This window comes from Dongia soli (genome assembly GCF_034044715.1).
GTDB lineage: Bacteria > Pseudomonadota > Alphaproteobacteria > Dongiales > Dongiaceae > Dongia_B > Dongia_B soli.
Window position 1 is genome coordinate 1 of sequence record NZ_JAXCLW010000015.1, and the last position, 45,149, is coordinate 45,149.

At 59.9% G+C, this 45,149-nt stretch carries 57 protein-coding genes and 1 tRNA gene; 45 read left to right on the top strand and 13 right to left on the bottom strand.

Annotated features, from left to right (window positions below):
• The 38 genes from SMD27_RS23495 to SMD27_RS23680 all read left to right on the top strand — a co-directional run.
• On the top strand, nucleotides 1-77 hold a 77-nt coding region (locus tag SMD27_RS23495; RefSeq protein ID WP_320510947.1), incomplete at its 5' end, for an EF-Tu C-terminal domain-related protein.
• Between the two features lie 72 nt (nucleotides 78-149).
• A complete protein-coding gene (gene rpsJ, locus SMD27_RS23500; RefSeq protein ID WP_320510948.1) occupies nucleotides 150-464 on the top strand; it encodes a 30S ribosomal protein S10 in 315 nt (104 codons plus the stop codon).
• A gap of 11 nt (nucleotides 465-475) precedes the next feature.
• Nucleotides 476-1,168 carry a 50S ribosomal protein L3 gene (gene rplC / locus SMD27_RS23505; protein ID WP_320510895.1) on the top strand — a complete coding sequence of 231 codons (693 nt, stop codon included), beginning with the start codon at nucleotides 476-478 and terminating at the stop codon, nucleotides 1,166-1,168.
• 15 nt (nucleotides 1,169-1,183) lie between these two features.
• Complete coding sequence (gene rplD, locus SMD27_RS23510; RefSeq protein WP_320510896.1) at nucleotides 1,184-1,813, top strand: 50S ribosomal protein L4; 630 nt, start codon at nucleotides 1,184-1,186, stop codon at nucleotides 1,811-1,813.
• 14 nt (nucleotides 1,814-1,827) lie between these two features.
• Complete coding sequence (locus SMD27_RS23515; RefSeq protein WP_320510949.1) at nucleotides 1,828-2,142, top strand: 50S ribosomal protein L23; 315 nt, start codon at nucleotides 1,828-1,830, stop codon at nucleotides 2,140-2,142.
• Between the two features lie 3 nt (nucleotides 2,143-2,145).
• The gene (gene rplB / locus SMD27_RS23520) at nucleotides 2,146-2,967 is read left to right on the top strand and encodes a 50S ribosomal protein L2 (protein WP_320510897.1); all 822 of its coding nucleotides are present in this window, start codon (nucleotides 2,146-2,148) and stop codon (nucleotides 2,965-2,967) included.
• Nucleotides 2,968-2,981: 14 nt separating this feature from the next.
• Nucleotides 2,982-3,260, top strand: a complete 279-nt coding sequence (rpsS, locus tag SMD27_RS23525) for a 30S ribosomal protein S19 (protein ID WP_320510898.1) — start codon at nucleotides 2,982-2,984, stop codon at nucleotides 3,258-3,260.
• 4 nt (nucleotides 3,261-3,264) lie between these two features.
• On the top strand, nucleotides 3,265-3,645 hold the full coding sequence (rplV, locus tag SMD27_RS23530) for a 50S ribosomal protein L22 (RefSeq protein WP_320510899.1): 381 nt from the start codon (nucleotides 3,265-3,267) through the stop codon (nucleotides 3,643-3,645).
• Nucleotides 3,645-4,322 (top strand): 30S ribosomal protein S3, encoded by a 678-nt coding sequence (gene rpsC / locus SMD27_RS23535; RefSeq protein ID WP_320510900.1) that lies wholly within the window; start codon nucleotides 3,645-3,647, stop codon nucleotides 4,320-4,322. Before rplV ends, rpsC begins: the two co-directional genes overlap by 1 nt.
• A gap of 32 nt (nucleotides 4,323-4,354) precedes the next feature.
• Nucleotides 4,355-4,771, top strand: coding sequence for a 50S ribosomal protein L16 (gene rplP / locus SMD27_RS23540; protein ID WP_320510901.1), 417 nt, complete (start codon nucleotides 4,355-4,357; stop codon nucleotides 4,769-4,771).
• A 17-nt stretch (nucleotides 4,772-4,788) separates the two neighbouring features.
• On the top strand, nucleotides 4,789-4,989 hold the full coding sequence (gene rpmC / locus SMD27_RS23545) for a 50S ribosomal protein L29 (RefSeq protein ID WP_320510950.1): 201 nt from the start codon (nucleotides 4,789-4,791) through the stop codon (nucleotides 4,987-4,989).
• Nucleotides 4,990-5,021: 32 nt separating this feature from the next.
• Nucleotides 5,022-5,273: a 30S ribosomal protein S17 gene (gene rpsQ, locus SMD27_RS23550; protein ID WP_320510902.1), complete on the top strand. Its 252-nt coding sequence runs from the start codon at nucleotides 5,022-5,024 to the stop codon at nucleotides 5,271-5,273.
• Between the two features lie 18 nt (nucleotides 5,274-5,291).
• Complete coding sequence (rplN, locus tag SMD27_RS23555; protein WP_320510903.1) at nucleotides 5,292-5,660, top strand: 50S ribosomal protein L14; 369 nt, start codon at nucleotides 5,292-5,294, stop codon at nucleotides 5,658-5,660.
• A gap of 36 nt (nucleotides 5,661-5,696) precedes the next feature.
• The gene (rplX, locus tag SMD27_RS23560; protein WP_320510904.1) at nucleotides 5,697-6,014 is read left to right on the top strand and encodes a 50S ribosomal protein L24; all 318 of its coding nucleotides are present in this window, start codon (nucleotides 5,697-5,699) and stop codon (nucleotides 6,012-6,014) included.
• 11 nt (nucleotides 6,015-6,025) lie between these two features.
• Nucleotides 6,026-6,568 (top strand): 50S ribosomal protein L5, encoded by a 543-nt coding sequence (rplE, locus tag SMD27_RS23565; protein ID WP_320510905.1) that lies wholly within the window; start codon nucleotides 6,026-6,028, stop codon nucleotides 6,566-6,568.
• 22 nt (nucleotides 6,569-6,590) lie between these two features.
• Nucleotides 6,591-6,896, top strand: coding sequence for a 30S ribosomal protein S14 (gene rpsN, locus SMD27_RS23570; RefSeq protein ID WP_320510906.1), 306 nt, complete (start codon nucleotides 6,591-6,593; stop codon nucleotides 6,894-6,896).
• Nucleotides 6,897-6,911: 15 nt separating this feature from the next.
• Nucleotides 6,912-7,307 (top strand): 30S ribosomal protein S8, encoded by a 396-nt coding sequence (gene rpsH, locus SMD27_RS23575; RefSeq protein WP_320510907.1) that lies wholly within the window; start codon nucleotides 6,912-6,914, stop codon nucleotides 7,305-7,307.
• Nucleotides 7,308-7,319: 12 nt separating this feature from the next.
• The gene (gene rplF, locus SMD27_RS23580) at nucleotides 7,320-7,853 is read left to right on the top strand and encodes a 50S ribosomal protein L6 (protein WP_320510908.1); all 534 of its coding nucleotides are present in this window, start codon (nucleotides 7,320-7,322) and stop codon (nucleotides 7,851-7,853) included.
• A 9-nt stretch (nucleotides 7,854-7,862) separates the two neighbouring features.
• Nucleotides 7,863-8,225, top strand: coding sequence for a 50S ribosomal protein L18 (gene rplR / locus SMD27_RS23585; RefSeq protein ID WP_320510909.1), 363 nt, complete (start codon nucleotides 7,863-7,865; stop codon nucleotides 8,223-8,225).
• Between the two features lie 14 nt (nucleotides 8,226-8,239).
• Nucleotides 8,240-8,812, top strand: a complete 573-nt coding sequence (gene rpsE / locus SMD27_RS23590; protein ID WP_320510910.1) for a 30S ribosomal protein S5 — start codon at nucleotides 8,240-8,242, stop codon at nucleotides 8,810-8,812.
• Between the two features lie 9 nt (nucleotides 8,813-8,821).
• Nucleotides 8,822-9,007, top strand: a complete 186-nt coding sequence (gene rpmD, locus SMD27_RS23595; protein ID WP_379990179.1) for a 50S ribosomal protein L30 — start codon at nucleotides 8,822-8,824, stop codon at nucleotides 9,005-9,007.
• A gap of 56 nt (nucleotides 9,008-9,063) precedes the next feature.
• Nucleotides 9,064-9,555 (top strand): 50S ribosomal protein L15, encoded by a 492-nt coding sequence (gene rplO / locus SMD27_RS23600; protein WP_320510911.1) that lies wholly within the window; start codon nucleotides 9,064-9,066, stop codon nucleotides 9,553-9,555.
• A gap of 30 nt (nucleotides 9,556-9,585) precedes the next feature.
• On the top strand, nucleotides 9,586-10,953 hold the full coding sequence (gene secY / locus SMD27_RS23605; protein ID WP_320510912.1) for a preprotein translocase subunit SecY: 1,368 nt from the start codon (nucleotides 9,586-9,588) through the stop codon (nucleotides 10,951-10,953).
• Nucleotides 10,950-11,606: an adenylate kinase gene (locus tag SMD27_RS23610; RefSeq protein ID WP_320510913.1), complete on the top strand. Its 657-nt coding sequence runs from the start codon at nucleotides 10,950-10,952 to the stop codon at nucleotides 11,604-11,606. Before secY ends, SMD27_RS23610 begins: the two co-directional genes overlap by 4 nt.
• Nucleotides 11,607-11,757: 151 nt before the next feature.
• Nucleotides 11,758-12,126 carry a 30S ribosomal protein S13 gene (gene rpsM / locus SMD27_RS23615; RefSeq protein ID WP_320510914.1) on the top strand — a complete coding sequence of 123 codons (369 nt, stop codon included), beginning with the start codon at nucleotides 11,758-11,760 and terminating at the stop codon, nucleotides 12,124-12,126.
• A 39-nt stretch (nucleotides 12,127-12,165) separates the two neighbouring features.
• Nucleotides 12,166-12,564: a 30S ribosomal protein S11 gene (gene rpsK, locus SMD27_RS23620; protein WP_320510915.1), complete on the top strand. Its 399-nt coding sequence runs from the start codon at nucleotides 12,166-12,168 to the stop codon at nucleotides 12,562-12,564.
• Nucleotides 12,565-12,716: 152 nt separating this feature from the next.
• Nucleotides 12,717-13,730: a DNA-directed RNA polymerase subunit alpha gene (locus SMD27_RS23625; RefSeq protein ID WP_320510916.1), complete on the top strand. Its 1,014-nt coding sequence runs from the start codon at nucleotides 12,717-12,719 to the stop codon at nucleotides 13,728-13,730.
• 156 nt (nucleotides 13,731-13,886) lie between these two features.
• On the top strand, nucleotides 13,887-14,318 hold the full coding sequence (rplQ, locus tag SMD27_RS23630; protein WP_320510917.1) for a 50S ribosomal protein L17: 432 nt from the start codon (nucleotides 13,887-13,889) through the stop codon (nucleotides 14,316-14,318).
• Between the two features lie 113 nt (nucleotides 14,319-14,431).
• Nucleotides 14,432-15,841, top strand: coding sequence for a DegQ family serine endoprotease (locus tag SMD27_RS23635; protein WP_320510918.1), 1,410 nt, complete (start codon nucleotides 14,432-14,434; stop codon nucleotides 15,839-15,841).
• Nucleotides 15,842-15,851: 10 nt separating this feature from the next.
• Nucleotides 15,852-17,150 carry a replication-associated recombination protein A gene (locus SMD27_RS23640; RefSeq protein ID WP_320510919.1) on the top strand — a complete coding sequence of 433 codons (1,299 nt, stop codon included), beginning with the start codon at nucleotides 15,852-15,854 and terminating at the stop codon, nucleotides 17,148-17,150.
• A gap of 146 nt (nucleotides 17,151-17,296) precedes the next feature.
• Nucleotides 17,297-17,953, top strand: a complete 657-nt coding sequence (locus SMD27_RS23645) for a cysteine hydrolase family protein (protein WP_320510920.1) — start codon at nucleotides 17,297-17,299, stop codon at nucleotides 17,951-17,953.
• Between the two features lie 9 nt (nucleotides 17,954-17,962).
• Complete coding sequence (locus SMD27_RS23650) at nucleotides 17,963-18,973, top strand: RluA family pseudouridine synthase (RefSeq protein WP_320510921.1); 1,011 nt, start codon at nucleotides 17,963-17,965, stop codon at nucleotides 18,971-18,973.
• Entirely contained in the window at nucleotides 18,966-19,667 is a 702-nt protein-coding gene (locus SMD27_RS23655; RefSeq protein WP_320510922.1) for an HAD-IA family hydrolase, read from the top strand. The genes SMD27_RS23650 and SMD27_RS23655 overlap by 8 nt, the downstream gene beginning before the upstream one ends.
• 112 nt (nucleotides 19,668-19,779) lie before the next feature.
• Nucleotides 19,780-21,831: an AsmA family protein gene (locus tag SMD27_RS23660; RefSeq protein ID WP_320510923.1), complete on the top strand. Its 2,052-nt coding sequence runs from the start codon at nucleotides 19,780-19,782 to the stop codon at nucleotides 21,829-21,831.
• Nucleotides 21,832-21,842: 11 nt separating this feature from the next.
• A complete protein-coding gene (locus tag SMD27_RS23665; RefSeq protein ID WP_320510924.1) occupies nucleotides 21,843-22,568 on the top strand; it encodes an ATP12 family chaperone protein in 726 nt (241 codons plus the stop codon).
• A gap of 145 nt (nucleotides 22,569-22,713) precedes the next feature.
• Complete coding sequence (locus SMD27_RS23670) at nucleotides 22,714-24,246, top strand: acyl-CoA carboxylase subunit beta (RefSeq protein ID WP_320510925.1); 1,533 nt, start codon at nucleotides 22,714-22,716, stop codon at nucleotides 24,244-24,246.
• Between the two features lie 50 nt (nucleotides 24,247-24,296).
• Nucleotides 24,297-26,282, top strand: a complete 1,986-nt coding sequence (accC, locus tag SMD27_RS23675; protein ID WP_320510926.1) for an acetyl-CoA carboxylase biotin carboxylase subunit — start codon at nucleotides 24,297-24,299, stop codon at nucleotides 26,280-26,282.
• Nucleotides 26,282-26,593, top strand: a complete 312-nt coding sequence (locus SMD27_RS23680; protein WP_320510927.1) for an acylphosphatase — start codon at nucleotides 26,282-26,284, stop codon at nucleotides 26,591-26,593. Before accC ends, SMD27_RS23680 begins: the two co-directional genes overlap by 1 nt.
• 123 nt (nucleotides 26,594-26,716) lie before the next feature.
• Here the strand turns inward: SMD27_RS23680 and lipB are convergent, their stop codons facing one another.
• Entirely contained in the window at nucleotides 26,717-27,379 is a 663-nt protein-coding gene (lipB, locus tag SMD27_RS23685) for a lipoyl(octanoyl) transferase LipB (RefSeq protein WP_320510928.1), read from the bottom strand.
• A 126-nt stretch (nucleotides 27,380-27,505) separates the two neighbouring features.
• Here lipB and SMD27_RS23690 point away from each other — a divergent pair.
• The 4 genes from SMD27_RS23690 (at nucleotide 27,506) to SMD27_RS23705 (ending at nucleotide 32,092) form a co-directional block, all read left to right on the top strand.
• A tRNA-Leu gene (locus tag SMD27_RS23690) sits at nucleotides 27,506-27,590 on the top strand.
• A 170-nt stretch (nucleotides 27,591-27,760) separates the two neighbouring features.
• Nucleotides 27,761-30,052 carry an NADP-dependent malic enzyme gene (locus SMD27_RS23695; protein ID WP_320510929.1) on the top strand — a complete coding sequence of 764 codons (2,292 nt, stop codon included), beginning with the start codon at nucleotides 27,761-27,763 and terminating at the stop codon, nucleotides 30,050-30,052.
• A 16-nt stretch (nucleotides 30,053-30,068) separates the two neighbouring features.
• Entirely contained in the window at nucleotides 30,069-30,746 is a 678-nt protein-coding gene (locus SMD27_RS23700) for an SDR family oxidoreductase (protein WP_320510930.1), read from the top strand.
• A 47-nt stretch (nucleotides 30,747-30,793) separates the two neighbouring features.
• Nucleotides 30,794-32,092: an ArgE/DapE family deacylase gene (locus SMD27_RS23705; RefSeq protein WP_320510931.1), complete on the top strand. Its 1,299-nt coding sequence runs from the start codon at nucleotides 30,794-30,796 to the stop codon at nucleotides 32,090-32,092.
• A gap of 43 nt (nucleotides 32,093-32,135) precedes the next feature.
• Here SMD27_RS23705 and SMD27_RS23710 read toward each other — a convergent pair whose 3' ends face one another.
• From SMD27_RS23710 to SMD27_RS23730, 5 genes are all read right to left on the bottom strand, one after another.
• Nucleotides 32,136-32,489 (bottom strand): cupin domain-containing protein, encoded by a 354-nt coding sequence (locus tag SMD27_RS23710; protein ID WP_320510932.1) that lies wholly within the window; start codon nucleotides 32,487-32,489, stop codon nucleotides 32,136-32,138.
• 94 nt (nucleotides 32,490-32,583) lie between these two features.
• On the bottom strand, nucleotides 32,584-33,126 hold the full coding sequence (locus SMD27_RS23715; protein ID WP_320510933.1) for a tetratricopeptide repeat protein: 543 nt from the start codon (nucleotides 33,124-33,126) through the stop codon (nucleotides 32,584-32,586).
• 153 nt (nucleotides 33,127-33,279) lie between these two features.
• A complete protein-coding gene (locus SMD27_RS23720; RefSeq protein WP_320510934.1) occupies nucleotides 33,280-33,549 on the bottom strand; it encodes a hypothetical protein in 270 nt (89 codons plus the stop codon).
• Nucleotides 33,550-33,741: 192 nt separating this feature from the next.
• Entirely contained in the window at nucleotides 33,742-35,334 is a 1,593-nt protein-coding gene (locus SMD27_RS23725; protein WP_320510935.1) for a 5-guanidino-2-oxopentanoate decarboxylase, read from the bottom strand.
• A gap of 216 nt (nucleotides 35,335-35,550) precedes the next feature.
• Nucleotides 35,551-36,246, bottom strand: a complete 696-nt coding sequence (locus SMD27_RS23730; protein WP_320510936.1) for a hypothetical protein — start codon at nucleotides 36,244-36,246, stop codon at nucleotides 35,551-35,553.
• 189 nt (nucleotides 36,247-36,435) lie between these two features.
• Between SMD27_RS23730 and SMD27_RS23735 the strand changes: the two genes are divergently transcribed.
• Complete coding sequence (locus tag SMD27_RS23735) at nucleotides 36,436-37,236, top strand: maleate cis-trans isomerase family protein (RefSeq protein WP_320510937.1); 801 nt, start codon at nucleotides 36,436-36,438, stop codon at nucleotides 37,234-37,236.
• Nucleotides 37,237-37,258: 22 nt separating this feature from the next.
• Here the strand turns inward: SMD27_RS23735 and SMD27_RS23740 are convergent, their stop codons facing one another.
• Nucleotides 37,259-38,509 carry a D-amino acid dehydrogenase gene (locus tag SMD27_RS23740; RefSeq protein WP_320510938.1) on the bottom strand — a complete coding sequence of 417 codons (1,251 nt, stop codon included), beginning with the start codon at nucleotides 38,507-38,509 and terminating at the stop codon, nucleotides 37,259-37,261.
• A gap of 59 nt (nucleotides 38,510-38,568) precedes the next feature.
• Here SMD27_RS23740 and SMD27_RS23745 point away from each other — a divergent pair, with 59 nt between their 5' ends.
• Complete coding sequence (locus tag SMD27_RS23745; protein ID WP_320510939.1) at nucleotides 38,569-39,348, top strand: hypothetical protein; 780 nt, start codon at nucleotides 38,569-38,571, stop codon at nucleotides 39,346-39,348.
• Between the two features lie 24 nt (nucleotides 39,349-39,372).
• Here the strand turns inward: SMD27_RS23745 and SMD27_RS23750 are convergent, their stop codons facing one another.
• Entirely contained in the window at nucleotides 39,373-39,900 is a 528-nt protein-coding gene (locus SMD27_RS23750) for a glycine cleavage system protein R (RefSeq protein WP_320510940.1), read from the bottom strand.
• A gap of 48 nt (nucleotides 39,901-39,948) precedes the next feature.
• Nucleotides 39,949-41,124 carry an NAD(P)/FAD-dependent oxidoreductase gene (locus SMD27_RS23755; RefSeq protein ID WP_320510941.1) on the bottom strand — a complete coding sequence of 392 codons (1,176 nt, stop codon included), beginning with the start codon at nucleotides 41,122-41,124 and terminating at the stop codon, nucleotides 39,949-39,951.
• A 231-nt stretch (nucleotides 41,125-41,355) separates the two neighbouring features.
• Between SMD27_RS23755 and SMD27_RS23760 the strand changes: the two genes are divergently transcribed.
• Nucleotides 41,356-41,871, top strand: a complete 516-nt coding sequence (locus tag SMD27_RS23760; RefSeq protein WP_320510942.1) for a GreA/GreB family elongation factor — start codon at nucleotides 41,356-41,358, stop codon at nucleotides 41,869-41,871.
• Nucleotides 41,872-41,895: 24 nt separating this feature from the next.
• Here the strand turns inward: SMD27_RS23760 and SMD27_RS23765 are convergent, their stop codons facing one another.
• From SMD27_RS23765 to SMD27_RS23780, 4 genes are all read right to left on the bottom strand, one after another.
• A complete protein-coding gene (locus tag SMD27_RS23765) occupies nucleotides 41,896-42,582 on the bottom strand; it encodes a methyl-accepting chemotaxis protein (protein WP_320510943.1) in 687 nt (228 codons plus the stop codon).
• A gap of 206 nt (nucleotides 42,583-42,788) precedes the next feature.
• Nucleotides 42,789-43,265: a flavin reductase family protein gene (locus SMD27_RS23770; protein ID WP_320510944.1), complete on the bottom strand. Its 477-nt coding sequence runs from the start codon at nucleotides 43,263-43,265 to the stop codon at nucleotides 42,789-42,791.
• 186 nt (nucleotides 43,266-43,451) lie between these two features.
• Nucleotides 43,452-43,769 carry a cold-shock protein gene (locus tag SMD27_RS23775; protein WP_320510945.1) on the bottom strand — a complete coding sequence of 106 codons (318 nt, stop codon included), beginning with the start codon at nucleotides 43,767-43,769 and terminating at the stop codon, nucleotides 43,452-43,454.
• A gap of 177 nt (nucleotides 43,770-43,946) precedes the next feature.
• On the bottom strand, nucleotides 43,947-44,921 hold the full coding sequence (locus SMD27_RS23780) for a fatty acid desaturase (protein WP_320510946.1): 975 nt from the start codon (nucleotides 44,919-44,921) through the stop codon (nucleotides 43,947-43,949).
• Nucleotides 44,922-45,149: the final 228 nt, after the last annotated feature.

Below are 45,149 nucleotides of genomic sequence, written 5' to 3' on the forward strand. Positions count from 1 at the left end.
ATGAAGGCCTGCGCTTCGCGATCCGCGAAGGCGGCCGCACGGTCGGCGCCGGCGTCGTCGCCGCCATCATCGAGTAAAGAACAAAGGTATATGGCTTGCTGGCGCCGGGGCATTCGGCGCCCGGTGCCGGCAAACTGAAGGACAATAAGATGGATAGTCAAAATATCCGTATCCGCCTGAAGGCGTTTGATCATCGCGTGCTTGATCAGTCGACGGGCGAGATCGTGAGCACGGCGAAGCGGACTGGTGCGCAGGTGCGCGGCCCGATCCCCCTGCCGACGCGTTTGGAAAAGTTCACGGTGAACCGTTCGCCGCACATCGACAAGAAGAGCCGCGAGCAGTTCGAAATTCGTACCCATAAGCGTCTGCTGGACATCGTCGATCCGACGCCGCAGACCGTGGACGCGCTGATGAAGCTTGATCTCGCCGCCGGTGTCGACGTCGAGATCAAGTTGAAGAATTGAGGAGCGGGACGATGCGTACGGGTCTGATCGCCCAGAAGCTGGGTATGAGCCGCATCTTCGCCGACGACGGCGCCCATGTGCCGGTGACGGTGCTGAAGGTCGATAACTGCCAGGTCGTCGAAGTGCGCACCGAAGAGAAGCATGGCTACAATGCCGTGCAGCTCGGTGTCGGTAAGGCGAAGGTGAAGAACGTCTCGAAAGCTGAGCGCGGCCGTTTCGCCCAGGCGAAGGTCGAGCCGAAGAAGAAATTGGTCGAGTTCCGCGTCGCCAAGGACGCCCTGCTGGATGTCGGCGCCGAATTGTCGGTGACGCATTTCCTGCCGGGGCAGTTCGTCGATGTGACCGCCAACACCGTCGGCAAGGGCTTTGCCGGTGCGATGAAGCGTTGGAATTTCGGTGGTCTGCGTGCGTCGCACGGTGTCTCCGTGTCGCATCGTAGCCATGGTTCGACCGGTAACCGCCAGGATCCGGGTCGTACGTTCCCGGGCAAGAAGATGGCGGGTCATCTGGGTGACGAACGCGTCACGACCCAGAACCTGAAGATCGTCGCCACCGACGAAGCCCAGGGTCTGATCATGGTGCAGGGTTCGGTGCCCGGTCACGAAGGTTCCTTCGTGCTGGTGCGCGATGCTGTGAAGCGCGCGCGGCCGAAGGATGCGCCTTATCCGGCAGCCCTCAAGGGCAAGTCGGAAGCGGCGGCGTAAGAAGGACGATCGGTCATGAAACTCAAGATTACCGATATCGATAACAAGGCTGCCGGCGAGGTCGAAATCGACGATGCCGTTTATGCCGATATCTTCGGTCGCGAAGTCCGCAAGGACATCTTGGCGCGTGCCGTGAACTGGCAGCTGGCGAAGCGCCGTGCCGGTACGCACAAGACCAAGGAAATTGGCGACGTGCAAGGCACGACGAAGAAGCCGTACAACCAAAAGGGCACGGGTAATGCTCGCCAGGGTTCGCTGCGTTCGCCGCAGTTCCGTGGCGGTGCGACCATTTTCGGTCCGGTTCCGCGCAGCCATGCGCATGACTTGCCGAAGAAGGTCCGCAAGCTGGCCCTGAAGACGGCGCTGTCGGCCAAGCAGGCTGAAGGCAAGCTGGTGATCTGGTCGGGGGCGGACGCCACCGGCAGGACCAAGGATCTGTCGGCCAAGCTCGACAAGCTCGGCTGGAAGTCGGTCCTTGTCATCGACGGCGCTGAGGTGAACGAAAAGTTCGCACTGGCCGCCCGCAATATTCCGGGCGTCGATGTGCTGCCGCAGCAGGGCGCCAATGTGTACGACATCCTCCGTCGCGATACCTTGGTTCTGACCAAGGGCGCGGTGGAGTCTCTGGTGGAGCGTTTGAAATGAGCCGCGCACGTCCGATGGGAAAGCCGGTGGTGAAGCTGAGCGAGAGCGCCATGTTCGAGCTTATTCGCCGTCCGGTCGTGACCGAAAAGAGCACGCTGGGCTCGCAGCATAACCAAGTGACCTTCCGGGTGCCGCTGGATGCCAGCAAGCCGGAGATCAAGGCTGCGGTCGAAGGTGTCTTCAAGGTCAAGGTGACGGCCGTCAACACCCTGCGCGTCGAAGGCAAGACCAAGGTCTTCCGCGGCAACAAGGGCAAGCGCGCCGATTATAAGAAGGCGGTGGTGACGTTGGCCGAAGGCAACACCATCGACGTCACGACGGGAGTCTAAGCGATGGCGTTGAAAACCTATAAGCCGACATCTGCAGGCGTTCGCCATCTGGTGACCGTGGATCGTTCGGAACTGCACAAGGGCAAGCCCGTCAAGGCGCTGACCGAAGGCAAGAGCAAGAGCGGTGGCCGCAACAATTACGGCCGTCTGGTTTCGTTCCGGAAGGGCGGCGGTCACAAGCAGCGCTACCGTCTGGTCGATTTCAAGCGCGGCAAGTTCGACATGCCGGCGACCGTCGAGCGGTTGGAATACGATCCGAACCGTACGGCGTTCATCGCCCTGATCAAATATCAGGACGGCGAGCTGGCTTATATCCTGGCGCCGCAGCGCCTGAAGGCCGGCGACGTGGTCGTCTCGGGCGAGCGCGTCGACGTGAAGCCGGGCAATGCCATGCCGCTGAAGAACATTCCGGTCGGCACCATCGTCCACAATGTCGAGCTGAAGGCCGGCAAGGGCGGCCAGATGGCCCGTGCCGCCGGCGCCTTCGTTCAGCTGGTCGGCCGCGACCAGGGCAATGCCCTGCTGCGCCTGTCTTCCGGCGAAGTTCGCATGGTGAAGACGGAATGCATGGCCACCATCGGTGCGGTCAGCAATCCGGACAACCAGAACACCGTGATCGGCAAGGCCGGCCGCGCGCGCTGGCTGGGCCGCCGCCCGACCGTCCGTGGTATCGCCATGAACCCGGTCGACCACCCGCATGGCGGTCGTACCAACGGTGGTCGCGCCTGGGTTACCCCCTGGGGCAAGCCCACCAAGGGTAAGAAGACTCGTCATAACAAGAAGACGGACGGCCAGATTATTCGCCGCCGTCAGGCTAGCAAGTAAGGAGGGCGACGAAAGTGGCTCGCTCTGTTTGGAAAGGTCCGTTTGTCGACGGCTATCTGCTGAAGAAGTCGGAAGCTACTCGCGCTTCGGGCCGTAACGAAGTGATCAAGACCTGGTCGCGGCGCTCGACAATTCTGCCGCAATTCGTGGGTCTGACGTTCGGCGTCTATAACGGCCAGAAGTTCCTGCCGGTTCTCGTCACCGAGAACATGATCGGCCACAAGTTCGGCGAATTCTCGCCGACCCGGAACTTCCCCGGCCATGCCGCCGACAAGAAGGCGAAGAGGGCCTAAGACGATGAGCAAGGCAAAGACGCCGCGCGCGCAGAAGGACAATGAAGCGAAGGCAGCTGCCTCCGTTATTCAGGCCAGCCCGCGCAAAGTTAACCTGGTGGCGCAGATGATCCGCGGCCTTGGAGCTCAGCCGGCAGTTGCCGCGCTGACCTTCTCGAAGCGCCGTGTCGCCAACGACGTGAAGAAGGTTCTGCAGGCGGCGATCGCCAATGCCGAGAACAATCATTCGCTCGATGTCGATCGTCTGTATGTCGCCGAGGCTCATGTCGGCCGCAGCTTCAAGCTGAAGCGCTTCCATGCACGTGCGCGTGGCCGCGGCGTGCGGGTGGTGAAGACCTGGAGCAATCTGACTGTGATCGTGCGTGAGCGCGAGGAGAAGGCGTAATGGGACAGAAAGTCAACCCGATCGGCCTGCGCGTCGGCATCAATCGGACCTGGGACTCGCGGTGGTTCGCGGGCAAGGATTACGCCGATCTGCTGCACGAAGATCTGCGCCTGAAGAAGTATCTGACGGAGCGTCTGGCTCAGGCCGGTGTCGCGCGCGTCATCATCGAGCGCCCGGCGAAAAAGGCCCGCATCACCATTCACACCGCCCGTCCCGGCGTCGTGATCGGTAAGAAGGGTGCCGACATCGAGAAGCTGCGCAGCGATCTCAGCAAGATGACCGGTTCCGAAGTCAGCCTGAACATCATCGAAATCCGCAAGCCGGAAATCGATGCCAAGCTGATCGCCGACAATATCGCTCAGCAGCTGGAACGCCGCGTTGCCTTCCGCCGCGCCATGAAGCGCGCGGTGCAGTCGGCGATGCGCTTGGGTGCCCTTGGCATCCGGATCAACTGCTCCGGCCGTCTTGGCGGCGCTGAAATCGCCCGTATGGAATGGTACCGCGAAGGTCGTGTGCCGCTGCATACCCTGCGTGCCGAGATCGATTACGGCGAAGGCACGGCGAAGACCACCTATGGCACCTGCGGTGTCAAGGTTTGGGTCTTCAAGGGTGAGATCATGGCGCATGACCCGATGGCCATGGATAAGCGGGCGACGGAGCATCAGACGGCGCGCTAAGCCCGTCTGACCAGGAATAAGGAAGACATAAGATGCTCTCTCCGAAGCGAACGAAATATCGCAAGGCTCACAAGGGCCGCATTCACGGCAACGCCAAGGGCGGCACCACGCTCGCCTTCGGCGCCTTCGGCCTGAAGGCCGTCGAGCCGGAACGGATCACGGCACGCCAGATCGAAGCGGCGCGTCGTGCGATCACCCGCCACATGAAGCGTGTCGGCAAGGTGTGGATCCGCGTTTTCCCGGACGTTCCGGTCAGCCGCAAGCCGGCCGAAGTCCGCATGGGCTCCGGCAAGGGCTCGCCGGAATACTGGGTTTGCCGCGTTCATCCCGGCCGCATCCTGTTTGAGCTGGATGGCGTGTCCAAGGAGCTCGCGCAGGAAGCCTTTACACTGGCGGCCGCAAAGCTGCCGGTGAAGACCCGCATCATCTCCCGCCTCGGCGACGAGTAAGCGGTAGAAGGAACCGGATTATGAAAGCAGAAGATTTGCGCACCAAGACGCCGGATCAGCTCAAGGCTGATCTCGTCAGCCTGAAGAAGGAAGCGTTCAACCTGCGATTCCAGCAGGCGAACGGTCAGTTGGAGAACACGGCGCGGGTGCGGACAGTCCGCCGCGATATCGCCCGGGTTCAGACCTTCCTGAACCAGAAGGCTTCCGCTCAGGGCTGATGGCCCCGGGGCGAGGGATTAGGAGAGAAGGTATGCCAAGGCGAGTTTTGCAAGGCACCGTGGTGAGCGACAAGAACGACAAGACCGTCATTGTGTCGGTCGAGCGTCGCGTCATGCACCCGGTCTATAAGAAGTTCATCCGCCGCTCGAAGCGTTATGCGGCGCATGACGAGGGTAATGCGCACAAGATCGGTGACGTGGTGTTCATCCGCGAATGCCGGCCTATTTCGAAGTCCAAGCGTTGGGAAGTGGTGGATGAGTCCGCTGCTGCCGGCGCGAATTAAGAAAGAAGGAATCCAACCATGATCCAGATGCAGACGAACCTGGATGTGGCCGATAATTCCGGCGCACGCAGGGTGCAGTGCATCAAGGTGCTGGGCGGTTCGAAGCGCCGTTTTGCGACCGTTGGCGACGTTATCGTCGTCTCGATCAAAGAGGCGATCCCGCGCGGCAAAGTGAAAAAGGGCGACGTGCATCAAGCCGTCATCGTGCGCACGGCGAAGGAAATCCGCCGCGCCGATGGCAGCGCGATCCGCTTCGACCGGAATGCGGCCGTCCTGATCAACAAGCAGGGCGAGCCGATCGGCACCCGTATCTTCGGCCCGGTGACCCGCGAGCTCCGTGCCAAGAAGTTCATGAAGATCATCTCGCTGGCTCCCGAAGTGCTTTAAGCATCGGGGTAGAGAGCGAAAGGTTCAGGTGCTGAGATGGCAACGAAGCTGAAAGTTAAGAAGGGCGACAAGGTGGTTGTGATCACCGGTCGCGACAAGGGTAAGACGGGTGAAATCCTGAAGGTGCTGCGCGAAGAGAACCGCGTGCTCGTGCAGGGCGTGAATGTCGTGAAGCGGCATCAGCGCCAGGCGATGGGCGTCGAGGGCGGCATCATCGAAAAGGAAGCGCCGATTCACGTTTCCAACGTGGCCCATATCGACCCGAAGACGCAGAAGCCGACCCGCGTCGGTTTCAAGATGGAGGGCGACAAGAAGGTCCGTATTGCTCGCCGCTCCGGCGAAAGCATTGAGTGAGGGAGCGCGTCATGGCAACCCGTATGCAAGAACACTACGCCAAGGTCGTGCGCCCGGCGTTGATGCAGGAATTCCAGTACAAGAATGACCTGCAGGTGCCGCGGATCGAGAAGATCGTGATCAACATGGGTGTCGGCGAAGCGACTGCTGATTCCAAGAAGATCAACCAGGCCGTTGAAGAACTGACCGCGATCGCCGGCCAGAAGCCGGTGGTGACGAAGGCCCGCAAGTCGATTGCGACCTTCAAGCTGCGCGAAGGTATGAATATCGGCTGCAAGGTCACGTTGCGTCGCGACCGGATGTACGAATTTCTCGATCGCCTGATCACCATTGCGCTGCCGCGCGTCCGCGACTTCCGCGGCGTCAAGGGCAACAGCTTTGATGGCCGTGGCAATTACTGCCTGGGCCTGAAGGAACAGTTGGTGTTCCCGGAAATCGATTACGACAAGGTCGACAAGGTTCGTGGCATGGACATCGTCATCGTGACCTCGGCCAAGACCGATGCTGAAGCCAAGGCGCTGCTGAAGGGCTTTCAGATGCCCTTCACGAATTGAGCCGCGGGCTGGAGGAGATAACATGGCTAAGACAAGTGCCATTCAGAACAACAAGAAGCGCGAGCGCATGGTGAAGCAGTATGCCGCCCGGCGTGCCCGCTTGAAGGCGATTGCCGATAACGAGGCATTGCCGATGGAAGAACGTTTCGCCGCCCGCCTGAAGCTGGCGGAATTGCCGCGCAATTCCTCGAAAGTGCGGATCCGCAACCGTTGCGAATTGAGCGGCCGTCCGCGCGCCGTCTATCGCAAGTTCAAGCTGTCGCGTATCGCGCTGCGTGAACTGGCCTCGACCGGGCAGATCCCGGGCGTGGTCAAGTCGAGCTGGTAAGGAGGATATGAGATCATGGCAATGAATGATCCCCTCGGCGATATGCTGACCCGCATCCGGAACGGCCAGAAGGCCCGGATGCAGTCGGTGCGCTCGCCGGCCTCCCGGCTGCGCGCCAACGTGCTCGAAGTTCTGAAGCGCGAAGGTTACATCCGTAACTACAGCGCCGAGAATGAGAAGCCGGGCGGTGAACTCGTGATCGAGTTGAAGTATCACGAAGGCGAGCCGGTAATCCGCGAGATCAAGCGCGTTTCGACCCCGGGTCGTCGCGTCTATTCGAAGATCGCCGATCTGCCGCGCTTCTATAACGGCCTCGGCATCTCCATCCTCTCGACGCCGCGCGGCGTCATGTCGGACAGCGAAGCTCGCACCGCGAATGTCGGCGGCGAAGTGCTGTGCCGCGTGTTCTAAGGAGACTGACAGATGTCTCGCGTTGGTAAGAACCCGGTTGCCATTCCGCAGGGCGTCACCGTTGAGGTGGCCGGTGGCGTTGCGACTGTGAAAGGCAAGCTCGGCACCATGAAGCTGCCGGTGAGCAGCCATGTGTCGGTCACCGTCGAAGACGGCAAGGTTTCGGTGAAGCCGCTGACCCAGAGCAAGGATGCGCGAATGATGTGGGGTACGACCCGCGCCAATCTGCGCAACCTGGTGACGGGTGTCAGCACCGGCTACACCAAGAACCTGGAAATCAACGGCGTCGGCTACCGCGCTTCCGTGCAGGGCAAGAACCTGCAGCTCCAGCTCGGTTTCAGTCATGACGTGCTGTACCCGATCCCGGAAGGCATCACGATCAAGTGTGACAAGCCGACCTCGATCTCCATCACCGGTTTCGACCGGCAGCGCGTTGGTCAGGTGGCGGCGGAGATTCGCGGCTATAAGCGTCCCGAGCCCTATAAGGGCAAGGGTATCAAATACGATACCGAGACCATCCTGCGTAAAGAAGGCAAGAAGAAGTAAGGATCGGCCATGTCGAAAGCGAAAGAACTCTTTACTCGGCGCCAGGCGCGTGTGCGCACGGCGATCCGGAAGAAGTCTGACGGTCGGCTCCGGCTGTCCGTCTATCGTTCCAGCCTGCACATCTATGCGCAGATCATCGACGACACGAAGGGGGAGACCCTGGCTGCCGCATCGACGATCGATAAGGATCTGAAGGCGAAACTCAAGACCGGTGCGACGGTCGATGCTGCCAAGGAAGTTGGTAAGCTGATCGCAGCTCGCGCCGCCGAAAAGGGCATCAAAGAAGTGGTGTTCGATCGCGGCGGTTACATCTATCACGGCCGCGTCAAGGCGCTGGCTGATGCGGCCCGCGAAGGCGGTCTGTCGTTCTAAGCAAGGATTGCGAAATGGCACGTGCAGCAAAATCGGAACGTCGCGATCGGGAGCAGCGGGAACGCGCTCAGGAAGTCGAGCTGATCGAAAAGCTCGTCGGCATCAATCGCGTCGCGAAGGTTGTTAAGGGCGGTAAGCGCTTTGGCTTCGCCGCGATCGTCGTTGTCGGCGACGGCAAAGGCCGCGTCGGTCATGGTACCGGCAAGGCGCGCGAAGTTCCCGAAGCGATCCGCAAGGCGACGGAACATGCGAAGCGGTCGATGATCCGCGTTCCGCTCCGCGAGGGTCGGACGCTGCATCATGACGTGAACGGCCACTATGGCGCCGGTCGCGTGGTGATGCGGGCAGCGGATGCCGGTACCGGTATTATCGCCGGCGGTCCGGTCCGCGCGATCTTCGAAGCGCTCGGCGTTCATGACGTCGTCGCCAAGTCGGTCGGGACCTCGAACCCGCACAACATGATCAAGGCGGCGATGGACGCCCTGTCGCAGTGCAGCTCGCCCCGTTCGGTGGCGGCGCGCCGTGGCAAGAAAGTGGGCGAGGTTTTCGGTAGCCGTAAGGGTGCCGAAGCCGAGATCCGCGAATAAGGCAGGTGAATGATGGCAAAGCTGAAGATCACCCAGGTCGGTAGCCCGATCGGGCGTCCGAAGGAGCAGGAAGCGACGTTGATCGGCCTCGGCCTCAACAAGATGAACCGCAGCCGCGAGGTCGAGGATACGCCGTCGATCCGCGGCATGTTGCGAGCGGTACAGCACCTGGTCCGCGTCGAAGCGGCGAAGTAATCAGGGTTGGGCGGCGCGGGAGACCGAAGCCGCCCATCGAATAGGGAAATGAGATCATGAAACTCAACCAGCTCTCTGACAATCAGGGCGCCCGCAAGAGCCGCATTCGCGTCGGCCGCGGTATCGGCTCCGGCAAGGGCAAGACCGGCGGGCGAGGCGGCAAGGGCCAGACGGCTCGTTCCGGCGTGGCGATCAACGGTTTCGAAGGCGGCCAGATGCCGCTGTTCCGCCGCCTGCCGAAGAAGGGCTTCAACAACATTTTCCGCCAGGATTTCGTGGTGGTGAATGTCGGCACCCTGCAGCAGGCGATCGAGGACAAGCGCTTGGATGCCGGCAAGACGGTGACGGCGCAGGTGCTGAAGGAAGCCGGTATTATCAACCGCGTGCTCGACGGCATCCGCCTCTTGAACAAAGGCAATCTTAAGAGCAAGTTAACCATTGAAGTTGCCGGTGCTTCCAAGGCCGCTATCGAAGCGGTCGAGAAGGCGGGCGGTTCGGTGGTCGTCAAGGCGCCCAAGGTGCCTGCCGAGAAGGCCGCCAAGGCTTAATATTGCGTAACCGAAGGGAACAGAACGGTCATGGCCTCGGCGGCTGAACAGCTTGCGGCGAATATCAATTTCGGCGCTTTCGCCAAAGCGACCGAGCTCAAGAATCGTATCTGGTTCACTTTAGGTGCGCTCGTCGTTGCCCGCATCGGGGCCTATATCCCCCTGCCGGGCATCGACGCGCAGGCATTTGCAGCCTTCTTCGCCCAGCATTCCGGCGGGGTGCTCGGCATGGTCGATATGTTCGCCGGCGGCGCCATCAGCCGCATGACGATCTTCGCCCTCGGCATCATGCCGTATATCTCGGCCTCCATTATCATCCAGCTTCTGACATCGGTTTCGCCGCAATTGGAAGCGCTGAAGAAGGAGGGCGAGAGCGGCCGCAAGAAGATCAATCAATATACCCGCTACGGTACGGTTGCCCTCGGGGTCATCCAGGCCTTTGCCATAGCGCGTGGCCTTGCCGCGATGTCCGGCCCGAGTGGCGGTGTCGTGAACAATCCCGATATCTTCTTCTATGTCGCGACGATCAGCAGCCTGGTCTGCGGTACCATGTTCCTGATGTGGATTGGCGAGCAGATCACCTCGCGCGGTATCGGCAACGGCATCTCGCTGATCATTTTCGCCGGTATTGTTGCGCGCCTGCCGACCGCGGTCGGCCAGTTGTTCGAGCAGCTGCGCACCGGGTCGATCAGCCCGATTTTCGTGCTCGCGGTGCTGGTCCTGGCGATTGCTGTCATCACCTTCATCGTTTTCTTCGAGCGGGCCCAGCGCCGGGTGGTCATCCAGTATCCGAAGCGCCAGGTCGGCAATAAGATGTATGGTGGCGAGAACTCGCATCTGCCGTTGAAACTGAACAGCTCCGGCGTGATTCCGCCGATCTTTGCCTCGTCACTGCTGCTCCTGCCGCTGACCGTTGCCGGTTTTTCCGGTAATCCTGCAGCTGCGGGCGCCGGCGGCTGGTTCGACACGGTCATGCAGGACATCCAGCTCTATGTCGGCCACGGCAAGCCAGCTTACATCGCGCTTTACGTGGCGCTGATTGTCTTCTTTTCCTTCTTCTATACCGCGATTGTCTTCAATCCCGAGGAGACCGCGGACAATCTGAAGAAGTATGGCGGCTTCGTGCCGGGTATCCGGCCGGGCAAGAATACGTCTGATTATCTGGACTATGTTCTAACGCGGTTAACGGTGCTCGGCGCAGCTTATCTCTGCTTTGTCTGCGTCCTGCCGGAGATTCTGATCTCGCAATATGCCATTCCGTTCTATTTCGGCGGTACGAGCTTGCTGATCGTCGTCTCGGTGACCATGGATACGGTCGCGCAGATACATTCGCACCTGTTGGCGCATCAGTATGAAGGGCTTATTAAAAAGGCCAAACTGAAAGGACGCCGGGGGTGAAGCTGATACTGCTGGGTCCGCCAGGGGCGGGCAAGGGGACACAGGCCAAACGTCTGTTCGAAAAACATAAGCTGGTGCAGTTGTCGACCGGTGACATGTTGCGCGCCGAGGTGGCGTCGGGCAGCGAGTTGGGCCAGCAGGCCAAGAAGGTGATGGAGGCCGGACAGTTGATGCCGGACAACATCATTATCGACATGATTTCGAAGCGTATCGACGCGCCGGATTGCCGTAACGGCTTCGTACTGGACGGTTTTCCCCGGACGGAAGGTCAGGCGATCGCGCTTGACGATATGCTGAGCAAGAAGGGTGGCCATATCGACGCGGTGATTGAACTCGCCGTGGACGAGGGCGCCCTGATCGAACGAGTTTCCGGGCGGTTCGCCTGCGCCAAATGTGGTGCCGGCTACCATGACAAATTTCAACGCCCGAAAAAGGATGGCGTCTGTGATGTTTGCGGTGGAACAGAGTTCATCCGCCGCAAGGATGACAATGCTGAAACGGTGAAAGCCAGGCTGGTTGCCTATCGCGAGCAAACCGCCCCGATTCTCCCCTATTACCGGGCGAAAGGGCTGCTCCAGCAGGTGGATGGCATGGCCGATTTGGATGACGTAACCACGGCAATCGACGCCGTGCTGGCGAAGGTCCGTAAGTAACCCATTGGGTTCTTTCGTAAATTTCGTGTCTTTTGAGGCGGGATTGGCGATTGACGGGGGCGCGAATCTGCATATAATGCGCGCCTCTCGACCACCTTGGGTGACCGGGCCTTCGGGCACGCCCAGATCCGTGTAAATGAGGAGACTGACAGTGGCGCGTATTGCTGGCGTCAACATTCCGACGCAAAAGCGAGTAATCATCGCTTTGACCTACATTCACGGCATTGGCCCGGTGAAGGCTAAGGAGATTTGCGGCAAGGTCGGTATTCCGGCCGAACGTCGCGTCAACCAGCTCTCGGACGCCGATGTCGTCCGCATCCGCGAAGTGATCGACCAGGATTATCGCGTGGAAGGCGATCTTCGTCGTGAAGTTGCCATGAACATCAAACGTTTGATGGATCTTGGCTGCTATCGCGGCCTGCGTCACCGTAAGGGCCTGCCGGTCCGCGGTCAGCGCACCCACACCAATGCCCGCACGCGTAAGGGCCCGGCGAAGGCGATCGCCGGCAAGAAGAAGTAATTCCGGTCGCCGACCGGCCGGTTAAGGAACGGAAAGATAATGGCCAAGGCTCCAGCTAATGCCCAGCGCGTTCGTCGTCGCGAGCGCAAGAACATCACCTCCGGCATCGCGCATGTGAATGCCAGCTTCAACAACACCATGATCACCATCACGGATGATCAGGGCAACACCGTGGCTTGGTCTTCGTCCGGTGCCCAGGGCTTTAAGGGCTCGCGCAAGTCGACGCCGTATGCTGCCCAGGTTGCCGCCGACAACGCAGCCAAGAAGGCGGCCGAGCACGGCGTGAAGATGCTGGAAGTGGAAGTGAAGGGCCCGGGTGCCGGCCGTGAATCGGCGCTGCGTGCGCTGCAGGCCGCGGGGTTCACCATCACGTCGATCCGTGACGTGACGCCGATCCCGCATAATGGTTGCCGGCCGCCCAAGCGGCGCCGCGTCTAAGATTGTTTCAGCCGGCCCCCTGAGTGGGGCCGGCCCTCTATAGCGGCCATCAGCGGAATTAATCCCGCGATTAGATTAGAAGGTTGGCCGCACGGTTTTCGAGGCGAGAGCGATTGGATGGCTGCTCGCCGTTTTGCATGAGGAAAGTCGCTGTGATTCAGAAGAACTGGACCGAGCTGATCAAGTCGAACAAGAAGATCGACACGAGCGGCGATGGCAAGCGCTTTGCTACGATCGTCGCCGAACCGCTGGAACGCGGTTTTGCGCTGACCCTGGGCAATGCGTTGCGTCGTGTGCTGCTATCGTCGCTGCAGGGTGCTGCGGTGACCGCCGTTCATATCGACGGTGTGCTGCATGAATTCTCGTCGATCCCGGGCGTGCGGGAAGATGTCACCGACATCATCCTGAACATCAAGACGATCGCGCTGCGTATGGGCGGCGATGGTCCGAAGCGGATGCGTCTCAAGGCCCAGGGCCCGGGCGAAGTGAAGGCTGGCCAGATCGAAACCGGCCATGACATCGAGATCCTCAACCCGGATCTGGTGATCTGCACCCTCGACCAGGGCGCCAATCTGTCGATGGAGTTCACCGTCGAAAGCGGCAAGGGCTATGTTCCGGCCTCGCAGAACCGTCCGGAAGATGCGCCGATCGGCCTGATTCCGGTGGATGCGATCTTCAGCCCGGTGCGCAAGGTCTCCTACAAGGTCGATAACAGCCGCGTCGGTCAGGTGACTGACTATGACAAGCTGTCGATGCAGATCGAGACCAACGGCGCGATCTCCCCTGAAGATTCCGTGGCGATCGCTGCCCGCATTCTGCAGGACCAGTTGCAGCTATTCATCAATTTCGAAGAGCCCTCGGCTGCGACCGAAGAATCCAAGGCCGTGGAGCCGCCGTTCAACAAGAACCTGCTGCGCAAGGTCGACGAGCTGGAGCTTTCGGTCCGCTCGGCCAATTGTTTGAAGAACGACAACATCGTCTATATCGGCGATCTCGTTCAGAAGACCGAAGCGGAAATGCTCCGCACGCCGAATTTCGGCCGCAAGTCGCTGAACGAAATCAAGGAAGTGCTGGCGCAGATGGGCCTCCATCTCGGTATGGAAATTCCCAACTGGCCGCCGGAAAATATCGAAGAGATGGCGAAGCGGCTCGACGAACCGTATTGAGCCGTCTGAGCCGTAGGATTGGGCCATGGTGGCCCGTCCTGCCGTACATGGCGCCGATCATTAACTGTCAGTGATCGGCGACCGCGGCGGTGGGAAGTGTAATCGGTTTCGCCCTTGCCGAGGGCAGGCGAGGCCAAGCGAGAGAGGAGATGTCAAATGCGTCACGGAGTTAGCGGCCGCAAGCTGAATCGGACCAGCAGCCACCGTAAGGCGATGTTCAACAATCTGGCCCATGCCCTGGTAAAGCATGAGCAGATCAAGACGACCCTTCCCAAGGCGAAGGACCTGCGCCCGATCGTTGAAAAGCTGGTGACGCTAGGCAAGCGGGGCGGCCTGCATGCCCGCCGGCAGATCCTGGCCTCGCTGAAGGACGAGAAGATGGCTGAAAAGCTGCTGACCGTTCTTGCCGAGCGTTACAAGAACCGCAATGGCGGCTATACCCGCGTCCTGAAGGCCGGTTTCCGCTATGGTGATATGGCGCCGATGGCAGTGATCGAGTTCGTCGACCGCGACCCGGCCGCCAAGGGTCAGGATTCTGGCCCGAAGCAGGTTGCTGATGCGGAGGAAGGCGAAGCCGCCCAGGCTTAAGGTCTTTCCGGATCGAGATGATTGAAGGGCAGCCGCGAGGCTGCCCTTTTGCATTCTTCGATCCGACCACCATATCATTAGCCAAAACAACAATTCTGGAGTTGAGCCGAAAAATGTTCCGCCGCGCACTGTTCCTGCTGATGTTTTCGATGATTGGCAGTTTTGCGCTGACCGGCCCGGGCAGGGCCGATACGGTCGTTCCATCATCAACCGCGCAGATCGAACTGAGTTTTGCTCCAGTGGTCAAACGCGTGGCGCCATCGGTCGTCAATATCTATACCCGCAAGGTGGTGCAGGAACAGCTCGTCTCGCCGTTTTTCAACGACCCTTTTTTCCGGCAATTCTTCGGCGATGAGTCCCAGTTCGGCAGGCCGCGCGAGCGCGTGCAGAATTCGCTTGGTTCCGGTGTGATCCTGCGAGCCGATGGCTTGGTCGTCACCAATAACCACGTCATCAAGGGCGCCGACCAGATCACCGTCGTGCTTAATGACGGCCGGGAATTCGAGGCGAAGGTGATTGCTGCGGAAGAACAGCTCGATCTTGCGCTGCTGCGGGTGGATACCAAGGGCGAGAAACTCCCGCCGCTGGAGCTGCGCGATTCCGATGATCTGGAAGTGGGCGATCTGGTGCTGGCGATTGGCAATCCCTTCGGTGTCGGTCAGACTGTGACCAGCGGTATTGTTTCCGGTCTCGCAAGGACACGGACCGGCATCAATGATTTCGGCTTTTTCATTCAGACCGACGCGGCGATCAATCCCGGGAATTCCGGTGGGGCGCTGGTGACGATGGATGGGCGCGTCGTCGGCATCAATACCGCGATTTTCTCGAAGACCGGTGGATCGGTCGGCATCGGCTTCGCCATTCCCAGCAACATGGTGAAGGCGATGATCAGTGCGGAGGCCAATGGCGGCAAATTCGTGCGGCCATGGATCGGCGCTTCAGGGGAAGAGCTGACCGCGGAAATTGCGAAGAGCCTGGGACTGCCGAAGCCGGGCGGTGTGGTGATCAAGCAGGTCTATCCCGATGGTCCTGCCGTGCGGGCGGGCATCAAGCCGGGCGACGTGATCACGGCGGTCAATGGCAAGCCGGTTAACGATCCCGAGGCGCTGCGTTTCCGGCTGGCGACGCTGCAATTGGGCACGCCGGCGACACTTGAGATCATGAGCCGGGGCGAGAGCCGCGAGGTCAAGATCGACCTGATCGCAGCACCGAAGACACCGGCCCCGGATGAACAGATCATCAAGGGGCGCAACCCGCTATCGGGCGCCGTGGTGGCCAATCTGTCCCCCGCACTGTCGGAGGAACTGTCGATCGCGCCCTGGAGCGGTGTCGTCGTGACCAAGGTGCGGCGCGGCAGCTTCGCCGACCAATTCAATCTGCAGCCGGGCGATGTCATCATGAAGCTGAACAATCACAGTATCGATACGGTGGAACAGCTGGTGGAGGCGGTGGCGAAAGAGGCGGACGAATGGCTGATTACCATTAATCGTGGTGGCCAAGTGAAGACCTTACGGATCGATTGACGGAGGGTATGTGAGCGGTCTCTTCGAACAACAAGCGCCGCGTCCTCTGGCCGACCGTCTGCGGCCCAGCCGGCTCGAGGAGATTGTGGGGCAGGACCATCTGATCGGCCCGGATGGTCCGATCGGCCGGATGATCCAATCGGGCCGTCTGTCCTCGATGATCCTGTGGGGGCCGCCGGGCTGCGGCAAGACGACCCTCGCACGCTTGATCGCGGAAAGCAGCGGCCTGCATTTCGAGATGCTTTCAGCGATCTTCAGCGGTGTTGCCGATCTGCGCAAAATTTTCGATGCGGCCCGTCAACGCCGCGCGATCGGTGAAGGAACCCTGCTGTTCATCGATGAGATCCATCGCTTCAACCGCAGCCAGCAGGACGGTTTCCTGCCTTATGTCGAGGATGGTACGGTCATTCTGGTGGGCGCCACGACCGAAAATCCGTCCTTCGAATTGAACGCGGCTCTGCTCTCGCGCTGTCAGGTATTTGTTCTCAATCGACTGGACCACGAGGACCTGTCGCAGCTTCTTATGCGAGCAGAAGAGGCGATGGAGAATAAGCTGCCGCTGATCCGGGAAGCCCGCGATGCACTGATTGCCATGGCGGACGGCGACGGGCGTTATCTGCTCAATATGGCAGAAGAGCTGTTCCGTTTTCCGCCGGATACGGAGCTCGACGTCAACCAGCTCACCAAGGCCGTCAATCGTCGCGCGCCGCTTTATGACAAGGCGCAAGAAGGGCATTACAACCTTATTAGCGCGTTGCACAAATCCTTGCGCGGTTCGGATACCGATGCCGCACTCTACTGGTTCGGCCGCATGCTGGCGGGCGGTGAAGATCCCAAATATATTGCACGCCGCCTGGTGCGTTTTGCGGTCGAGGATATCGGTTTGGCGGATCCGGCGGCCCTGACCCAAGCCCTAGCGGCCTGGGATGCCTATGATCGCCTAGGCTCGCCGGAAGGAGAATTGGCGATTGCTCAGGCGGTGATTTATCTGGGAACCGCGCCAAAATCCAATGCCGCTTACACCGCCTTTAAATCGGCGATGCGATCGGCGAAGGAGACGGGGTCGGTGATGCCGCCGAAGCATATCTTGAACGCGCCGACAAAGTTGATGAAGCAACTCGGCTATAGCGACGGCTATCAATACGATCACGACGATCCGGAGGGATTTTCAGGCCAGAATTATTTCCCGGACGACCTGCCGCGCCAGCGTTTCTATCGGCCGGTCGAACGCGGCTTCGAGCGGGAATTGCTGAAACGCCAGGAATATTGGGATCGACTGCGGTCGCGCAAGCAGAACAGTGATGACTGATTTCGGCATGGCTGTGTTGCGGCGCTGGAAGCGGCCGGACAACTGCTTTGATCTTGTCGCCACGAAAAGCTGGGGTTAGGGTTTTTGCTTCATGTCCGTTGGGGAGCGGACGAGTGCGATGAGAAACTGGGGATAGGTAGAGCGGGATGCAGGATTATTTGTCACCGGAGCGCAATAGAGCGGCCCTTCTGACCATCGATGTGCAACGGGACTTTGTTCTGCCAACCGGGCCGGCTTCGAGCAGCGGCGCGGCCGTCGCTGTTCCCCAGATACAGCGCCTGGTGCGCGCCTTTCGCGCCGTGAATGCGCCGATCGTCCATGCCACACGCCTCTATCGCTGCGACGGATCGAATGTTGATCTGTGCCATCGTGCCTCGATCGAGGCCGGCGCCCGTATCGTCATGCCGGGCACCCTTGGCGCCGAATTGATCGATGAGGTAAAGCCCGAAGCTGCGCCGCGCCTGCAACCGGATCTGCTGCTGAGCGGCAAGTTGCAGGAGATCGGCAGCAACGAGTGGATCTGCTACAAATCGCGTCTCTCCGCCTTTTTCCAGACACCGATTGAAGATCATTTGAAGTCTCTCGGCATCACCACCATCGTCATTTGCGGCATCGATTTCCCCACCTCGCCGCGTTCCACCGTTTACGCCGCCAGCAACCGAGATTTCCGCATCCTCCTCGCGACGGATGCGATCTCCTGCGCCACGGATGCCGGCCTTGATGAATTGGCGGCCATCGGCGTGTACTTGATGGGCACGGACCAGTTGCTCGACTGGTTAAGCCGCAGCCGCGCGGCGGCCTGATCCCAGACCATGACGGGAGTAACCCAGATCGAAGTTGCCGCCGAAGACGGCGAGCAGCGCCTGGATCGCTGGTTCAAGCGGCGTTTCCCGGCAATCGGCCATGGCCGATTGGAAAAGCTGCTGAGAACCGGCCAAATTCGGGTCGATGGCAAGCGCGTCAAAGCGAGCGACCGGCTGATTCCAGGACAAGTGGTGCGTGTGCCACCCCTGGGTGAGGCAGCGGCAGAGACGACGGACAATGCTGCGGCACCGGCAAAAGACAAGCGCCGTCAGGCAACCGTGTCGGAACGCGATGCGCGGATGCTGCGTGAGGCTGTGCTTTATCAGGACGACGATGTCATCGTGATCAATAAGCCGGCCGGCCTTGCTGTCCAGGGTGGCAGCGGGCTCAGCCGCAATCTCGACGACATGCTGACGGCCTTGCAATTCGATGCCAAGGAAAAGCCGCGCCTGGTGCATCGGCTGGATCGCGATACCAGTGGCGTTCTGGTGCTCGCCAGATCGATACAGGCAGCACAGCGCCTTGCCGAGGCTTTCCGTCATAAAGATGCGAAGAAAATCTATTGGGCAGTGACAGTCGGTACCCCTAAATTGTCGCGCGGCAAGATCGATGCTTCGTTGCTGAAGCAAGGCGGCCAAGGCCGCGAGCGCGTACAGATCGATGATGAAGGAAAGCGCGCCGTTACCTTTTTCACCGTGCTGGACCGAGTCGGAACCAAAGCAGCCTGGCTGGCGCTGATGCCGATGACGGGCAGGACCCACCAATTGCGCGCGCATTGCCTGGCGCTCGGCACACCGATCTTGGGCGATGGAAAATATGCCGGTGCCGGTGCCTATATCGCGCGCGAAGCGGTCTCGCGGCAATTGCACCTGCATGCGCGGCGTTTGATCCTGCCACATCCCAAGCGGGGCATCATCGATGTAACGGCGCCGCTGCCGTCGCATATGGAGAGCACCCGCGATTTCTTCGGATTTGCCGACAGCTTTGACGAAGATCCCTTCGTCGATCTCGATGTCTGATCCATCCGATCTGCTCAGGCAACTTGGCCGCTTTCGCCTGATCGTCTTCGATTGCGACGGGACGCTGGTGGATAGCCAGCACAATATCATCGCTGCGGTGGAGCGGGTCTGGCGAAGCATCGACATGCAGCCACCCTCGGCTGACCTCATCCGGCGTCAGGTTGGCTTGTCCGTCGAGGCGGCGATCGCCCGCATGGCGCCCGATGCGGATGCGGTCGTTCATCGGCGCTTAGGCGAGGCCTTCCTGGCCTTGAAAGCGCAATTGCAGGCCGAGCATCGGCTAGAAGAACCGCTTTATCCGGGCATCCGCGATCTCATTCACGGGTTGGACCATCCGGAGCTGTTTTTGGGAATTGCCACGGGTAAAGGCCGCGCCGCACTCGACTACACATTGCAGAAGCAGCAATTGGCCGACCGCTTTCACACGCTCCAAACCGCTGACCGATGCCGGGGCAAACCGGATCCTGAGATGATGCTGAAGGCCATCGACGAGACCGGGATGCAGCCGCACCAATCGGTGATGATCGGCGATACCAGCTTCGATATGGAAATGGCGCGGGCAGCCGGTGCGACAGCGGTCGGTGTCGCTTGGGGATATCATCAGGCAGAGGAATTACGGCAAGCGGGCGCGCATGCTGTGATCGACCATCCGTCGCAATTGACCGGCTGGTTATCGCGGCTTTCGGCGGCATAACGGCTGGAACGAAGGGCCGGTTCGGTCATTTGTCTAAAAAAACGCGGCAATGATTGTAGGGCGCTGCTTCGGCCGCTAGAATCGCCGGACGTTTTTTGAAGTGATCTCGCCCATGGGTTTGAAGACATTCCTGACTGGCTTGGCCCTGGTCTTGGTCGGCCTCCTAGCGATTGCCGTGACGGCGTTGAAATCGGTGGATTTCAACGCCTATAAGGATTTTGTCGCCCAGCAGGTCAAGGTGGCGCTGGGGCGCGACCTGGTCATCGCCGGCGATGTTAGTATCTCGATCGGTCTGCGGCCGCATCTGACCGCGAAACAGATCATTCTGCGGAACGCGTCCTGGAGCGATCAACCGCAGATGGTCGCCCTGGACCAGATCGATGCGGGGATCGAATTGCTGCCGCTGTTGTTCGAGCAGATCCGGCTCCGCGATGTCACCTTATCCGGCGGCCAGATCATCCTGGAGCGAAATAAGGAGGGTATTGGCAATTGGGCCTTTGACGGCGCTGCGAGTAATGGCGATACGCCGACGCCCCTGCCCGATATCGGCAAGCTCTCGATCGAAAATTTCAAGCTCCGTTATCGCGATCCCGTCCGTCGTCAGGACGTCAGCATGGTGGTGTCGAAATTCAGCGCCAGAACCGCGGCCGATCGCGGCCCGGTCAGTTGGAGCCTGGATGGCACGGTCGACAAGTCCGCCGTCAATCTCAGGGGAACCTTGGGGACGCTCAGTCAACTTGCCGCTGGACCATCACCGGTCAATATCCGCGGGACGGTCGCCGAGACCGGGATCCAGATCGTCGGCACGGTTCAAAACGCGATGAACCTCACGGGCTGGGATGTCGATCTGCAACTCGCCGGCAATGATGGGTCAAAGGTCAATCCGCTGCTCGGCCTCTCTCTGCCGCAGACACAGCCATTCAAACTGACAACCCATGTGACCGATCCCGAGGACGGATACCATTTCGATCACCTGCAATTGGCTGTCGGCGGCAGTAAGATGAACGGCATCGTGGTCGTCGCGGCCAAGCAGCCGTCGCCCTTTGTGCGATTGCAGGTCACGGCAGATCGCATCGATCTCGCCGATTTCGGTTTCGCGCCGGCAGCGCAGAAAAACCCATCAGCAAATACAGGACCTATCTTCGACAGGACTGCATGGGGGCTCGACTGGATGCGCAATGTCGATGCCGATGTGGCCCTGACGGTGCGGGAGTTGCTGCGAGGTCAGCCGGTCTTGAAGGACGGGGAGGTGGACCTCTCGCTCAGGAACGGCGTGCTGACCCTGCAATCGCTGCAGGCGGCGATGGGAAACGGGACGATCCATGCGGTTGGCGTCGTTCATGTCGATACCGAAATACCGTCACTCGAGATGACGGTAACTGGCCAGCGGATCAATTCGGCGCCTTTGCTGGCCGCGACAGGTCTGTCGGATGTGCTATCGGCTGGCGATCTCGATCTGGATCTTGCGCTTAACGGCCCGGCAACTTCCGAGCACGGCCTGATGTCCAGTCTTTCGGGCACGGCGAGCTTTTCCGCCGGCAGCGGCACATTGCGCAGCAGTTTTGTCCGACTTTTGCTCGCCGATGCGACGAAGCTCCTGATGCATGGCGGTACCGCCGATGCGGCGCGAGTCAGTTGCGTTGCAGGCGGGTTCGAGATCGATGGTGGCGTCGCGCATACGCGTGGGGTCGTCCTCGACACGCCGGGTGCCGCTGTCGTCGGCGTCGGCAATATCGATCTGGGGCGCGAAAGCCTACATATGCGGCTGGATTCGAAATCGAAGGAAGTCAGCCTTGCAGCCCTGGCTGTGCCGGTAATCGTTTCCGGCGATTTGCGCCATCCCGTGGTGACGCCGGATCCCGTCGGCGCGATCGGCAATGCCTCTGATTTCGTTGCCGGTACAGCCGATTACGTCTCCTTGGGCGCGCTCTCCGCCTTGACCGGCCTGGGGAAAGAAAAATCGCTGGGGGACAATCCTTGCGCCGCGCTGGCAGCTGGGGGAGGCAAGCGAAGCTCCGTTGGCGACAAGATCAAGCAAGGGGCCGATACGGTTGGAAGCGGCGCAAAACAGGCCATTCAGGGTATCAGCAAAGGTGCCGGCAGCGTAACCAAGGATGTCGGCAAGGAACTCGGCAATGGTCTCAACAGCCTGTTCGGCAATTAGGGAAGTTCATTTTGATATCGGAAGCACCACGTCGCTTTTATCGCGACGTCACGGTCCAACGCGGTGATGATGGATGGCAGATCGCTTTGGACGGCAAGCTGCTGCGCTCGCCCGCGAAAGCGCCCCTCGTTCTCCCTAGCGAAGCCTTGGCCCAGGCCATCCAGGCGGAATGGGATGGGCAAGCGGAGCGCATTCAGCCGCGTTCCATGCCGATGATGCAACTGGTCAGCACGTCGGTAGATCGGGTGATCCCTAACCGGGCACAGATCGTCACGGATATCACCGCCTATGCCGCCAGCGACCTGATCTGCTATCGCGCTGAAGCGCCAGAGGAACTGGTTCGCCGCCAGGAAGAACATTGGCAGGCCTTGACCGACTGGGCGAGCCACCGTTTCGATGTCAGCCTGCGTACCACGACCGGCATCATGGCGGTCGAACAATCAGCGCAGAGCCTGGCTATTTTTGCCCGGATCGTCGATCAGCTCGATCCCTGGCGGCTGACAGCCCTGGCCAATGTCACTACGACTGCGGGGTCCCTGGTCATTGCGTTGGCACTGCTGGAAGGCCGGTTGACGCCGGAAACCGCTGTTAGCGCGGCACAGCTCGACGAGCTCTATCAGGCCGAAAGATGGGGCGAGGATGCCGAGGCCGGGGCGAGGCGCCAGGGGCAGGCGCGAGAGATTGCCGATGCCGCACGATTCGTGACGTTATTGGACAACTCCGCACGCCACGAATGAGATCAGCTTAGCTTCCTGATTTGGCTACATTTTTCTGTGTCTTCTCTGGCATGAGCCTTCGTGCTATTGCAGCATCTCGCGACTGCAATATGACAGATCGGCGGCTGACCGATGGGGATCCGATGAAGCGGGGAGTAGAGACGACATGCAGGACATTCTGAAGCGTCTGGAAGACATGCGGGATGCGGCCCGGGCGGGCGGCGGTCAGAAGCGCGTCGATGCCCAGCATGCCAAGGGCCGCTTGACGGCACGGGAACGCATCGAATTGCTGCTTGACCCGGATTCCTTCGAAGAATGGGATATGTTCGTCGAGCATCGCTGCGCCGATTTCGGCATGGCCGCGAACAAAGTGCCGGGCGACGGTGTCGTGACCGGCTATGGCACGGTCAATGGGCGCCTAATCTTCGTCTTCAGCCAGGACTTCACCGTTTTCGGCGGTTCGCTCTCCGAAGCCCATGCCGAGAAGATCTGCAAGGTGATGGACCAAGCCATGCGAGTCGGGGCGCCGGTGATCGGGCTCAACGATTCCGGTGGTGCCCGCATTCAGGAAGGTGTTGCCTCCCTCGCCGGCTATGCCGAGGTGTTCCAGCGCAATATCATGGCCTCCGGTGTCGTGCCGCAGATTTCGTTGGTGATGGGCCCTTGCGCCGGTGGCGCGGTCTATTCGCCGGCCATGACCGACTTCATCTTCATGGTGAAGGATTCTTCTTACATGTTTGTCACCGGTCCGGATGTGGTGAAGACGGTGACCCATGAAACGGTCACTTTCGAGCAGTTAGGCGGCGCGCTGACCCATAGCCAGAAATCGGGCGTGGCCGATCTCGCTTTCGAAAACGATGTGGAAGCGCTGCTGCAATTGCGCCGCTTCATCGATTTCCTGCCTGCCTCCAATCGCGAAAAGGCGCCGCTGCGTGAAACGCCGGATCCGATCGATCGGGATGAGCCCTCGCTCGATACGTTGATCCCTGCCAATCCGAACAAGCCCTATGACATGCACGAGCTGATCCGCAAGGTGGCCGATGAGGGCGATTTCTTCGAGATTCAGCCGGAATTCGCCAAGAACATCCTGACCGGATTTGCGCGCTTGGGCGGCGAGACGGTCGGCATCGTCGCCAATCAGCCAATGGTTTTGGCTGGCTGCCTGGATATCGATAGCAGCCGCAAGGCAGCACGCTTTGTCCGCTTCTGCGACTGCTTCAATATTCCCATTATCACCTTCGTCGATGTGCCGGGCTTCCTGCCGGGCACGGCGCAGGAATATGGCGGCATTATCAAGCACGGCGCCAAGTTGCTCTTTGCCTATGGCGAAGCGACGGTACCCAAGATCACCGTGATCACCCGCAAGGCTTATGGCGGCGCCTACGACGTTATGAGTTCCAAGCATTTGCGCGGCGATGTCAATTTCGCTTGGCCCTCTGCCGAAATCGCGGTGATGGGGCCAAAGGGTGCGGTGGAAATCATTTTCCGGTCCGATATCGGCGATAAGGACAAGATCGCCGCACGCACGGAAGAATATCGCGAGAAATTCGCCAATCCGTTTGTCGCCGGCGCTCGCGGCTTTATCGACGATGTGATCATGCCGCATTCGACCCGCAAGCGGCTTTGCCGGTCGCTGGCCATGCTGCGGGACAAGCAATTGAGCAATCCCTGGAAGAAGCACGACAACATCCCGCTGTAACGGCGGGTACGGGACAGGACGTAAAGGGATTGCCGAAGGAAGCGCGGAACATGTTCAAAAAGATTCTGATTGCCAATCGAGGGGAGATTGCCTGCCGGGTCATTCGCACGGCGCGCGCCATGAGGATCAAGACGGTCGCGGTTTATTCCGATGCCGATGCCGATGCCTTGCATGTGCGCGAAGCCGATGAGGTCGTGCATATTGGCCCGGCACCAGCGGCACAGAGCTATCTGCAGATCGATCGTATCGTCGAAGCCTGTGTCAAGACCGGTGCGGAGGCGGTGCATCCCGGCTATGGCTTTTTGTCGGAGAATATGAAATTCGCCGATGCCTTGAAGCGCGCCGGCATCGTTTTCATCGGTCCCGATCCCCACGCGATCTACGCAATGGGCGACAAGATCGAATCCAAGAAGCTGGCAAAGGAAGCGGGCGTCAGCACGGTGCCGGGCTATCTCGGCGTCATCAAGGATGCCGAGGAGGCGGCAAAGATCTCCAAGGAAATCGGCTATCCGGTGATGATCAAGGCCTCTGCCGGCGGCGGCGGCAAGGGCATGCGCATCGCCCATAACGATCAGGAAGCGCGCGACGGTTTCCGCTCGGCGACCAGCGAAGCGAAATCCAGCTTCGCCGACGACCGCGTTTTCGTGGAAAAGTTCGTCCAGGAACCGCGGCATATCGAAATCCAGATTCTTGCCGATGGTCACGGCAACTGCATCTATCTTGGTGAGCGCGAATGCTCGATTCAGCGCCGGCACCAGAAGGTGATCGAAGAGGCGCCGAGCCCGTTTCTCGACGAAAAGACACGCGCAGCGATGGGCGAGCAGGCGGTCGCTTTGGCCAAGGCGGTCAAATACAAATCGGCCGGTACGGTGGAATTCATTGTCGACGGCAAGCGCAATTTCTACTTCCTGGAAATGAACACGCGTCTGCAGGTCGAACATCCGGTCACAGAAATGGTGACGGGGCTGGATCTGGTCGAGCAGATGATCCGGGTTGCTGCCGGCGAAAAGCTCTCGTTGAAGCAATCGGATGTGAAGCTGAAGGGCTGGGCCATCGAATCTCGCGTCTATGCCGAGGATCCGCTGCGCAATTTCCTGCCTTCGACCGGCCGTCTGGTGCGCTACCGCGAACCCTCGACGGGACCGGTGGTGCGTGTCGATAGCGGCGTCTATGAGGGCGCCGAGATCAGCATGTTCTACGATCCCATGATCGCCAAGCTGGTGACCTATGGCGAGGATCGCGGCGCGGCGATCAGCGCCATGCGGGAGGCGCTGGATTCCTTCTATATCCGCGGCCTCGGCCATAATGTCGGTTTCCTGTCAGCGTTGATGGCGCATCCCCGGTTCCAGGCCGGCCGTCTCACGACCGGCTTCATCGCCGAGGAATTTCCCGATGGCTTCCACGGCGTTGCTTTGAACGAGGACGAGATGGCGGATCTCGTCGCCGTGGCGGCGATCATCCATCAGGGATTTGCCCGCCGCGCGGTAAGCGGGAAGCCGCATTTCCGCACCCGTGGCTCGGTCGCCAATGGTCATTGGACGATCAAAATCGGCAAGGAAAAGCGTCAGGTCAGCATCGTTGAGACCGCCTCGGGTCATGCGGTGATTGATGGCAAACGCAGCTGCGAAATCGTCAGCACCTGGCGGCTCGACGAAAACCTGTTCCATGGCCGCATCGATGGCCGCGCGATAACCGTGCAAGTCGAACGCGATGGCATCGGCTATCGCATGTCTTATGCAGGTGCGGCACTGAAGGTTCTGGTCCTGCTGCCGCGCGCGGCCGAGCTCGCCGAACACATGCTGGAAAAGACGCCGCCGGATATGTCCAAATATCTGCTGTCGCCGATGCCGGGCTTGCTGGTTTCGCTGGCGGTGCAGCCGGGGCAGGATGTGAAGGCGGGGCAGGAGCTAGCCGTCGTCGAGGCCATGAAGATGGAAAACCTGTTGCGGGCGGAGCGCGATGGCAAGGTGGCGAACCTTCACGCCAAACCGGGTGACAGCCTGGCCGTCGATCAGATCATCATGGAGTTTGCCTGATGAGCGACCAACCGACCTCACCGTTGCCTGCGGGCCACAAAGCCGAACGCGTGCGCATCGCTGGCCGCGTTCAGGGGGTCTGGTATCGGGCCTGGACGGTAGAACAGGCAGAGGCGCGCGAACTCAATGGATGGGTGCGCAACCGGCAAGATGGCACTGTCGAGGCATTGTTCGTCGGCCCCGCCGATAAAGTCGATGACATGATCGCCGCTTGCCATCGCGGCCCAGAGCATGCCCGTGTCGAAAGCGTCGTCCGGGAGGCGGCGCAAGGTATCGTTGGCGACGGTTTCCGCCAATTGCCGGATGCTTGAAACGGGCTTACCGCAAGAGCCCCAATTTAAGCGGACGGGCGCAAGGGATCCATTGCTGTGCGACCCATGCGATGCGCTCTATCCGTAGCCATCCGTGCCAGACCTTCATCCGGTCGGGTTGGTCTAGCCAAACACTTCATAAAAGGTTTCCTTCAGGACCATATCGACTTCCGGTAGCGAAACGATCTGGCCGAGCTTGGCAAAGGAAGTGACGCCGAGCGGATCGCGCGCGGTTTCCCGGATGCCGCAGGGAACGATGCCCGAGAAATGGCTGAGGTCCGGTTCCACATTGATGGCGATGCCGTGATACGTGACCCAGCGCCGGACGCGGACCCCGATGGCAGCGATCTTATCCTCGCGCTTGCCGTCCACCACCCAGATGCCGACCCGCCCGTCGCGCCGCTCGCCCCGGATGTTGAAACGATTGAGGCTGCGAATCACCCAGTCCTCGAGGTCGTGGACATAGCGTCGCAGATCCTGGCCGCGTTGCCGGAGATCCAGCATGACATAAGCCACGCGCTGGCCGGGTCCATGATACGTGTATTGGCCGCCGCGCCCAGTGGGATAAACCGGAAAGCGGTCGGCAACGAGCAGATCGCTGCGGCGAGCGCTCGTTCCGGCAGTGTAAAGGGGTGGGTGTTCCAGCAGCCAGACCTGTTCGTTGGCCTCGCTGGCGCCGATCGCCGCCACCCTGGCCTCCATTTCGGCGATGGCCGTGGGATAGGGCACCAATTCGTCGGAAATCCGCCAATCGACCTTTCGTGGCTTGGCCGGGCTTCCGGGCACCTTTAATTCGCTTCCTGTCACGTCGGACCGCTTTCGTCCTTGATCATGCTGTGGCGATTTGCTATTCCCCCGGCCGAGCCCTGGCAAGTGCTTCTTGGCGGCTGGGGATCGATCTGATGCCAGGATGCGGTCGTGGCGGAATTGGTAGACGCGCAGCGTTGAGGTCGCTGTGGGGCAACCCGTGGAAGTTCGAGTCTTCTCGACCGCACCATCAGATCAGTCACATAAGGCCAGTCGCCCGGCGACTTTCGGCAAGCCTCTTAGATAGCGGTAACTTTCTGAAAAAATAGACAGATTTCCTGTCGCACCCCTAGCGCTGGCGCTTGGGCTGGCTATAATCCGTGCCGAATTTGGACGATTTCTCGACGTTAGGGGGAAAGAATGGCGGATGACAGCCTAAGGGCCGCGGCGCTGGAATATCACCGGCAGCCGAAACCGGGCAAACTGGCGATTATGGCGACGAAACCCCTCGCCAACCAACGGGACCTGGCACTGGCCTATTCCCCCGGCGTGGCCGCTGCCTGTGAGGCGATCGTCGCCGATCCAGGCGCTGCCGCCGATATGACCAGCAGGAGCAATCTGGTGGCCGTCGTGACCAACGGCACGGCGGTTCTGGGGCTCGGCGCGATCGGGCCCTTGGCGGCCAAGCCGGTGATGGAAGGCAAGGCGGTCCTGTTCAAAAAATTCGCCGATATCGACGTCTTCGATATCGAGGTGAACGAGACCGATCCCGATAAATTCGTGGACATCGTCGCCGCTTTGGAACCCAGTTTCGGCGGCATCAATCTGGAAGACATCAAGGCGCCTGAATGCTTCGAAATCGAGAAGAAGCTGAAGGAGCGGATGAAAATCCCGGTGATGCATGACGATCAGCATGGAACCGCGATCATCGTTGCCGCCGCCCTGGTGAACGGCCTTGCTGTCGTCGGCAAGGAAATCCGCGATGTGAAGCTGGTCGCCTCGGGCGCCGGTGCGGCCGCGCTCGCTTGCCTCGATCTGCTGGTCGCAATGGGGTTGCCGCTCGAGAACATCATCGTCACCGATATTGCCGGCGTGGTCTATGAAGGCCGCAAGGAATTGATGGATCCACGCAAGGCGCGTTATGCCAAGAAGACCAATGCACGCACCCTGGGCGACGTCATCAAGGGTGCCGATATCTTCCTGGGGCTTTCTGCGCCGCGCGTCCTCACGCCGGAAATGGTTGCCAGCATGGGACCGAGGCCGTTGGTCTTTGCTCTCGCCAATCCCACGCCGGAAATTCTGCCCGATGAAGTCAAGGCGGTGCGGCCGGATGCGGTGATCGCCACCGGGCGCTCGGACTATCCCAATCAGGTCAATAACGTCCTCTGCTTCCCCTTCATTTTCCGTGGTGCGCTCGATGTCGGCGCTACGGCGATCAACGAAGCGATGAAGGTTGCCTGCGTCAAGGCGATCGCCAATCTGGCGCGGGCGGAAAGCTCCGATATCGTCGCCAGTGCTTATGCCGATCAGGAACTGCAATTCGGTCCCGACTATCTCATTCCGAAACCCTTCGATCCGCGCCTCATCGTCGAAATCGCGCCGGCTGTTGCCAAGGCGGCGATGGAAAGCGGTGTCGCCACACGGCCGATCATCGATTGGGAAGAATATCGCGAGAAGCTGTCACAATTCGTCTTCCGCTCGGGCCTCTTGATGAAGCCGATTTTCGAGCGTGCGCGTCGCGAGCCCTGCCGCGTCGTCTATGCCGAAGGCGAAGATGAACGCGTGCTGCGCGCGGTGCAGACATTGCTCGACGAGCGCCTGGCGAAGCCGATCCTGATCGGGCGCCGCGCGGTGGTTGAGAAGCGGATCGAGAAGCTTGGCCTGCGGCTGCGGCTCGGCGTGGATGTCGAATTATGCGATCCGGAAAACGATCCGCGCTATCACGACTATTGGACTCTCTATCATTGCCTGACCGAGCGGAAAGGTGTGACGCCGGACGATGCCCGCACCATCGTCCGGACGCGCAATACGGTGATCGGTTCGCTGATGGTCAAGCGCGGCGAGGCGGATGCGCTGATCTGCGGTGCGGTGGGACGGTTCCACCGTCATCTGGAGCATGTCAACGACATCATCGGCCGCGCCTCCGGGGTGCGGAATTACGCGACGATGACCGCGCTGGTGATGCAGAGCGGCGGCTTCTTCATCGCCGATACCGAGGTGACGCCGGATCCGACCGCCGAAGATATCGCCGAGACGACCTTGCTGTCGGCAGAAATGGTGCGTCGTTTCGGTATGGCGCCCAAGGCTGCGCTTCTGTCGCATTCCAATTTCGGCACCTCAAACTCCGATACCGCGCGCAAGATGCGTCGAGCTCTGGGGCTCGTCCTGCAGCAGGACCCTGAACTTGAGGTAGAAGGTGAAATGCGGGGCGATTCTGCCGTCAGCGAGATGCTGCGCGACCGGATGTTCCCGAACTCCCGCCTCAAGGGTCGAGCGAATTTGCTGATCATGCCGAACCTCGATGCGGCAAATATCACCCTCAATCTGTTACGCTTGCTGGGTGAGGGAACCTCGATCGGGCCAGTGCTGTTGGGTGCTGCAAAGACGGTGCATATTCTCGATGCCTCGATCACCGTTCGCGGCATCGTCAATGTCAGCGCTATCGCCGTCGCCGAGGCGGCGGACCGCAACAAGCCGCAGCCGCGCGGCTGAACAGGCGAGTATATCAATGCCCACTATTCTGATTACCGGAACCAATCGTGGCATCGGGCTGGAGCTTGTTCGCCAGTATGCTGCCGATGGCTGGCAGGTGATTGCCTGCTGCCGCAATCCTGATACGGCGAGCGAGCTCAAACAGGTACAAGGCATAGTCGATATTCATGCGCTGGACGTCACCAGCGATGCCGACATCACGCGGCTCGCCGGAGAATTGGCCGGAAAGCCGATCGATGTTCTACTGAACAATGCCGGCATCACCGCTAAGAACGATAGCTTCGGTTCGACGGATACCGAAACTTGGCTGCGCGTCTTCCATGTCAATTGCATCGCACCGCTGCATCTGGTGGAAGCGCTCGTCGACAACCTGGCCGCCGGTACCCAGAAGAAGGCGATCTCCATCAGTACCCGCATGGGCTCCATGGGCGAAAGTCCCAGCGGCAGCTATTACGCCTATCGCAGTTCCAAGGCGGCGTTGAATATGGCGATGGTCAATGCGGCTGCGGATTTGCGCGGCCGGCTGATCCTGGCCATGATTCATCCCGGCTGGGTGCAGACGGATATGGGTGGAACGCAGGCGCCATTGCGGCCGCAAGAGAGCGTTGCCGGCATTCGTCGCGTCATCGCCGGGCTGAAGCCGGTCGATAGCGGCCAGTTCTTCAATCACGACGGTTCCAGCATTCCTTGGTGAGCTGGACCGTCCTTTAGCCGATGCCAATTCAGTCAGGGGAAACAACAATGACGCAGACTGTTCCGGCAGAACTCGATCCGGCGTTGATCAAGCAGATCATCGCTGCCGTTGATGCGGGCTTTGAAGAGCAGTGCCAGTTGACCGAGAAGGTCATCAGCTTTCCCTCACTGCGCGGACAGGAAGCCACTGCGCAGGATTTCATGGCCCAGACTTACCGGTCGCGCGGTCTGTCGGTCGATCACTGGAAAATCGATCTTGGCGATATTCAGCATCTGCCGGGCTTTTCGCCGGTTGCGGTTTCCTATGACAATGCGTTCAACGTGGTTGCGACCCATCGCCCACGCGAAGCCACGGGGCGGTCGTTGATCCTGAACGGCCATATGGATGTGGTTCCGACCGGCCCTCTCGATCTCTGGACCAAGCCGCCCTTCCATCCCTGGCGGGATGGTGACTGGCTCTATGGCCGCGGCGGCGGTGATATGAAAGCTGGTCTGGTCTGTGCATTGTCGGCCTTCGACGCCTTAAGCCGTCTGGGACTGCAACCTGCCGCCAATTGCTATTTCCAATCCGTGACGGAAGAGGAATGCACCGGCAACGGCGCATTGGCCTGTTTGGCGCGCGGCTATCGCGCCGATGCGGCGATCATCCCGGAACCCTCCGATATGTGCCTGGTCGCCGGCCAGCTCGGCGTCATGTGGTTCCAGGTGAAGCTGCAAGGCCGCCCGGCGCATGTCGGCTGGGCGGGGACCGGTTCCAATGCCATCGAGGCGAGTTTCCCGATCATCGCCGCCTTGCATGAACTCGAAGCGAAGTGGAACGCGGCCCGTCATCAGAACTGGGCCGATCATCCACATCCGATCAATTTCGTCGTCAGCAAGATCGAAGGCGGTGACTGGACCTCCAGCGTGCCGGCCTGGTGCACCTTCGATATGCGGATCTCCTTCTATCCCGGCATGAAGCTGGAACAGGTGCGGCGCGATATCGAAGATACCGTGCGGCAGGCGGCTGGAAATCACCCGTTCCTGGCCAATAATCCGCCGCAGGTGATCTATCATGGCTTTCAGGCCGAGCCTTATATCGTGACGGGGGGAGAGGCGGCGCAGGCGACCTTGCGCCGGAGCCACCGTTCGGTCACCGGCGAGGATCCTGCGGATGTGTCTTTGACAGCAACGACAGATGCGCGCTTCTTCGGTCTTTATGCCGGCATCCCGGCTCTGGTTTATGGACCGAAGGCGATCGATATCCATGGCTTCGACGAGCGCGTATCGATGCGCTCGATGCGTGATGTAACCTGCACCATTGCGCTGTTCATGGCGCAATGGTGCGGTGTCGAGAAGCGGAACTAATTGGCTTTCTGGCCCGGATGGGGACATCCGGACCATCATCGAATTAGTCGATGATGATATAGACCTTGCGGACGGTCTCCTGGATTTCCCAAACGCCCATGCTGTTGGCCGGGAAATAAAGCGAATCACCAGCTTTGATTTCGATGTGTTGGCCGCTTTCGGCGGTGAAGGTGCAACGGCCCGAGAGGAAATGGGCGAATTCAGCCTTGGTGATCTGCCGATGCCACTTGCCGGGCGTGCATTCCCAGATGCCGACATCAGGCTCGCCACCTTTGGTATCGGTCGCCGTGACGCCACGAAGCTTCGAAACGACATCGCCAATCGGCTTTCCGACAGCACCCCAGTCTTCGAGTTGATCGCTGGATTTGCCGGCCGCGTTCTGGATGATTTTGATCATAGTTTCTCTCGATATCGCCATGCTGAAAGAGGATTGATCCAACATTCTTAGGAGGAGGGAACTGCGCCGGTCAATATCGCATCGGATGTTGGCTTCAGTGTTCCTGCCGGGGAACGAAACTGCGGGCTTCGGCCAGGATGGTGTTCATTTCATCAGCGCTCAGCTCGGCGGCGAGCTCGTCGCGCTTTTCAGCAACCTTAGTGGCTTCATCCGCGGGGAGTTGTTGATTGCTGGCGATGATCAGCCATTTGACGGCCTCGCGCCTGTCGATCTTGCCGCCTTGGCCGAAGCCATTCATCACGGCCAAGCCGATCATGGCATCGACATTACCTTGATTGGCCGATCGCTCGTACCACATGCGGGCCTTGGTGAAATCGGCAGCGCCAACGCGGCCATAATGATAAAAGCCGGCCAACTCGTATTGCGCCTCGGCATTGCCTGCTTTGGCCAAAGGCAGCAGGTCTTCGAAAGCGTCGAATAGGCGTTGTTCGGCGATTGCCTTGCGCACATCCGCCATATCCGCGGCGCGGACAGCCTGAGGCAATACCAATACCCCGGCAAAAAACAAGAAGCCGGCCAGCGCAAGGCCGGTCCGGATAAAAACGTACTGTCGGACGAAAGCGAAACGAAACGGCATCCACGGCCACCAGATGATCGACTGAACCAGTCCGGTTCTAGTAGCGCGTCGGCTGCGGCCTGTCGATGCCGCCCGACGCGAGCCGGCAGTGGACGTGACGCGGGTCACGCCGGCCCTCCGGCTCGTCGTCGTTGAGGGCGGACCGTCAGCGGCTCAATGCGGCTTTGGCGACAGTTGAAATTCGCCGCTGCGGACGCTCTTGGCCAGATCGTCCAGAAACTCCGCCGTGGTATCGGGGCCATGCTTGGCGATCAGGGCGAACAATGTCGCCGAAATCGACATGGTGCCAACGGTATCGAAGGCGATGCCTTGCGAACTGGCCTGGTGCCAGAATTTGTTGAACATCTTGAAGCACAAGGAACGCTGTTCCTCGTCGGTCAGATCCTTCGGCAGATCAATCTGCTCAGCCAAAGCTAACTCCATGGTCCGGTCTCCTCTGGTTAAAGTACCAGCCGAGTTACAGCAATTGGCATGCCAACTTAGCTAGAGATGCATCGGATATGCGGCTCGCCGAAAAAATATTTAGAATCAATATACTAAACAACGAGGTTTGGGTTAATGGTTCAGGCGAGACGCCAGCCGGCAAGAACTGCCGCCTCGCCTGATCTGCCTGAATTAAGAGAGGTAGGCTGCGTTTTCCTGCACCTCAATCAAGGTTGGGCCGTCAGCTCGGAACGCCTCCTCGATCGCCCGGGTCAGCCCGGCCAGGCTGTCCGGGCGTACCGCGCGGCAACCGAAGGCTTCGGCAAGCGCTAGATAATTGGGGTTGCGCGGCCGGACCCCAATTTCACCGATATCCAGCCGCACCATGTCCATTTGGATCTGCGCCAGGAGGTCGTTATTCCAGACGATGATCGGCAGCGCCAGATTCTGCTCGACCGCCGTGCCGAGGTCCTGCACCGTGAAAAGGAAGCCGGCATCGCCGGCGACGGCGACGACGTCACGGTCGGGGCAGGCGATCTTGGCGCCGATCGCCGCCGGCATGGCATAGCCCAGGGTGCCGAAGCCGACGGGATGCAGCCAGGTGCGCGGTTCCTCGCAGGGGAAATAGGTATTTGCCGTATAGGCGATCTGGGTCATATCGGTGCTGATGACGCCATTGGCCGGCAGGGCGGCGCGAATGGCATCCAGCACCTTTGCATGCTTCTGCTGCAAGGGCGTGAGGTTTGAGCGGTTCTTGGTCCGGATCGCCGCGGCCTTGTCCAGGTCCGCAGGGGCCTTGCCGGCGATCATCGGCGTCAGCGCTTGCAGGGTGGCTCCCGCTTCGGCCAGCAGGCCTACCGTCGGCTCGTAATCCCGCGTCAGCGTATAGGCATCGAGATCGATGCGGATCAGCTTGCCGTTGAAGGTCACGAAATCATTCCAGGAATCGGTCTCCGACATTTCGGTGCCGATAGCAATCACGAGATCGGCCTTGGCCAGGTAGTCCTGGGTCGCCGGCAGCGACAGGGTAGCGCCCAGAGAAGCGGGATGCGAATCGGGGAAGACGCCCTTGCCGGCCGTCGTCGTCACGCAGAGGGCGCCGCTCTTCTCCACGAAGGCGCGGAGGGCAGTCGCGCAATCGACGGTGCCGCCTCCGGCGATGACCAGGGGTGTCCTGGCAGCGTCGATCAGCTTGGCCGCGGCGGTCAGGTCTTCCGCCTTGGCCTTGGGTGGTTCAGCTTTCAGACGCTGCGGGCGGCCAAGATCGGCCGGTGCCGACAGCATGTCGAGCGGCATCTCCAGCACGACCGGGCGGGGGCGACCGGTTTCGAAAACCTTATAGGCGTCGGCCACAGCCTGCGGCAGATCGCCGGCCTGATAGATGGTGCGGGCGAAAGCCGTGACGGGCGCGATGGCGGCCCGCTGATCGGAAATCTCATGGAGCCGGCCGCGTCCCTTGCCGAGATCCTTGCTGGCATTGACGCTGCACAGGACGAGAACGGGCACTGAATCCGAATAAGCCTGGCCGATCGGGGTTGCCGCATTGAGGAGGCCCGGGCCGGTGATGAGGCAGCAGACGCCCGGCTTGCCTGAGGCGCGGGCATAGCCATCGGCCATGAATCCGGCACCCTGTTCATGGCGCACGCCGATATGGCGCATCTTGCGGTCGGCAATGCCGCGATAGAGGTCCAGAGTATGAACGCCGGGAATGCCGAAAACGGTATCGACGCCGTAGGTTTCAAGAATGCTGATGGCGGCGTGGCCACCAATTTGATTAGCGCCCATTTTTTCTCCCCGCTTAAATGCGCTGTATACAGCTATGTGGCAGACAGTTTACTCGGAACGATCCGGCAGCATCAACCTGCATCAAAGCACCGTCGTCACGCCCTCGGCACATGATCGGAGAGTCATGACGGGTAGCAGCCAGTGGGCGATGCCTGATCGCCGGCTGGCCGGATTCGGATGGAGCTTGTCTTCGTGGACCTCGCCACACGAGGGAGGTCAGTCGTGGCCGATGGCGACCTGTTTGTTGACGGACTTGCCGATAGCGGCAATCAGCGGGGGAACCATGCGGTCGGTAGCCTTGTCCGGAGTAAGATCGGATGTTCCTCGATCGATTGAGCCACGCCATACATAAAGACCAGTCTTGCGGTCATAAACTGACAGGCTGATCCGAAACGTGTTTGGGGTGGTATCTGGAGCCGGCTTTTTTAACAGGCTACGTTTCGTACTGGAAAAAACATTGTGCTCATAAGTGAAGCCGGTTTCGCCATCCCCCCGAAATTCTTCAATCGTCGCTTCCTTCGACGTGCCGCGGACAAGATCGGTACTCACCAGCATCACCAAAGGCGCATTTTGATCGATGCGATATCCCGTCTTGACCAGTTCCGCGTTGATGCTGTCCAAGGCCGCACCTTCCAGCGTCGACTTGGCTGAATCAGTCGGGTCCTGAACAATCGTATCGAAGGCGGTCCCCGCGGCAATGGGCTGATAGGCGGTGGCGCTCAGGTTGCCGGTGCCAAGGGGAACGGTTGTTTCGACCTGTTGCGCATTCGCCGGTTGGGCCGGATCAAGTCCGGTCAGGGCGCCAATGACTAGTCCGGCAGACCAGACGACCAAGCCCAGTCTGGCGGCCGCTTGCAGGGCCGGTGCAGTTAAACCCCGTCTCTGCCTCGTGATTTTCGGCATTTCAATCATCCCTTTGTCATTCGATCCGCAGATTCCCCGTAATGCCGGCGGAATCGAATTCCATGACGACATAACATCTGCGGGCTATAATCGTTGCTGCGTGAATCATACCCACAGGTCTGCATTGTCGCGACTCTTTTCGCAGCATGCGTGAGGTTTCGCACCGAGAGGCTATTTCGCCGGAACGGGGAGAGGGTAATGTCACTTGCACGTCAAATGTCATCAGAAGGCACGTTGCAGCTCAACCGGTCGCATCTTCCATTCACCTTGGATCGCGGCATTGCTCACCGCGCGAAAATCGGCCTTATCGTGCTCGCCACGGACAACACACTGGAATATGAATTTCGCCGTATTTTCACCTTGGAGGGCGTCGCGCTTTATCAGAGCCGTATTCCCAGTCCTATCTCGATCAATCCGACATCGTTGAAGGAAATGGAGACAGGCATCTCTGCGGCCACGTCGGTAATCCTGCCTGGCATCGATCTCGACGTGGTCGCCTATGCCTGCACTTCGGGCACGGTGGTGATCGGGGAAGAGAATGTTTTTGCGCGCATTCGCGATGTACGGCCGCGCGTTGCCTGTTCCACACCGATCACCGCCGCCATCGCCGGCCTGAAGGTGTTGCGGGCAAAGCGCATCGCCTTGCTGACGCCTTATATTGATTCAGTCAACCAGATGCTGCGCGCTCATATCGAAGCGCGTGGAATTGCCGTGCCAGTCGTCGGGTCATTCAATCATGAGAATGACAACGAAGTCGCCAGGATCAGCCTGGGCTCGCTTCGCGCTGCTGTTTTGGAACTGGGGCGGCATCCGCAGGTCGATGCGGTTTTCGTCTCTTGCACCAGCCTGCGTCTGGCGGAGATCGCCGACGATCTTGAACGCGAGTTGGGCAAGCCGGTGACGTCTTCAAATCACGCCTTGGCTTGGCACTGTCTGCGGCTCGCCGGCATCGCCGATCCGCTGCCGCAATGGGGACGCTTGTTCACCGCAAGGCTTTAAGGACTACATCGACCACATCTGGCTAGTAACGATCCGGTCGAAAACCGCCAGGATCGATCGCGGGTTTTCGGTTCGCCATAAGGTCGCTCAGAATCTGACTGGAACCGCAAGCCATGGTCCATCCCATGTGACCCTGCCCGGTATTGAGCCAGAGATTGGGAATCGCCGATCGACCAATGATCGGCGGTCCGTCCGGTGTCATGGGGCGGAGACAGGCCCAGTAATCAGGCTGATCATAAGCCCCGCCTTGGGGGAAGAGTTCGCGGGCGACCTTCAGCATATGGGTAAAATGATGCGCTTCGAATTCGGTATCGTAACCGCAGAAATCGGCCGTGCCGGTCAGCCGCATGCGATTGCCCAGCCGTGAGAAGGCGACCAAATTCTGCTCATCGACGCCGCCGATCGTTGGCGCTGCTGCGGCTTCGCGCAATGGCACGGTAACGGAATAACCTTTGACCGGATAGACCGGCAGTTTGAGGCCAAGCGGGCGCACAAGCTGCGGACTGTAGCTGCCGAGGGCGAGGACATAGGCATCGCCTTTCAGCTCGCCAAGCTGGGATTGAACGCCGGTAATGCCATCGCTGTTGCCGGCAATCCGGTCGATCCGCTCATTCAAACGGAAAGTGACACCGAGACCACGGCAGATATCGGCCAAAGCTTCGGTGAATTTACGCGCGTCGCCGCTTTCATCGCTTTCGACATAGATCGCGCCGACTAGTTTGTCTTTGCTCGGTGCCAAAGCCGGTTCCAGTGCAACGACGTCTTCCATGCTAAGGGTGCGAAGCTTGATGCCTTCATCATGCATCATGGCGAAATTGCTCTGAGCGGCCTGCATCTGGCCCTTGTTGCGGTGCAGGTAAAGAGCGCCCTTGGAGGTGCGGTCCCAGGCGATGCCGGTCTCGCGTGTGACGCGGTCCGTTTCGTGTTGGCTGTGAAGACAAAGACGAAGCTTGATCAGCGTGTTCGCGCGATTGCGTTCGGCGGTGCAATTGGCGAGAAATTGCAGTGTCCAGGCCCACATGCTCGGATCGAGCTTCAGCCGGTAGCGTAGCGAAGTATCTTTCCGCCAAAGCGATTGCAGCAGGATCATCGGCGCCCGCGGACTGGCCCAGGCCGCAGCGTGACCCGGCGTCAGTAGCCCCGCATTGGCAAAGCTGGTTTCCTGGGCAACAGCGGTGCGCCGATCTACAACAGTAACCTGATGACCTTCCCTGGCGAGGTAATAGGCCGTGGTTACCCCCATCAAGCCGGCTCCCATGATGATCACATGCATGTCATCGCGTCCCGCTGTTCAAGAGGCAGCAAGCTTGCCATAATTCCTGCGGATACAACATGACGGAAATCACGGAACATAAGGGGTGGGCGATGCAAAAAGGGCAGACCTTAATCGGGTGGTCTTCGGTCAGCTGCTGGACCGGTAGCCGCAAAATGGGGCTTGGCCAAACGATGAAACCAGCCGTCGCGTTAGTGGCCCTGGTCATTGGCTTCCAAACGATCGGTACGGCCGCCTGGGCGGAGACACCGCAACTCGCGCAATCGACAATCACCTCGACACCGCTCACCCCAACTAGCCCAACGACCACGCCAGCGCCGGCGCCCGCGCCGCTGCCTATGCCTGCACCGGCCCCCGCACCTGTGACCACCGCGCCGGCGCCGATCGCCGTCCCAGCGCCGGCTCCTGCGCCTGTAACCACCACCACCACCACCACGACCTTACCGATTGCTGGTCCCGCTTTGAGCGTGACGGAGCTGCGCGAGTGCCTTTGCATGGATCAGCAAATGTCGAACATGCGGGGGGACTTGTCGATTCGACAGGATCTGTTGAACGAGCGCCAGCAGGAATTGGCGAACATCGATCAACAGGTAAAGTCACAAGCGACGTCGCTGGCGCCGGGAGATGCGGTCGGCCATCGTGTCCTGCAAGACCTGCTGGCGCAACAGCAAGGCATCCGCAACTCCATCCAGAGTTCGTTGCGCCCGGCTTACAACAACCTGGCCAATCAATTGAATGCGGTGGTCGCTAGATATAATGGCCAATGCGTGAACCGGCCGCGTTATGCCGCAGATGTCAACGCCGCGCAACAGAACCTGCAGTGTCCGAAGGGCTATTAATCAGCACGATAGCGATCGCGCCGTTCAGCGCACTTCCTGCCAATGACATTTGAGCTGCAACTGGCCGGCCGTATTGGCGATGGCCGCCATGCAGCTTGCCGCCTTATCCGGCGGTACCGAGAGTGCCATGCGCAGCACGAAGCGGGCGCCGCTGGCTGACGGAACGCTTTCCGAATTCAGTCGGACGATATTGGTGTCGAATTGCGGCAGAGCTTCACTCAGCCGTGCGATCAGGCCGGGATTGTCATCGCCGACGATCTCCACCCGATGGGTAATCTGCGCGCTGTCGTCATGACTTTCGCGATATTGAAACGGCTGTACCATCAGTTTCGCATCGGCCAAAAGCGGCAAGTCTCTCAGATCCGCTTCGATATCGGCGAGCGACGTACCTTCCGGCAAGCGCGCGACCAAGGTGAATTCGGCGCCACCGCCGAGAACGGCGAAGGTGGTATCGGCGAGATTGGCGCCGAGATCGAATAACCGGCCGGTGACCTCGGCGATCAAGCCGGCATGATCGGCGCAGATAATGGAAATCAGCGCTGTCTTGGCCATGATCTTTTCCTCCGACCGGTAAGGCTGCAAAGCAAGCGAAGCTCTAGCCTAGACGACGTTTGCCTCCTGGATCAACTGGCCGTTCAGCAAGCGGTCATAGCCGAGACGGCTAAGGTCGAGCGTTTGGTAGCTGCCGAAGGTGACCAACTCGCTCAAGGCGCGACCGATGGCAGGGGATTGTTGCAGGCCATGGCCGGAAAAGCCGCTGGCGATGATCATGTTGTCGATTTGTGGCGCGCGGCCGATGATGACGTTCTGGTCCATCGTATTGTAGTCGTAATGACCCGCCCAGGCGCGGACCAGCTTGATGGCTTCGAAAGCTGGGACGCGATTGGCCAGGGTCGGCCAAATCAGATCCTCATAAAGGCGATAATCGAGTTCGAAATCGGTGCTATCCGGATCTTCATCTTCTGCCGGGGAAACGCCGCTGATGAAGTTGGCGCCCTCAGGGCGGAACCAGACGCCATTGGGATCGATCGTCAAGGGGACGCGGGCGATCTTGTCTCGGCAATCGAAGACATAGATGTAGCGCTTGCGCGGCCGCACGGGGAGGTCGATGCCGGCGAGACCGGCGATATGGGCCGCCTGGATACCGGCGCAAGTCAGAACCATACCGCAGGAGATCGTGGCGCCAGAGTGCAATTTGACGCCCGTGACCTGCCGGCCGCTGTGATCGAGGCCGACGACTTCGTCCTTGATATAGTTGACGCCCAGCGATCTTGCCTTGCGGCGGAAGGCTTGCAGCAAGCTATAGGGATCAAGCCAGCCTTCGTTGACTGGACCGAAGGACCCGGCTGCAAGGTCACTGGTGTTGAGCCAAGGAAATTTCTGCTGCAACTGAGCCGGGTCGAGCAGTTCGGTGGCGGCGCCCAATTGGCGTTGCAATTGCTGGTTCGCCGTAAGGACCGTCTTGCCGGCTTCGGTGGCTAGGAAGAGATAGCCATTTTCATGGAACTGCAGATCCGGTGCCTCGCCATCGACCGCAAGATGGTCGCCGGCCGCCTTGATGAAGGCAGCACCAAATTGGGAAATCAGGATGTTTTCCGGTGTCGAATATTGCTGTCGGATACCGCCCGCCGAGCGTGGTGTTGCCGCCTCGTTATAGGTCGGATCCTTTTCGATCACCGTGATCGAGCCTTGGAAGCCGGGTTGGCTGGCCAAAAAATAGGCGGCTGAGCTGCCGATCACCCCGCCGCCGATAATAACCACATCGCTTTGCTGCATTTGTCCTATCCGAAGATCAGCCAGAGGCACCTTTAAGGCCGGCCAAAGCCGGCCATTCCCAGGCGGCAGTTTTACCTGGATAATAGGGCTGCGGTCCAATGAATCGCAGGCACGGGCCCGTGTCACCGCTGCATGACCCCATCTGCTGCAGCGTCGTCCATCCGAGCAGGGTGTCTTTCGTTGTGGCCGCTAGTTTGGCAGCGAGATGGGAAGCGTTAAGAGGGTTGGAGCATGAGCCGCGCATTCGTCAAAGAATCCGATGATCCCTCGGTCGAGGTGCCGGAACGCCAGCAGAGCCCGCATCCGAACTACGTGACCTTGCGAGGTCTCGCCGCGTTGCAGCAGCAGTTGGCGGAACTGGAGGCCAGCTTGTCGGCGATGGGCATGCCAAATAGCGGCGCGGCGAACGGTGAATTGGTCGACCGTCAGGCACGTGCGATCGTCGAGCGTGATTTAAGATATGTGCGGGAAAGACTGAGGCGCGCTATCCCGATCGATCCGGCTAAACAGCCGCACGACAAGGTCGCATTCGGTGCGGTGGTCGAGACTTTGGACGATGCCGATAAAAAACGCTGCTTCGAAATTGTCGGCGAAGATGAGGCCGATCCGGCCGCCGGGCGGCTGTCATGGGTCTCGCCGCTGGCCTTGGCGCTGACTGATGCTTCTGTTGGCGATGTCGTGACCTGGAAACGGCCTGCCGGCGATCTCGATCTGGAGATCACCGGCATCACCTATCGGCGGGCCTAACTGCAGGACTTTAGCCTCGCCACCTTAATGGCGTTGCGACTGTTGCTGTTGATTGAGCACGACATGCAACTCTTTCATCAGCCCGGTAATGCGTTCCGCGGATTCACCGGTCAAGGTGGCCAGTGATTTGATCTCCTGCGCGACCACGGCAAAGCCAAGCCCTTGTTCGCCGGCGCGTGCAGCCTCGATCCGCGCATTCAAGGCGAGCATCTTCAAGGCGCGCAAGACATCGAGGATCGTCGTCGTATCCTTGACGATGGAGTTGCTGATGACGGCGATGCGATCGAGCATCGCCTGGACTTCGCTTTCCAATCGCTTCCGGTCGGTGACATTGGTAATGGCGCCCTCCAGAAACTGCAGATCGCCATTGGGGCCAAAGACACCGGCCCCGGTCTCGTGGATCCAGATTTCCTGGCCATCGCGGCCGACGAGGCGATAGTCGAGATCCCACTGACCGCGCGTTTCCAGCGCGTGGCCAACGGCGGCATCAACCCTCGCGGTATCCTCGGGATGGCAGATCGATGTGAAGGTGCGAACTTGATTGTTCAGGAAATCGCTTGCCGGATAGCCGGTCATCGGCAAGACGGAATCTGAGATGAACAGCATCGTGTAGGCGCTGTCATTGCGGCATCGATAGAGGCAGCCATTCATGCGGCTGCTGATCGATAGCATCGCCTCTAGGCGCGGATCCACACCACAGGTATCCAACATGCCGGAATCCAAAGCAAATCCTCCCCTCGGCTTGGCTCCGAATTTCCACTCGGAACCCTCATTGCCATTTTTGTGCACTGCTCGGATGGTGTTAAAAAATCGGCGAAAAAGGTTAAGTATCAGTGAAATTTACCGATAACTTTCAGATGTCCTATCGCACAGCTTATGAAATGAAGGTTTCCCGCCGGATCGGACGGGCTAAATTATCATTTCAGGGCCGCGTAACCGCCGCGGAAATAGAGCAGAGGATTTCCTTCCGGCTGTGCCGAGAAGCGCAGGACCTCGCCAATGAAAATCCGATGATCGCCGCCATCGTGAATGGCATAGGTTCGGCAATCGAAATTGGCCAGACAACTGGTCAGGATGGGGCTTCCGGTTTCCCACTGCTCATAATCGACGCCCGACCATTTATCGCCCATGGCCCGGGCGAAATTGCGTGACAGGTCGCTTTGGGTGTCGTCCAGCACGTTGATGGCGAAGCCGCCGGCTTCTTCGAAAGCTGCAAGGCTCAAAGCGCGTCGATCCAAGCTGAACAAAACCAGCGGCGGCACGAGGGAAACCGAATTGAAGGAGTTAGCCGTGATGCCAAGCAATTCGCCATTCTTGGCCCGCGCCGTCACGACTGTGATGCCGGTCGCGAAATGTCCCAGAGCGGCGCGAAATTCCCGCTGATCGATCGGCATCCATCATCCCTCGTCACGCAACACGTCGACTTATCCTGCATAAGCAGCGCGGATTGGCAATATCAGCGCATCGATCGCAAAACAAGCGGGCAGGTAAACGGCAAGCGGCGACTAGGGGGCGCAAAATAAAAGCCGCGGTGATGACACCGCGGCTTTTTGTGCCATCGCTCGCGCGACGGTTATTCTTTATCGATCGTGATGCCCGCCGTGGCCACCGCGAGGCTGGAACGGTCTGCGCGGCTGCTGCTGGCGTGGCGTAGCCGTGCTCGTATCCAAGGTGATGACGCGCAGCACCTGGATCCCCTTGCGTCCCTGGCCGACTTCACAATGGATCGTCGACCCTTCGGGTGCATCTTGTAATCCGGCATCCTTGAGGGCGGAGATGTGCAAGAACACATCCGGGGCACCATCAGCCGGCGAGACGAACCCAAATCCTTTTTCGGTGTTGAACCACTTGATTCGGCCCCTGAGCTCCGAACCACCACCGTGATTGTGATCAGTCATGTTGTTCACTCTGCAAGAAGATGAATAACCGGCGCTCCACCATCAAAGCCCTTCGCGAAGGAGCGTCCAATGCTGAATTGCCGCCAACAGCATGCGGGCCATCTTTGCGAAAAGCAAGCGGCTGATTCGCCAAAATTAGGGGATTTTTAATATATGGGACGGGGTTGGGCCGAAGTGCTAAGGCACGGCTTGGTCCGAAGTCAGCACGCCGATGGGGGCGGGGCCGCGCAATTGTTCGAGCGCGACATGTGCATAATTCCTATCGAAAACCTCGCCGCTTTGGCGGAATTGGCCCGGCAACTGCCACCAGGCAAGATGCATATGGTGGTGGTGGGTCCGATGGAAATTCATGTTCAGAATCAAGGTCTGTAACGGCCGGGCCAAACGCAGGTTGTAGGCGAAATCCGGACGGTCCACCGGTGTCCTGAAGTGATAGATATTGTCCAAGAATGAGATCAGAAAACCGCGGATTAAAATGAAACCGGCCAGTACCGGCCACAGATTGCCCCAGAGCCAGGCCGACAAAGCATAAAGCAAAAGGGCAGCCATCGCGTCCTGGCGGATTTCCACGATGGTCCGGGCTGAACCCAGAGATTGATGCGCCAGTTGGCGAAGCTGTTTGAGACGCGGTTCCTCTCCCGCATAAACCCGGCCCAGAAGGCGCAGAATGATCGGGCGCGGCAGCCAGTAGAGTAGGGGCGTCAGAAGTTCAATGAGATAGAGACCGCCGAATGTCTCGGCAAAGAAGCGGCAGCGTGCCGCTAAAGCAGAAGACTGCGCCGGGTCGAAGCAGTCGGGTCGATCGAGTGGGTGGCGGTTGAAGCGATGATGCGTGAGGTGGCCGAAGCGCAACATGCGAAAGGACGAGCCGAAAAGAACGGCCATCAACCGCCCGGCCCGGCGATTGATGTTCCGGTCGGACGCAAAGAGATTGTGGATGGCTTCGTGAAGCAATGCCCAGAAACCATTGCTGGTCAGAACCACAGGTAATGCCAACCATCCCCAATGGATGCCAAGGCCACCGATATTCCGCGTGGCAAGAGTGGGCAACAGGAGCAAGACCGCCAGATTGGCAATGCCATAGCCAATTGCCATCTGGAAATTCAAGCGATGAAAGCGTTGATTTTCAGTTGAATTATGCGTGATCGACATTCCGATTTCATGCGGTATGGCCGGCATAAAAGCAACCCCTGATCGGGCGGTGAGCGGCGATGTAGGCCAACAGATTTGAAAGGGACACCGGGCTTCTGGAAAAAGCCCGGTGGCCACTACAACCGATTGAGGCTGTGCCGTCTCAAGCGATCAGCGCCTTATGGTGATGGCGGAGATGGTCTTCGACGAAGGATTGGATGAAGAAGTAGCCGTGGTCATAGCCGGGGT

Excerpts from the sequence above, each read along its gene's own strand:
- rplX (WP_320510904.1), top strand. The coding sequence starts at position 5,697 with ATGGCAACGAAGCTGAAAGTTAAGAAGGGCGACAAGGTGGTTGTGATC.
- SMD27_RS23745 (WP_320510939.1), top strand. The coding sequence starts at position 38,569 with ATGACGGAAATCACGGAACATAAGGGGTGGGCGATGCAAAAAGGGCAG.
- rpmD (WP_379990179.1), top strand. The coding sequence starts at position 8,822 with ATGATGGCAAAGCTGAAGATCACCCAGGTCGGTAGCCCGATCGGGCGT.
- SMD27_RS23780 (WP_320510946.1), bottom strand. The coding sequence starts at position 44,921 with ATGTCGATCACGCATAATTCAACTGAAAATCAACGCTTTCATCGCTTG.
- rplR (WP_320510909.1), top strand. The coding sequence starts at position 7,863 with ATGTCGAAAGCGAAAGAACTCTTTACTCGGCGCCAGGCGCGTGTGCGC.
- SMD27_RS23700 (WP_320510930.1), top strand. The coding sequence starts at position 30,069 with ATGCCCACTATTCTGATTACCGGAACCAATCGTGGCATCGGGCTGGAG.
- rplV (WP_320510899.1), top strand. The coding sequence starts at position 3,265 with ATGAGCAAGGCAAAGACGCCGCGCGCGCAGAAGGACAATGAAGCGAAG.
- SMD27_RS23705 (WP_320510931.1), top strand. The coding sequence starts at position 30,794 with ATGACGCAGACTGTTCCGGCAGAACTCGATCCGGCGTTGATCAAGCAG.
- SMD27_RS23660 (WP_320510923.1), top strand. The coding sequence starts at position 19,780 with ATGGGTTTGAAGACATTCCTGACTGGCTTGGCCCTGGTCTTGGTCGGC.
- rpsH (WP_320510907.1), top strand. The coding sequence starts at position 6,912 with ATGGCAATGAATGATCCCCTCGGCGATATGCTGACCCGCATCCGGAAC.
- rpsQ (WP_320510902.1), top strand. The coding sequence starts at position 5,022 with ATGCCAAGGCGAGTTTTGCAAGGCACCGTGGTGAGCGACAAGAACGAC.
- rplF (WP_320510908.1), top strand. The coding sequence starts at position 7,320 with ATGTCTCGCGTTGGTAAGAACCCGGTTGCCATTCCGCAGGGCGTCACC.
- rplN (WP_320510903.1), top strand. The coding sequence starts at position 5,292 with ATGATCCAGATGCAGACGAACCTGGATGTGGCCGATAATTCCGGCGCA.
- SMD27_RS23655 (WP_320510922.1), top strand. The coding sequence starts at position 18,966 with ATGTCTGATCCATCCGATCTGCTCAGGCAACTTGGCCGCTTTCGCCTG.
- rpsJ (WP_320510948.1), top strand. The coding sequence starts at position 150 with ATGGATAGTCAAAATATCCGTATCCGCCTGAAGGCGTTTGATCATCGC.
- SMD27_RS23750 (WP_320510940.1), bottom strand. The coding sequence starts at position 39,900 with ATGGCCAAGACAGCGCTGATTTCCATTATCTGCGCCGATCATGCCGGC.
- SMD27_RS23710 (WP_320510932.1), bottom strand. The coding sequence starts at position 32,489 with ATGATCAAAATCATCCAGAACGCGGCCGGCAAATCCAGCGATCAACTC.
- SMD27_RS23650 (WP_320510921.1), top strand. The coding sequence starts at position 17,963 with ATGACGGGAGTAACCCAGATCGAAGTTGCCGCCGAAGACGGCGAGCAG.
- SMD27_RS23515 (WP_320510949.1), top strand. The coding sequence starts at position 1,828 with ATGGGAAAGCCGGTGGTGAAGCTGAGCGAGAGCGCCATGTTCGAGCTT.
- SMD27_RS23730 (WP_320510936.1), bottom strand. The coding sequence starts at position 36,246 with ATGATTGAAATGCCGAAAATCACGAGGCAGAGACGGGGTTTAACTGCA.
- accC (WP_320510926.1), top strand. The coding sequence starts at position 24,297 with ATGTTCAAAAAGATTCTGATTGCCAATCGAGGGGAGATTGCCTGCCGG.
- rplQ (WP_320510917.1), top strand. The coding sequence starts at position 13,887 with ATGCGTCACGGAGTTAGCGGCCGCAAGCTGAATCGGACCAGCAGCCAC.
- SMD27_RS23715 (WP_320510933.1), bottom strand. The coding sequence starts at position 33,126 with ATGCCGTTTCGTTTCGCTTTCGTCCGACAGTACGTTTTTATCCGGACC.
- rplB (WP_320510897.1), top strand. The coding sequence starts at position 2,146 with ATGGCGTTGAAAACCTATAAGCCGACATCTGCAGGCGTTCGCCATCTG.
- SMD27_RS23720 (WP_320510934.1), bottom strand. The coding sequence starts at position 33,549 with ATGGAGTTAGCTTTGGCTGAGCAGATTGATCTGCCGAAGGATCTGACC.
- SMD27_RS23755 (WP_320510941.1), bottom strand. The coding sequence starts at position 41,124 with ATGCAGCAAAGCGATGTGGTTATTATCGGCGGCGGGGTGATCGGCAGC.
- SMD27_RS23760 (WP_320510942.1), top strand. The coding sequence starts at position 41,356 with ATGAGCCGCGCATTCGTCAAAGAATCCGATGATCCCTCGGTCGAGGTG.
- rplP (WP_320510901.1), top strand. The coding sequence starts at position 4,355 with ATGCTCTCTCCGAAGCGAACGAAATATCGCAAGGCTCACAAGGGCCGC.
- SMD27_RS23680 (WP_320510927.1), top strand. The coding sequence starts at position 26,282 with ATGAGCGACCAACCGACCTCACCGTTGCCTGCGGGCCACAAAGCCGAA.
- SMD27_RS23735 (WP_320510937.1), top strand. The coding sequence starts at position 36,436 with ATGTCACTTGCACGTCAAATGTCATCAGAAGGCACGTTGCAGCTCAAC.
- rpsC (WP_320510900.1), top strand. The coding sequence starts at position 3,645 with ATGGGACAGAAAGTCAACCCGATCGGCCTGCGCGTCGGCATCAATCGG.
- rpsN (WP_320510906.1), top strand. The coding sequence starts at position 6,591 with ATGGCTAAGACAAGTGCCATTCAGAACAACAAGAAGCGCGAGCGCATG.
- rplC (WP_320510895.1), top strand. The coding sequence starts at position 476 with ATGCGTACGGGTCTGATCGCCCAGAAGCTGGGTATGAGCCGCATCTTC.
- SMD27_RS23635 (WP_320510918.1), top strand. The coding sequence starts at position 14,432 with ATGTTCCGCCGCGCACTGTTCCTGCTGATGTTTTCGATGATTGGCAGT.
- SMD27_RS23695 (WP_320510929.1), top strand. The coding sequence starts at position 27,761 with ATGGCGGATGACAGCCTAAGGGCCGCGGCGCTGGAATATCACCGGCAG.
- SMD27_RS23765 (WP_320510943.1), bottom strand. The coding sequence starts at position 42,582 with ATGTTGGATACCTGTGGTGTGGATCCGCGCCTAGAGGCGATGCTATCG.
- rplD (WP_320510896.1), top strand. The coding sequence starts at position 1,184 with ATGAAACTCAAGATTACCGATATCGATAACAAGGCTGCCGGCGAGGTC.
- SMD27_RS23775 (WP_320510945.1), bottom strand. The coding sequence starts at position 43,769 with ATGACTGATCACAATCACGGTGGTGGTTCGGAGCTCAGGGGCCGAATC.
- rpsE (WP_320510910.1), top strand. The coding sequence starts at position 8,240 with ATGGCACGTGCAGCAAAATCGGAACGTCGCGATCGGGAGCAGCGGGAA.
- SMD27_RS23740 (WP_320510938.1), bottom strand. The coding sequence starts at position 38,509 with ATGCATGTGATCATCATGGGAGCCGGCTTGATGGGGGTAACCACGGCC.
- SMD27_RS23770 (WP_320510944.1), bottom strand. The coding sequence starts at position 43,265 with ATGCCGATCGATCAGCGGGAATTTCGCGCCGCTCTGGGACATTTCGCG.
- SMD27_RS23670 (WP_320510925.1), top strand. The coding sequence starts at position 22,714 with ATGCAGGACATTCTGAAGCGTCTGGAAGACATGCGGGATGCGGCCCGG.
- rplE (WP_320510905.1), top strand. The coding sequence starts at position 6,026 with ATGGCAACCCGTATGCAAGAACACTACGCCAAGGTCGTGCGCCCGGCG.
- rplO (WP_320510911.1), top strand. The coding sequence starts at position 9,064 with ATGAAACTCAACCAGCTCTCTGACAATCAGGGCGCCCGCAAGAGCCGC.
- rpsK (WP_320510915.1), top strand. The coding sequence starts at position 12,166 with ATGGCCAAGGCTCCAGCTAATGCCCAGCGCGTTCGTCGTCGCGAGCGC.
- SMD27_RS23725 (WP_320510935.1), bottom strand. The coding sequence starts at position 35,334 with ATGGGCGCTAATCAAATTGGTGGCCACGCCGCCATCAGCATTCTTGAA.
- SMD27_RS23645 (WP_320510920.1), top strand. The coding sequence starts at position 17,297 with ATGCAGGATTATTTGTCACCGGAGCGCAATAGAGCGGCCCTTCTGACC.
- secY (WP_320510912.1), top strand. The coding sequence starts at position 9,586 with ATGGCCTCGGCGGCTGAACAGCTTGCGGCGAATATCAATTTCGGCGCT.